The 55,632-nt window shown below is 70.2% G+C and carries 53 protein-coding genes and 1 pseudogene (1 of these 54 only partly in view); 31 read left to right on the top strand and 23 right to left on the bottom strand.

Going from position 1 to position 55,632, the window contains the following annotated elements; translation table 11 throughout:
- A protein-coding gene (locus IG98_RS0104980) for a DivIVA domain-containing protein (RefSeq protein ID WP_084195139.1) crosses the window boundary here: on the top strand, positions 1–188 show its final stretch. 556 nt of this gene lie to the left of the window's left edge; 188 of the gene's 744 nt are visible here — the last part of the coding sequence; the start codon falls outside the window, past its left edge; its stop codon occupies positions 186–188.
- A gap of 4 nt (positions 189–192) precedes the next feature.
- On the opposite strand, the gene IG98_RS0104975 is transcribed toward IG98_RS0104980, so the two are convergent.
- Complete coding sequence (locus IG98_RS0104975; protein ID WP_030906137.1) at positions 193–687, bottom strand: Lrp/AsnC family transcriptional regulator; 495 nt, start codon at positions 685–687, stop codon at positions 193–195.
- Between the two features lie 193 nt (positions 688–880).
- Between IG98_RS0104975 and IG98_RS0104970 the strand changes: the two genes are divergently transcribed.
- The 8 genes from IG98_RS0104970 to IG98_RS0104935 all read left to right on the top strand — a co-directional run bounded on the left by IG98_RS0104970 (position 881) and on the right by IG98_RS0104935 (position 10,090).
- Complete coding sequence (locus tag IG98_RS0104970; RefSeq protein WP_030906134.1) at positions 881–2,338, top strand: gamma-aminobutyraldehyde dehydrogenase; 1,458 nt, start codon at positions 881–883, stop codon at positions 2,336–2,338.
- A gap of 25 nt (positions 2,339–2,363) precedes the next feature.
- The gene (locus IG98_RS0104965) at positions 2,364–3,509 is read left to right on the top strand and encodes an ABC transporter ATP-binding protein (RefSeq protein ID WP_030906130.1); all 1,146 of its coding nucleotides are present in this window, start codon (positions 2,364–2,366) and stop codon (positions 3,507–3,509) included.
- A gap of 7 nt (positions 3,510–3,516) precedes the next feature.
- Positions 3,517–4,758 carry a polyamine ABC transporter substrate-binding protein gene (locus IG98_RS0104960; RefSeq protein WP_030906127.1) on the top strand — a complete coding sequence of 414 codons (1,242 nt, stop codon included), beginning with the start codon at positions 3,517–3,519 and terminating at the stop codon, positions 4,756–4,758.
- 42 nt (positions 4,759–4,800) lie between these two features.
- Complete coding sequence (locus tag IG98_RS0104955; RefSeq protein ID WP_030906124.1) at positions 4,801–5,652, top strand: ABC transporter permease; 852 nt, start codon at positions 4,801–4,803, stop codon at positions 5,650–5,652.
- A 124-nt stretch (positions 5,653–5,776) separates the two neighbouring features.
- A complete protein-coding gene (locus IG98_RS0104950; protein WP_030906120.1) occupies positions 5,777–6,547 on the top strand; it encodes an ABC transporter permease in 771 nt (256 codons plus the stop codon).
- 182 nt (positions 6,548–6,729) lie between these two features.
- Complete coding sequence (locus IG98_RS0104945; protein WP_030906117.1) at positions 6,730–8,124, top strand: NAD(P)/FAD-dependent oxidoreductase; 1,395 nt, start codon at positions 6,730–6,732, stop codon at positions 8,122–8,124.
- 68 nt (positions 8,125–8,192) lie between these two features.
- Positions 8,193–9,080 (top strand): alpha/beta hydrolase, encoded by an 888-nt coding sequence (locus IG98_RS0104940; protein ID WP_030906114.1) that lies wholly within the window; start codon positions 8,193–8,195, stop codon positions 9,078–9,080.
- Positions 9,081–9,085: 5 nt separating this feature from the next.
- Entirely contained in the window at positions 9,086–10,090 is a 1,005-nt protein-coding gene (locus tag IG98_RS0104935; RefSeq protein WP_030906111.1) for an N-acetylglucosamine kinase, read from the top strand.
- 116 nt (positions 10,091–10,206) lie between these two features.
- On the opposite strand, the gene IG98_RS0104930 is transcribed toward IG98_RS0104935, so the two are convergent.
- The gene (locus tag IG98_RS0104930; protein WP_051751590.1) at positions 10,207–12,135 is read right to left on the bottom strand and encodes a propionyl-CoA synthetase; all 1,929 of its coding nucleotides are present in this window, start codon (positions 12,133–12,135) and stop codon (positions 10,207–10,209) included.
- 892 nt (positions 12,136–13,027) lie between these two features.
- Between IG98_RS0104930 and IG98_RS0104925 the strand changes: the two genes are divergently transcribed.
- From IG98_RS0104925 to IG98_RS52345, 5 genes are all read left to right on the top strand, one after another.
- Positions 13,028–15,241: a peptidase domain-containing ABC transporter gene (locus tag IG98_RS0104925; RefSeq protein WP_037969416.1), complete on the top strand. Its 2,214-nt coding sequence runs from the start codon at positions 13,028–13,030 to the stop codon at positions 15,239–15,241.
- Between the two features lie 73 nt (positions 15,242–15,314).
- Positions 15,315–16,301, top strand: coding sequence for an MvdC/MvdD family ATP grasp protein (locus IG98_RS0104920; protein ID WP_030906102.1), 987 nt, complete (start codon positions 15,315–15,317; stop codon positions 16,299–16,301).
- Between the two features lie 2 nt (positions 16,302–16,303).
- Complete coding sequence (locus tag IG98_RS0104915) at positions 16,304–17,434, top strand: TIGR04500 family putative peptide maturation system protein (RefSeq protein WP_030906099.1); 1,131 nt, start codon at positions 16,304–16,306, stop codon at positions 17,432–17,434.
- A gap of 144 nt (positions 17,435–17,578) precedes the next feature.
- Entirely contained in the window at positions 17,579–17,734 is a 156-nt protein-coding gene (locus tag IG98_RS50140) for a hypothetical protein (protein WP_157594166.1), read from the top strand.
- 301 nt (positions 17,735–18,035) lie between these two features.
- Entirely contained in the window at positions 18,036–18,155 is a 120-nt protein-coding gene (locus IG98_RS52345) for an ALQxL family class IV lanthipeptide (protein ID WP_211263884.1), read from the top strand.
- Between the two features lie 26 nt (positions 18,156–18,181).
- Here IG98_RS52345 and IG98_RS0104900 read toward each other — a convergent pair whose 3' ends face one another.
- Both IG98_RS0104900 and IG98_RS44500 read right to left on the bottom strand, forming a co-directional pair.
- A complete protein-coding gene (locus tag IG98_RS0104900; RefSeq protein ID WP_030906096.1) occupies positions 18,182–21,046 on the bottom strand; it encodes a PEP/pyruvate-binding domain-containing protein in 2,865 nt (954 codons plus the stop codon).
- Positions 21,047–21,259: 213 nt separating this feature from the next.
- Positions 21,260–21,943 carry a hypothetical protein gene (locus tag IG98_RS44500; RefSeq protein ID WP_157594165.1) on the bottom strand — a complete coding sequence of 228 codons (684 nt, stop codon included), beginning with the start codon at positions 21,941–21,943 and terminating at the stop codon, positions 21,260–21,262.
- Positions 21,944–22,468: 525 nt separating this feature from the next.
- Between IG98_RS44500 and IG98_RS0104890 the strand changes: the two genes are divergently transcribed.
- Positions 22,469–23,704, top strand: a complete 1,236-nt coding sequence (locus IG98_RS0104890) for an NAD(P)/FAD-dependent oxidoreductase (protein ID WP_030906093.1) — start codon at positions 22,469–22,471, stop codon at positions 23,702–23,704.
- A gap of 97 nt (positions 23,705–23,801) precedes the next feature.
- Entirely contained in the window at positions 23,802–24,377 is a 576-nt protein-coding gene (locus IG98_RS0104885) for a GNAT family N-acetyltransferase (RefSeq protein ID WP_051751588.1), read from the top strand.
- A gap of 57 nt (positions 24,378–24,434) precedes the next feature.
- Here the strand turns inward: IG98_RS0104885 and IG98_RS46585 are convergent, their stop codons facing one another.
- Positions 24,435–26,045: an NsdA family TPR-like regulatory protein gene (locus IG98_RS46585; RefSeq protein ID WP_051751586.1), complete on the bottom strand. Its 1,611-nt coding sequence runs from the start codon at positions 26,043–26,045 to the stop codon at positions 24,435–24,437.
- A 325-nt stretch (positions 26,046–26,370) separates the two neighbouring features.
- On the opposite strand from IG98_RS46585, the gene IG98_RS46580 reads away from it, so the two are divergent.
- Together IG98_RS46580 and IG98_RS0104870 are read left to right on the top strand one after the other, a co-directional pair.
- Entirely contained in the window at positions 26,371–27,060 is a 690-nt protein-coding gene (locus tag IG98_RS46580; protein WP_030906084.1) for an ATP-binding protein, read from the top strand.
- 247 nt (positions 27,061–27,307) lie between these two features.
- Positions 27,308–29,017, top strand: coding sequence for a S8 family serine peptidase (locus IG98_RS0104870; protein ID WP_037969410.1), 1,710 nt, complete (start codon positions 27,308–27,310; stop codon positions 29,015–29,017).
- 473 nt (positions 29,018–29,490) lie between these two features.
- Here the strand turns inward: IG98_RS0104870 and IG98_RS0104860 are convergent, their stop codons facing one another.
- From IG98_RS0104860 to IG98_RS0104845, 4 genes are all read right to left on the bottom strand, one after another.
- Entirely contained in the window at positions 29,491–30,030 is a 540-nt protein-coding gene (locus tag IG98_RS0104860; RefSeq protein ID WP_030906064.1) for a hypothetical protein, read from the bottom strand.
- A gap of 324 nt (positions 30,031–30,354) precedes the next feature.
- Positions 30,355–30,528 (bottom strand): hypothetical protein, encoded by a 174-nt coding sequence (locus tag IG98_RS48375; protein ID WP_211263883.1) that lies wholly within the window; start codon positions 30,526–30,528, stop codon positions 30,355–30,357.
- Between the two features lie 324 nt (positions 30,529–30,852).
- Complete coding sequence (locus IG98_RS0104850; protein WP_211263882.1) at positions 30,853–31,416, bottom strand: TetR/AcrR family transcriptional regulator; 564 nt, start codon at positions 31,414–31,416, stop codon at positions 30,853–30,855.
- Positions 31,409–32,245, bottom strand: coding sequence for an alpha/beta fold hydrolase (locus IG98_RS0104845; protein ID WP_030906056.1), 837 nt, complete (start codon positions 32,243–32,245; stop codon positions 31,409–31,411). Before IG98_RS0104845 ends, IG98_RS0104850 begins: the two co-directional genes overlap by 8 nt.
- Positions 32,246–32,779: 534 nt before the next feature.
- Here IG98_RS0104845 and IG98_RS0104840 point away from each other — a divergent pair.
- The gene (locus tag IG98_RS0104840) at positions 32,780–33,343 is read left to right on the top strand and encodes an RNA polymerase sigma factor (protein WP_030906053.1); all 564 of its coding nucleotides are present in this window, start codon (positions 32,780–32,782) and stop codon (positions 33,341–33,343) included.
- Between the two features lie 2 nt (positions 33,344–33,345).
- Entirely contained in the window at positions 33,346–33,966 is a 621-nt protein-coding gene (locus IG98_RS0104835; protein WP_030906051.1) for a hypothetical protein, read from the top strand.
- Between the two features lie 108 nt (positions 33,967–34,074).
- Here the strand turns inward: IG98_RS0104835 and sigJ are convergent, their stop codons facing one another.
- Entirely contained in the window at positions 34,075–35,031 is a 957-nt protein-coding gene (gene sigJ, locus IG98_RS0104830) for an RNA polymerase sigma factor SigJ (RefSeq protein ID WP_051751584.1), read from the bottom strand.
- 101 nt (positions 35,032–35,132) lie between these two features.
- On the opposite strand from sigJ, the gene IG98_RS0104825 reads away from it, so the two are divergent.
- On the top strand, positions 35,133–35,495 hold the full coding sequence (locus IG98_RS0104825; RefSeq protein WP_030906045.1) for a hypothetical protein: 363 nt from the start codon (positions 35,133–35,135) through the stop codon (positions 35,493–35,495).
- 87 nt (positions 35,496–35,582) lie between these two features.
- Here the strand turns inward: IG98_RS0104825 and IG98_RS44490 are convergent, their stop codons facing one another.
- The gene (locus tag IG98_RS44490) at positions 35,583–35,771 is read right to left on the bottom strand and encodes a hypothetical protein (RefSeq protein WP_157594164.1); all 189 of its coding nucleotides are present in this window, start codon (positions 35,769–35,771) and stop codon (positions 35,583–35,585) included.
- 103 nt (positions 35,772–35,874) lie between these two features.
- Here IG98_RS44490 and IG98_RS0104815 point away from each other — a divergent pair, with 103 nt between their 5' ends.
- From IG98_RS0104815 to IG98_RS0104810, 4 genes and pseudogenes are all read left to right on the top strand, one after another.
- Positions 35,875–36,531, top strand: coding sequence for a DUF5753 domain-containing protein (locus tag IG98_RS0104815; protein WP_281178431.1), 657 nt, complete (start codon positions 35,875–35,877; stop codon positions 36,529–36,531).
- Positions 36,528–36,602, top strand: a pseudogene (locus IG98_RS54745) (DUF397 domain-containing protein); the annotation flags it as partial. The gene IG98_RS0104815 and the pseudogene IG98_RS54745, both read left to right, overlap by 4 nt.
- 149 nt (positions 36,603–36,751) lie before the next feature.
- Positions 36,752–36,829, top strand: a complete 78-nt coding sequence (locus tag IG98_RS54740; RefSeq protein WP_425427990.1) for a hypothetical protein — start codon at positions 36,752–36,754, stop codon at positions 36,827–36,829.
- 498 nt (positions 36,830–37,327) lie between these two features.
- Positions 37,328–38,590, top strand: coding sequence for an acyltransferase family protein (locus IG98_RS0104810; RefSeq protein ID WP_342666794.1), 1,263 nt, complete (start codon positions 37,328–37,330; stop codon positions 38,588–38,590).
- On the opposite strand, the gene IG98_RS53110 is transcribed toward IG98_RS0104810, so the two are convergent.
- Positions 38,562–39,752 (bottom strand): LacI family DNA-binding transcriptional regulator, encoded by a 1,191-nt coding sequence (locus IG98_RS53110; RefSeq protein WP_030906035.1) that lies wholly within the window; start codon positions 39,750–39,752, stop codon positions 38,562–38,564. The genes IG98_RS0104810 and IG98_RS53110 overlap by 29 nt on opposite strands.
- Before the next feature lie 54 nt (positions 39,753–39,806).
- Between IG98_RS53110 and IG98_RS0104800 the strand changes: the two genes are divergently transcribed.
- From IG98_RS0104800 to IG98_RS0104790, 3 genes are all read left to right on the top strand, one after another.
- Positions 39,807–41,048: an MFS transporter gene (locus IG98_RS0104800; protein WP_051751579.1), complete on the top strand. Its 1,242-nt coding sequence runs from the start codon at positions 39,807–39,809 to the stop codon at positions 41,046–41,048.
- A gap of 204 nt (positions 41,049–41,252) precedes the next feature.
- Positions 41,253–41,621 carry a nuclear transport factor 2 family protein gene (locus IG98_RS0104795; protein ID WP_030906028.1) on the top strand — a complete coding sequence of 123 codons (369 nt, stop codon included), beginning with the start codon at positions 41,253–41,255 and terminating at the stop codon, positions 41,619–41,621.
- Positions 41,622–41,676: 55 nt separating this feature from the next.
- On the top strand, positions 41,677–42,024 hold the full coding sequence (locus IG98_RS0104790; protein ID WP_030906026.1) for a DUF1330 domain-containing protein: 348 nt from the start codon (positions 41,677–41,679) through the stop codon (positions 42,022–42,024).
- Between the two features lie 8 nt (positions 42,025–42,032).
- Here IG98_RS0104790 and IG98_RS0104785 read toward each other — a convergent pair whose 3' ends face one another.
- The 4 genes from IG98_RS0104785 to IG98_RS0104770 form a co-directional block, all read right to left on the bottom strand.
- A complete protein-coding gene (locus tag IG98_RS0104785) occupies positions 42,033–42,332 on the bottom strand; it encodes a cupin domain-containing protein (RefSeq protein ID WP_245651398.1) in 300 nt (99 codons plus the stop codon).
- Between the two features lie 48 nt (positions 42,333–42,380).
- A complete protein-coding gene (locus IG98_RS0104780) occupies positions 42,381–45,113 on the bottom strand; it encodes a helix-turn-helix transcriptional regulator (RefSeq protein ID WP_030906019.1) in 2,733 nt (910 codons plus the stop codon).
- Between the two features lie 147 nt (positions 45,114–45,260).
- Positions 45,261–45,995, bottom strand: a complete 735-nt coding sequence (locus tag IG98_RS0104775; protein WP_030906016.1) for an SDR family oxidoreductase — start codon at positions 45,993–45,995, stop codon at positions 45,261–45,263.
- On the bottom strand, positions 45,992–46,246 hold the full coding sequence (locus tag IG98_RS0104770) for an Atu4866 domain-containing protein (RefSeq protein WP_030906013.1): 255 nt from the start codon (positions 46,244–46,246) through the stop codon (positions 45,992–45,994). Before IG98_RS0104770 ends, IG98_RS0104775 begins: the two co-directional genes overlap by 4 nt.
- A gap of 134 nt (positions 46,247–46,380) precedes the next feature.
- On the opposite strand from IG98_RS0104770, the gene IG98_RS0104765 reads away from it, so the two are divergent.
- Positions 46,381–47,226, top strand: coding sequence for a helix-turn-helix transcriptional regulator (locus IG98_RS0104765; RefSeq protein WP_030906010.1), 846 nt, complete (start codon positions 46,381–46,383; stop codon positions 47,224–47,226).
- 214 nt (positions 47,227–47,440) lie between these two features.
- Positions 47,441–48,658: an MFS transporter gene (locus IG98_RS0104760; protein WP_051751577.1), complete on the top strand. Its 1,218-nt coding sequence runs from the start codon at positions 47,441–47,443 to the stop codon at positions 48,656–48,658.
- A 205-nt stretch (positions 48,659–48,863) separates the two neighbouring features.
- Here IG98_RS0104760 and IG98_RS0104755 read toward each other — a convergent pair whose 3' ends face one another.
- From IG98_RS0104755 to IG98_RS0104740, 4 genes are all read right to left on the bottom strand, one after another.
- Positions 48,864–49,796: an acyl-ACP desaturase gene (locus tag IG98_RS0104755; RefSeq protein WP_030906004.1), complete on the bottom strand. Its 933-nt coding sequence runs from the start codon at positions 49,794–49,796 to the stop codon at positions 48,864–48,866.
- 122 nt (positions 49,797–49,918) lie between these two features.
- On the bottom strand, positions 49,919–50,638 hold the full coding sequence (locus tag IG98_RS0104750; protein WP_030906002.1) for a DUF998 domain-containing protein: 720 nt from the start codon (positions 50,636–50,638) through the stop codon (positions 49,919–49,921).
- A 132-nt stretch (positions 50,639–50,770) separates the two neighbouring features.
- Positions 50,771–51,994: a glycosyltransferase gene (locus IG98_RS0104745; protein ID WP_030905998.1), complete on the bottom strand. Its 1,224-nt coding sequence runs from the start codon at positions 51,992–51,994 to the stop codon at positions 50,771–50,773.
- 11 nt (positions 51,995–52,005) lie between these two features.
- The gene (locus IG98_RS0104740) at positions 52,006–52,836 is read right to left on the bottom strand and encodes a DMT family transporter (protein ID WP_030905995.1); all 831 of its coding nucleotides are present in this window, start codon (positions 52,834–52,836) and stop codon (positions 52,006–52,008) included.
- Between the two features lie 210 nt (positions 52,837–53,046).
- On the opposite strand from IG98_RS0104740, the gene IG98_RS0104735 reads away from it, so the two are divergent.
- The gene (locus IG98_RS0104735; RefSeq protein ID WP_030905992.1) at positions 53,047–53,448 is read left to right on the top strand and encodes a lipocalin-like domain-containing protein; all 402 of its coding nucleotides are present in this window, start codon (positions 53,047–53,049) and stop codon (positions 53,446–53,448) included.
- A gap of 18 nt (positions 53,449–53,466) precedes the next feature.
- Here IG98_RS0104735 and IG98_RS0104730 read toward each other — a convergent pair whose 3' ends face one another.
- From IG98_RS0104730 to IG98_RS0104720, 3 genes are all read right to left on the bottom strand, one after another.
- Positions 53,467–54,096 (bottom strand): DedA family protein, encoded by a 630-nt coding sequence (locus IG98_RS0104730; RefSeq protein ID WP_030905990.1) that lies wholly within the window; start codon positions 54,094–54,096, stop codon positions 53,467–53,469.
- A gap of 231 nt (positions 54,097–54,327) precedes the next feature.
- Entirely contained in the window at positions 54,328–54,801 is a 474-nt protein-coding gene (locus IG98_RS0104725; protein ID WP_030905987.1) for a TspO/MBR family protein, read from the bottom strand.
- 50 nt (positions 54,802–54,851) lie between these two features.
- On the bottom strand, positions 54,852–55,496 hold the full coding sequence (locus IG98_RS0104720) for a VC0807 family protein (protein WP_030905984.1): 645 nt from the start codon (positions 55,494–55,496) through the stop codon (positions 54,852–54,854).
- Positions 55,497–55,632 lie beyond the last annotated feature (136 nt).

The following is a 55,632-nucleotide window of genomic DNA, read 5'->3' as shown; positions in this document are numbered from 1 at the left end:
AGGTCGACACCTTCCTCGACCGGATCGTGGCCACTCTGCGCGGCACCACCGACCAGCCCCTCACCCCCGATGAGGTGCGCGGAGCGCGGTTCGCCACGGTGCTGTTGCGGCCGGGCTACGCGGTCGGCGAGGTCGACGAGTTCCTCGCCGACCTGGCGGGCGTCCTTGAGGCCCGCCTCGGCCGTTGAGGTGTCAGCGGGTGCCCCAGGAGTAGGTCTGCTTGTGAAGCTTGAGATAGACGAAGGTCTCGGTGGCGCGGACCGTGGGGATGGCCCGGATCTTGCCGAGGATCTCCAGGAGGTGCTGATCGCTCTCGCAGACGACCTCGACCATGATGTCGAGCGATCCGGCGGTCAGCACCACGTAGTCGATCTCCTTTATGGCCGACAGCTCGTTGGCCACGATCTCCAGGTCGCCCTCGCACTTGATGCCGATCATGGCCTGACGGGAGAAGCCCAGGGTCAACGGATCGGTCACCGCGACGATCTGCATGACCCCCGCGTCGATCAGGCGCTGGACCCGCTGGCGTACCGCCGCCTCGGACAACCCCACGGCCTTGCCGATGGCGGCATAGGGCTTGCGCCCGTCCGCCTGCAACTGTTCGATGATCTGCTTGGAGATCTCGTCGAGGACTACGGGGCCTGACCTGGCGTCGTTGTCGCGGCGTACCTTGGGCGGCGTCGTCATCCGCGCTCCCTGGCGTCATAGTGCAAGGCTGTTTCCGGAATGTTGCGGCTCCGGTGCGACATGCTGTCAGTTTCGGGCCGTCTGTCAAGCGATTTCGTAGCAATTTGGTATCTTAACAACGAAATCCCTTGTCGTACGGTTCTTGCTCTGTAAGAGTCGCGACAACTCAGCCCCGATCCATAGGAGGCCGACGGTGACCACCCCGGTTGAGACCAGTGAGCTCCCCCGCCTGAGAAACTACGTCAACGGTGAGCTCGTGGAGGCCCGGAGCAGCCGGTTCTCCGACGTCATCGACCCCTGCACCGGAGAGACCTACCTTAGTGCTCCCATCTCCGGACAGGAGGATGTCGACGCCGCCTACGCCGCCGCTGCCGCCGCGTTCGAGTCGTGGAGTCAGGCCACTCCGGGCGAGCGCGCCAACCTGCTCCTGAAGGTGGCCGACGCGATCGAGGCGCGGGCCGAGGAGCTGAACGAGGCCGAGTGCCTCAACACCGGCAAGCCGCGCGCCCGGATGGCCGAGGACGAGACCCCGGTCGCCGCCGACCACTTCCGCTTCTTCGCCGGCGCCGCCCGCACGCTGGAGGGGCCGACCTCCGGTGAGTTCCTGGCCGAGCACACCTCGGTCATCAGGCACGAGCCGATCGGCGTGGTGGGCCAGGTGACGCCGTGGAACTACCCGATGATGATGGCGGTCTGGAAGATCGCCCCGGCGCTTGCCGCGGGTAACACCGTGGTGCTCAAGCCCTCCGACACCACCCCTGTCTCCACGGTCAAGCTGGCCGAGATCCTCGGCGAGGTCCTGCCGAAGGGCGTCTTCAACGTCGTCGTCGGCGACCGGGAGACCGGCGCGCTGGTCGTCGGCCACCCGACCGCGTCGATGGTCGCGATCACCGGTTCCGTCGGCGCCGGCATGGCCGTGGCCAAGAGCGCCGCCGAGGACCTCAAGCGGGTCCACCTGGAGCTGGGCGGCAAGGCGCCCGTCATCGTGTTCGACGATGTCAAGGACCTCAAGGCCGCCGCGGAGTCCATCGCCACCGCGGGCCTGTACAACGCCGGTCAGGACTGCACCGCGGCCTGCCGCGTGCTGGTCCACGAGGACGCCCACGACGAGTTCGTCGCCGCGCTCACCGAGGCGGTGGCGAGCACCGTGACGGGCGACCTCTCCGACACGGAGGCCCTGTACGGCCCGCTCAACAACGCCGAGCAGCTGGCTCGCGTCACCGGCATCCTCGACCGGGTCCCCGGCCACGCCAAGGTCCTGACCGGCGGGAACCGGGTCGGCGAGCGGGGCTACTTCTTCGCCCCCACGCTCGTCGACGGCCTGAGGCAGGACGACGAGATGGTGCAGAACGAGGTGTTCGGGCCGGTCATCACGGTCCAGACCTTCTCCGACGAGGCGGACGCGGTGGCCAAGGCCAACGATGTCAGGTACGGCCTGTCGGGCTCGGTGTGGACCTCCGACCACGGCCGGGCGATGCGGGTGTCGAACCGTCTCGATTTTGGTGTCGTCTGGGTCAACACTCACATCCCATTCGTCTCAGAAATGCCACACGGAGGCTTCAAGCACTCCGGTTACGGCAAGGATTTGTCCGTTTTCGGCCTGCACGACTACCTTCGCGTCAAGCACGTCATGCACTACATCGGCGAATAGCCGCGAGCAGAGGGATAAGCCTGGCATGACCGAAATCCAGGTGGGCACGGAGGCGGCCGACGCCGCCTCTCGCTCGCCCCAAACGCCCGCGATCGAACTCGATGAGGTCGTCAAGGAGTACGTCTCCCACGGCGAGGTCGTCCAGGCGGTCAAGGGTGTCACCCTGACGATCGCCGAGGGGGAGTTCTTCTCCCTCCTCGGCCCCTCGGGCTGCGGCAAGACCACCACCATGCGCATGATCGCCGGGTTTGAGGATCCGTCGCGGGGCAACGTGCGGCTGCACGGCCAGGATGTCACCAACGTCCCCCCCAACAGGCGCGACGTCAACATGGTCTTCCAGTCGTACGCCCTCTTCCCGCACATGAACGTCTGGGAGAACGTCGCCTTCGGCCTGCGGCGCAAGAAGGTGGCCGAGGCCGAGATCAAGCGCCGTGTCGGCGAGATCCTGGAGATCGTCGACCTCACCGGGCGCGAGAAGCGCCGCCCCCGTGAGATGTCCGGGGGCCAGCAGCAGCGGGTCGCCCTGGCGCGGGCCCTGGTCAACAACCCCCGCGCGCTCCTGCTGGACGAGCCGCTCGGCGCCCTCGACCTCAAGCTCCGCCAGGCCATGCAGATCGAGCTCAAACGCATCCAGCGCGAGGTCGGCATCACCTTCGTGTACGTCACCCACGACCAGAGCGAGGCGCTCACCATGAGTGACCGCATCGCGGTCATGAACGACGGCATGGTCGAGCAGCTGGGCACCCCGAGAGAGATCTACGAGCGGCCGGCAACCGCCTTCGTGGCCGGCTTCATCGGCACGTCCAACCTGCTCAGCGGCACCGTCGACTGTCTCCGGTCCGGTTTCGCGGTGCTTAGGCTGGGCGATGAGGACCAGGTGCTCGCCGAAGGCGGATCGTTCAGCGCCGGGGAACCGATCGCGATCACGGTGCGCCCGGAGAAGATCGGTATTTCCACCGAGGAGCCCACCGGAGACCTCAGCATCGTACGAGGCATCGTCTCCGAGGTGGTCTACCTGGGGCTCTACAACTCCTACACGGTCAGCCTGGCCCAGGGGGCAGAGGTGACCGTCTTCCAGCAGAACGCACTCGACAGCACGAGTACGGCGGAGCGTGGCGACGCCGTTTGGCTGTCGTGGCGGCCGCAGCACTCGTACGCGATCGGAAGTTGAGTCCGCTATGTACTCCCGCACGAACCCCGCCTTCCTGCGTGGCATGACGCAGAGCCGCTCCGTCACCCGCCGTGACGCCCTTCGCCTGGGGGGAATGTCGGCCGCCGGTCTGGCCCTCGCCGCGTGCGGTGTGCAGGGCAAGAAGGTGGAGGCCCCCCCGCAGGACGCCGTCGCCGAGTACTGGGGCTCCAAGAAGAAGAACGGCAGGCTGCGCTTCGCCAACTGGCCGCTCTACATCGACAAGGACGGCAAGCGGTACCCGTCCCTGGAGATGTTCGAGACCGACACCGGCATCAAGGTGACCTACACGGAGGCCGTCCAGGACATCCCCACGTTCTTCGGCAAGATCCAGCCGCTGCTCGCCGCCAACAACGACATCGGCTACGACCTGATGGTCCTGACCAACGGCCTGCAGCTGTCCAAGGCCATCGCGCTGGGCTACCTCGTTCCGCTGGACCACTCCAAGCTGCCGAACTTCGCCGCCAACGCCAACTCCGCGGTCAAGAACCCCACCTGGGACCCGAACAACGCCCACACGATCCCGTGGGCGGGCGGCCTGACCGGCATCGCCTACAACCCCAAGTACGTGGACGAGGTCAAGAGCATCGCCGACCTCTGGAACCCCAAGTACAAGGGCAAGGTCGGCATGATGCTCGACACCCAGGAGGTCGCGAACTTCGGCATGTTCGCCCTGGGCATCGACCCCGACAAGTCGACCGAGGCCGACTGGAGGAAGGCGGGGGAGAAGCTCAAGCAGCAGCGCGACGCGGGTCTGGTGCGCAAGTACTACGAGAACGACTACGTCGACGCCCTCGTCAGGGGAGACATCTGGATCACCATGGCCTGGTCGGGTGACATCTTCCAGCAGGTCGCCGAGGGCAAGGACCTGAGGTTCGTGGTGCCCGAGGAGGGCGGCACGATCTGGACGGACAACCTGTGCATCCCGAAGACCTCGCAGAACCCCCTCGACGCGCTGATCTTCATGGACTACGTCTACCAGCCGAAGATCGCCACGATGCTGGTCGAGTACATCAACTACATCACGCCGGTCTCCTCCGCCAAGGACCTGGTCCTCGCCGACGCCGCCAAGGCCACGGGCAAGAAGAAGGCGGCGCTGGAGCAGATCGCCGAGAGCCCGATGATCTTCCCTTCGGAGACGGACATGGCCAAACTGCGGTCGTACAAGAAGCTGGACCCGGGGGAGGAGAAGGTCTTCGAGGACATCTTCCAGCCGATCACGCAGGGTTAGGCCGATGAGAGAGCGAACCAGACGGGAAGGGGCAAGCGGCCGGTGAAGCGCCTCGCCCCCTACCTGCTCATCCTGCCCGGCGGACTCTGGCTGGCGATCTTCCTGGTGGTGCCGATGGTCTTCATGGCCTCGGTCTCCACCCAGGAGGGCGACGTGGTCAACGGGTTCGCCCAGACGTTCAACTTCTCGGTGTACGGCGACGCCCTGATGCAGTACAAGACCCAGTTCCTGCGCTCGGCCGGGTACGGTCTGGTCGCGACCGTCGTCTCCATCGCGCTGGCCTACCCGATGGCCTACTGGATCGCGTTCAAGGGCGGCAACCGCAAGTCCACCTACCTGCTGCTGGTGCTGCTGCCGTTCTTCGTCTCGTTCGTGCTGCGCACGGTGTCCTGGCGGTTCCTGCTCGCCGACGACGGCATGCTGCTGGCGCCGCTCAAGTCGGCAGGGCTGCTGCCCGAGGACTTCCACGTGCTGCAGACGACGTTCGCGGTGATCGGCGGCCTGGTCTACAACTACCTGCCGTTCATGATCCTGCCGATCTACGTCGCACTGGAGCGGGTGGACCCCAAGGTGGTCGAGGCCGCCCAGGACCTGTACGCGGCCAGGCGCGAGGCGTTCACCAAGATCGTGCTGCCGCTCTCGCTGCCCGGCGTGTTCGCCGGGGTGCTGATGACGTTCGTCCCGATGACCGCGGACTACGTCAACGCCGGCATCCTCGGCGGCCCGGAGAACACGATGATCGGCAACATCATCCAGACCGAGTACCTGGTCAACAACGACTACCCGACCGCCGCCGCGCTGTCGTTCACGCTGATGGCGGCGATGCTGATCGGCATCTTCGCCTACGCCAAGGCGCTCGGCACCGAGAACGTCCTGGAGGCGGCGGCCCGATGAGCCCTGACACCCTCCGCAGGACCAGGAACGGTGAGCGACCGTGAGCATCAGCGAATCCGATGTCGTGAACGGAGTGGACGCCGGCCCGCCCGCCGGGCGGAGGTCCCCGCTGAATACCAGGCGGCTGGGTGACCGGCTGCTCCGGGTCTACGTCTGGCTGATCATCGCCTGGCTGTTCCTGCCGATCGCCGTCATGATCGTTTTCGGCTTCAACGACACCCAGAGCAAGTCGAACGTGACCTGGCAGGGCTTCACCCTCAAGTGGTGGGGCCGCCTGGACGAGTATCCCGAACTGGTCGCGGCGGTGCTCAACTCGCTCAAGATCGCCGTGCTCGCCACGGTGATCACGACGGTGATCGGCACGCTCATGGGCCTGGCCCTGGGCCGCTACCGCTTCCGCGGGCAGGGCGCGACCAACCTGGTGATGTTCGCCGCGATCGCCTCGCCCGAACTCGTCATGGGCGCCTCGCTGCTCTCGCTGTTCATCAGCGCTGGCGTGCAGACCGGCTTCGCGACGGTGGTCATCGCGCACGTGCTCTTCTCGCTCTCCTTCGTGGCGATCACCGTGCGCGCCCGGGTGATCGGGCTCGACCGGTCGATCGAGGAGGCGGCGCGCGACCTGGGCGCGTCCACCTGGACGACGTTCTGGCGGATCACCTTCCCGATGATCCTGCCCGGTGTCGTCTCCGGCGCGCTGCTGGCCTTTGCGCTCTCCATCGACGACTTCGTGATCACCCAGTTCACCAGTGGTGCCACCCAGACGTTCCCACTGTGGATCTGGGGTGCCACCCGTATCGGGGTGCCGCCTCAGGTCAACATCCTCGGGACGCTTATATTCGCGATTGGCGTCGTCATCGCCGTGGTCAACACGGTCAACGGGCGCCGCCGCACCTAGCCGCCGTCAAGCCCCGTGCCCTCACCGGGTGGCGCGGGGCTTCGGTGTACCCAGACCCCAGACAGTCCACGGCACGGAACAGGGAGGCGAGATCGGATTCAGGCGGGGGGAACCCGCGCGTGATCTTCACGACCACGCGATACACACAGAGAAAACCTGACTCACGTAGGGAAGTGAGATTTGTGGATCCGCTGAAGGCTCTTGCTGATGCGGAGCGCAAGCCGTACTGGCTCGACAGTGCGGCGAAACCCGAGCCGCTGAAGCGGCTCTTCGGTGAGACGAGCGCCGACCTGGCAGTGGTCGGCGGAGGATTCTCAGGGCTCTGGACCGCCCTGATGGCCAAGGAACGCGACCCGTCGCTCGACGTCGTCCTGCTTGAGGGACGAAGGGTCGGCTGGGCGGCGTCCGGCCGCAACGGCGGCTTCGCGATGGCCACCCTCACCCACGGTCTCGCCAACGGGCTGGAGCGCTGGCCCGAGGAGATCTCCACGCTCGAACGCCTCGGCGTCGACAACCTCGACGAGCTCGGCGAGGCCATCGCCAGGTACGGCATCGACTGCGGTTACGAGCGCACCGGCGAGCTGCACGTGGCCACCGAGCCGTGGCAGCTGGAGGAGATGAACCAGAGCCTCGACATCGCCCGCGAGCTGGGCGCCCGCTTCGACGTCCTCGACGCGGAAGAGGTCCGGGCGGAGGTGAACTCGCCCACCTACATCGGCGGCCACTGGGAGCGCGACGGCTGCGCCATGCTCGACCCCGCCCGGCTGGCCTGGGGGCTCCGGGAGGCCTGCCTCTCGGTGGGCGTGCGCATCTACGAGCGCACGCCGGTACGCACCATGAAGGACACCCCGGCGAGCCTGGACCTGCGCACCCCGCACGGCCTGGTCAGGGCGCGCAACGTCGCGCTCGGCACCGGGGTGTTCCAGCCGCTGCTGCGGCGGCTGAGGCACCTCCTCGTGCCGGTCTACGACTACGCGCTGATGACCGAGCCGCTCTCCGCCGACCAGCTGGCCTCGGTGGGCTGGCAGAACCGGCAGGGGATCGGGGACGCGGCCAACCAGTTCCACTACTACCGGCTGACCGAGGACAACCGGATCCTCTGGGGCGGCTACGACGCGGTCTACTACAACGGCGGCATGATCAAGCCCGAGTACGAGCAGCGTGACGAGACCTTCGTCAAGCTGGCCGAACACTTCTCCACCACCTTCCCCCAGCTGTCCGGGCTGCGCTTCACCCACAGGTGGGGCGGGGTCATCGACACCTGCAGCCGGTTCAGCGCCTTCTACGGCCGGTCGCACGGCGGGCGCCTGGCCTACGCCGCCGGATACACCGGTATGGGTGTCGGCGCGACCCGGTTCGGCGCGAACGTCATGCTCGACCTGCTCGCCGGGACGCGGACCGAGCGGACCGAGCTGCGAATGGTCAAGGAGAAGCCCGTCCCGTTCCCGCCCGAGCCGGTCCGCTCGGTCGGGATCCAGATGACCCGCTGGTCGATCGCCCAGGCCGATCTGCACCAGGGCCGCCGCAACCTCTGGTTGCGCACCCTGGACCGGATGGGCCTCGGGTTCGACTCCTAGGGACTGCCCCCGGCCTCGGCCGGGGGCAGTCGTTGGCTTCCGGCACGCGGGCCGTACAGACTTGCACCATGTCGGAAAAGGTGAAGTTCACCGCCGGCGGGGTCACCCTCGCCGGCGACCTGCGGGTTCCGGTGGCACCGGGCCCGCACCCCGCCCTGGTCCTCACCGGCCCGTTCACCGGAACCCGGGACCAGGTCACCGGCCGGTACGCGTCCCGGCTGGCCCGAGCGGGATATGTGACGCTGGCGTTCGACCACCGCAACTGGGGCGAGTCCGGTGGCGAGCCGCGTAACCACGAGGACGCGCAGGGCAAGTTGGAGGACCTGCGGGCCGCGGTCTCGCTGCTGCGCTCGCGGCCCGAGGTGGACGGCGGCAGGATCGGCGCGGTCGGGATCTGCCTCGGCGCGGGCTACGCGCTCAGGTTCACCGCGTTCGACCCCCGGGTGAAGGCGTTCGCGGGCGTCGCGGGGGCGTACAGCAACCCCTACGGCATGCGCGCGGGGATGTCGCCCGACGGATACCAGCGGGCGCTGGCCTCCTGCACGGAGGTGCTGGAGCGGCAGGACAGGGGCGGTGAGGTGGAGTACCTGCCCGCGGTGGCCGAGGAGGGCGAGGCGGCCATGCCGGGCGACGAGCCGTTCGCCTACTACGGCACCTCCCGAGGCGCCTCGGCGCACTGGAGCAACACGGTGACCCGGGCCTCGGTCCGGGAGCTGATCACCCTGGACAACATGATGGGCGCCGACTTCCTGTCCCCCAAGCCGGGCCTCATCGTGCACGGCGTGGTCGATCGCCTCTGCTCGCCCGAGGGCGCCGAGGAGGCCTACCGGCGGATGGACGACCCCAAGAGGCTCGTCTGGCTGGACACCCGGCTCCATATCGACCTCTACGACACCGAGCCACACCTCACCCGGGCGGTCGAGACGGTCGCCGCGTTCTTCGGAGAGCACCTCTGAACACGATGTACGTCCTCGGACTGGACGTCGGCGGTACGTCCTCACGGGCCCTGGTGATCGACGCCGACGGCCGGCGGGCCGGCTACGGCGTGGCCGGGGGCGGCAACCCCGCGGCCCACGGCAACGCCGTCGCCGTCGCCAACATCGGCCTGGCCCTGCGGCAGGCCCTGCACAGGATCGACCCGGCCCCGGTGGCGGGGGCGGTCATCGGAATGGCGGGCGCCGGGGCGCTGGACCGCCTGGTGTTCGACCCCATGTGGGCCTCGGCCGGCCTGCGGGTCCGGCCCCGGCTCACCGGCGACCTGGGCATCGCCTTCGCCGCCGGTACGGCGGAGCCGCGCGGCACCGTGCTCATCGCCGGGACCGGGGCGATCGCCGCCAGGATCGAGGACGGCGAGCCCGTGATGATCGCCGACGGGCTCGGCTGGCTCCTGGGCGACCAGGGCTCCGGCTTCTGGCTGGGCAGGCAGGCGGCCCGCGCCGCCGCCCACGCCCTCAGCAGGGGGGAGGCGGGCGGGACGTTGACCCGCCTCGTCGTCGACGCCCTGCTGGAGGGCGAGCCGCTCCCGCGAGCGAGGAGAACGGCCGGACAGGACGGCGAGGCCGGCCGGACGGCGGCGGAGGAACTGCGGGAACTGGCGATCAAGCTGGTGGTCCGCGCCCAGTCGCGGCCCACGCTGGAGCTGGCCAGGCTCGCCCCGCTCGTCAGCCGGGCGGCGGCCGAGGGCGACCCGGTCGCGCTGGAGATCGCCTCCACCGCCGCCCGGCTGCTCTGCGAGACGGTGGCCGAGGTCCGCCCGGCGGACGAGACGAGCCCGATCGTGCTGGCCGGGAGCGTGCTGACCGGCGAGGGACCCGTCGGCCCCGCGGTACGGGAGAGGCTCGGGGCCGCGACGGTCCTGGCGGGCGACGGCGCGGGCGCGGCGGCGTGGCTGGCCGGGCGGGAGGCGTTCGGCTGGGACCCGGCGACCGCCGCGCGGCTGCACGCCCGCATCGTCTCCGGCGCCTGAGCCCGGCGGCCGGCCGGAAGCGGATCGGCTCCCGGCCGGGCCGCCCCTCGCCGTAGAGGGGAGACCGGCTCGTTTCCGGAACGGACAGTACCGGACTGAGAACCGGGGCCGGCCGGTCAGCCGTCGCCGGAACCCGAGCGGAGGGGATCGGCGTCCCGGCCGTCCGGGGCGGTGACGCCGCGCCCGACGATGGGGCGCAGCACGTCCAGCACCGTCGCATCCTCGATGGTCGAGGGGACGGGCTCGTCGATGCCCTCGGCGATACCGCGCATGGTCTTGCGCAGGATCTTCCCCGACCTGGTCTTCGGCAGTGCCGGGACCACGTCCACCTGTTTCAGCGCCGCCACCGCGCCCACCTGCTCGCGGACGGCCAGGATCAGTTCGGCCCGCAGGGTTTCGACGTCGACCGCCGCCCCGCTCTTCAGCACCACGAAGCCACGTGGGACCTGCCCCTTCAGCTCGTCGGCGACCCCGATCACCGCGCACTCGGCCACCGCCGGGTGCGCGGCCAGCACCGCCTCCATGGATCCCGTCGACAGCCGGTGCCCGGCCACGTTGATCACGTCGTCGGTGCGGCCCATCACGAAGAGATAGCCGTCCTCGTCGAGGTAGCCGCCGTCACCGGTCAGGTAGTAGCCGGGGAAGGCCGACAGGTAGGACTTCACATAGCGCTCGTCGTCCTGCCAGAGCGTGGGGAGGGTGCCGGGCGGGAGCGGGAGCCGGATGCAGATCGCCCCCTCCTCGCCGGGGGCGCACTCGGCGCCCGAGGGCCGCAGCACGCGCACGTCGTATCCGGGGACGGGCACGGTGGGGGAGCCCGGCTTGACCGGCATGGGTTCCAGGCCGCGCAGGTTGGCCGCGACGGGCCAGCCGGTCTCGGTCTGCCACCAGTTGTCGACGACCGGGACGCCGAGCTTCTCCGCCGCCCAGTGGTAGGTGTCGGGATCCAGACGCTCCCCGGCGAGGAAGAGCGTCCGCAGCGACGAGATGTCATGGCCGCGCAGCAGGGCAGCCTCCGGGTCGGTCTTCCTGATCGCGCGGAACGCGGTCGGCGCGGTGAACAGCGCGTTCACCCGATGCTCGGCGATCACCCGCCAGAACGCGCCCGCGTCGGGGGTGCCGACCGGCTTGCCCTCGTACAGCACCGTCGTGGCGCCCCGCAGCAGCGGCCCGTACACGATGTAGGAGTGCCCGACCACCCAGCCGATGTCGGACGCCGCCCAGAGCACCTCGCCGGGCGCGATGTCGTAGACGTTGGCCATGCTCCACAGCAGCGCCGCCGCATGCCCGCCGTTGTCGCGTACGACGCCCTTCGGCCGCCCGGTGGTGCCGCTGGTGTAGAGGATGTAGAGCGGGTCGGTCGCCTTCAACGGTACGCACCCGGCGGGTTCGGCCTCCGCGCTCGCCCAGTCGACGTCCCGTCCGGGAACCAGCTCCGCCGGAGCCTGCTCGCGCTGGAGGATCACACAGTGCGCGGGCCGGTGCCCGGCCAGGTCGAGCGCGGCGTCGAGCATGGGCTTGTACGGCACCACGCGGGTGGGCTCGATCCCGCAGGAGGCCGAGACGACCACCTTGGGGCGCGCGTCGTCGATCCTGGCCGCCAGTTCCTTGGGCGCGAACCCGCCGAACACCACCGAGTGCACGGCTCCCAGCCGCGCGCACGCCAGCATGGCGATCACCGCCTCGGGCACCATCGGCATGTAGATCACCACCCGGTCGCCCTGCTCCACCCCGAGGTGGCGCAGCACCCCGGCGAACCTGGCGACCGTCTCGCGCAGTTCGGCGTAGGTGTGGCGCCTGCCGGTACCGGTCACCGGGCTGTCGTAGATCAGCGCGACCCGGTCGCCGTGGCCCGCCTCGACGTGCCGGTCCAGCGCGTTGTGGCAGGTGTTCAGTTCCCCGTCGGGGAACCACCGGTAGAAGGGCGGCGCCCCGGAGTCCAGCACCTCGCGCGGAGGCCTGCTCCAGGTGACCGCCTCGGCGGCCTCGGCCCAGAAGTCCTCCGGGTCGCTGATACTGCGGGCAAACGCGTCAACGTACGACATCAGGCCATCATGCTCTTCCGGGGGGCGCCCGGTCGAGGCCCCCCTCCGACCTTCGGGTAGCTGGGCTGAGCCGGATCTCGCGGGACGCATTTGTCGTCATGGCCTGGCCTGTGATCTCCCATGTATCGCCAGCGGGCCGAGCAAGGTCCGCTGCGTGGTCGACGTGATGTCGATGTGAGCGTCGTTCCGGCTGACGGACAGGGGCCCGAGCACGCCGATGCGAAGGGGGCCTCCCTTCCTGGAGCCCGGCCGAACGGTCGCGAGCGGCGCGCCGAGGTCGTCGCCCGAGAGCGACAGGGCCCTCGCCAGTCGCCGCAGCGTGGCCGTGCGTGGTCGGTCCCACCCGGCCCGCCTCGATGTCGCGCGGCGAACGCCCACTCACCCCGCAGACAGCCGCCGGTTCACGTTGGGCTCGCCGGGGCTCATGGCGTCTAAAGATCTCTATACCCGTCTCCTGTCCGGGCGGTAAGTGAGGATTAAGGGCGGCTAAGCGATCCGTAAGGAGCACCCGGCTACCGTCAGAGAGTCCCCGTCATGGCACGTCATCGCGGTTCGGAGCCGCTCGTACAAGGATCGCGATCCGCGACGAGGCGTTGTGAGGGGGCTCGCACGAGTTCACCGCATTCCCGGCAGTCCCGCTTGCCGCGCCATCCGATCCCCGACGATCGCGGCCCGAAGCGGGAGAGCCGGCCACGGACACCGCCGGAACGGCGGGGATGGAGATCGCCTTGATGCCCCGGGGGTCTTGCGCCAACGAAAGGACGGCCGTGATGGAACTCGACATCAAGACGCTGGACATGGGCACGCTCCCAGCCCCCTGGGGGAGCCACCCGGTCCCGGGCGGCCTCTCCCGCGCGACCACCGTCTCCTGAAGCCTCGGACACCACCGTCCATGCGGGTTCCAGTCATACTGCAGCACAGCCTGGTCGAATGCGGGGCCGCCTGCCTCGCGATGATCCTGGGCTCATACGGGCACCACACCTCCGTGCGCGCCCTGGCCGAGGAGATGGGGGTGGGACGGGACGGCGTCAGCGCGCTCACCCTGGTACGCGTCGCACGGGCGCGCGGGCTCACCACCCGGGCGTTCTCCCTGCCCGCGGCGCACGTGCCCGAGATACCCCTGCCGGCCATCGCCTACTGGCGTGCCAGGCACTTCGTGGTGGTGGAACGGGCGGCCAGAGGATGGATCACGATCGTCGACCCGGGGACCGGGCGGCTGAGGCTCACCCGGGAGGAGTTCGCGCGGGACTACAGCGATGTGGTCTTCACCTTCGCCCCCGGCCCGGACTTCCAGCGGGGCCACCTCGGCGAGAGGCGATCCTGGTGGTCGCGCTACGTCCGCTTCATCGTGCTGAGGCACCGGGGCATCCTGGCCGCTCTGGTACTGCTCAGCCTCGTCCTGCAGGGTCTCGGGCTCGTCCTGCCGGCCGCCACCGAAAGCGTCGTGGACCGGGTGCTGGGACGCGGGGAGATCGACGTGCTCCCCCTGATGGGACTGGCCGCGGCGGTGGCGGTGATCGCCCATCTCGTGGCCGGAGGGTTGCGTACCTGGGCGCTGCTCGTGCTGCGGGCCAGGGCCGACACCGCCCTGCTCGACGACCTGGCCAGGCGGCTGCTCACCCTGCCCTTCCGCTTCTTCGCCCACCGGGGCTCGGCCGATCTGGTCTCGCGGATCACCGGAGCCGGCCTGCTGCGGGACATCCTCACCGGTCAGCTGCTGTCCACCCTGCTCGACGGCACTCTGGCCGTCGGTTATCTCGTCGCGGTCACCGTACGGTCGCCGCTGATCGGCGCGGTGCTCGTCGTCCTGACAGCGGCCCAGTTCCTCGTGCTCCTCGTCACCCGGCATCGAATCCGCGACCTGGTCCATCGCGAGCACGAGGCGCGCAATGACGCACAGGGGCAGCTCATCGAGGCCGTCAAGGGAATCGAGACGATCAAATCGTCCGGAGCGGAACCTCAGGTTCTGGAACGCTGGACACGTCTGCTGAACGTCCAGACGCAGCGGACGCGGCGCAGCGGGCTGGCCCAGGGAGTACAGGAAACCGCGCTGGGAGCACTCAGGTTCGCCACCCCGCTGGCGCTGCTGTGGGTCGGCGCGTGGCAGGTGGTGGACCATCGGATCACCCCCGGCGCACTGCTCGGCGTGCTGGCCCTGGCCTCCGCGGCCCTGGCACCGCTGGCCTCGTTGACCGCCGGGCTGCGAAGCCTCCAGACCGCCCGCACCCAGGCCGAGCGGCTCGCCGACATCTGGGAGACCGCCCCCGAGCCCGCCCCCGAGACCGGCCCCGACGGCACGGCGGGTGACAAGGGCGAGGCTCCGGAGTCCTCCGCGCCGGCCGGTCGCCCCGGTGCCGGAGCGCGGAGCGGGATCGAGCTGAGGGCGGTCGGCTTCCGGTACGCGCCCGAGAGCCCGTGGATCGTCCGCGGGATCGATCTGTGCGTCGCCCCCGGGCAGAAGGTCGCGCTGGTCGGAAGGTCGGGGTCCGGTAAGACCACCCTCGCGCGGCTCCTGCTGGGGCTGTTCCCGCCGGTCGAGGGCGAGCTTCTCCACGACGGCGTACCGGCCTCCCGCCTGAATCCGGGACGGCTACGGCGTCGCTTCGGGGTGGTCACCCAGGAGCCCACCCTGTTCACCGGTTCGATCGCGGACAACATCGCACTGGGCAGCCCCGCCGCCTCGTTGAAGGAGGTGGAGGAGGCGGCCCGGCTGGCCTGCGTCCACGATGACGTCATCGCCATGCCCCTCGGGTACCACACCCTGCTGACCGAGGGTGGGGGCCTGTCCGGCGGACAGCGTCAGCGCGTCGCCCTGGCCAGGGCGATACTGGCCCGGCCGCGGATCCTGCTGCTCGACGAGGCCACCAGCCATCTCGACACCGACACCGAGGCGGCGCTGAGCGCGAACCTCGACACCCTCCCCCAGACGCGGATCGTCATCGCCCATCGGCTGAGCACGGTCAGGGACGCCGACCTGATCCTGGTGCTGGACGGCGGCCGGATCGCCGAGAGCGGCACCCACGACGCACTGGTACACCTGGGCGGCCGGTACGCGAGCCTCGTCCGGGCGCAACTGCCGAGGAGTCCCGCGGTCGTTCGCGAGTGATCCACAGGACCAGATTCCGCGGCATCGTTTTCCGACGGCGAACCCGCGCGCCGCTTGCTCTCCAAGGAGATCCGTGTCACCCCCGCATGTTCTCGTCCTCACCCGTGACCACGACCCGCACGCCGACCACGTCCGGCACCTGCTGGCCGCACGCGGTGCCCGCACCACCGTCTTCGACAACGGGGACTACCTCACCCGGGCCCATGTCGAGCTGGCCTACACCGCTCGCGGCCTGGCCCGGCGGCTGCTGCACACCGAGTCCGGCACGCTCGACCTGGACTCGCTGACCGCGCTGTGGTGGCGCCGCCCCAGACCGGCGGAGGCCCACCCGGCGATCACCGACCCATCGGTGGCCGCCTACGCCGCCAAGGAGGGCGCGAACCTGATCACCGACCTCTGGGAGCACCTGCCGTGCCGTACGGTGCCCGGACGAGAGTCGGTGTTCCGGCGGGCCGCGCACAAGCCGTCCCAGCTCATCCTGGCCGCCGAGCTGGGCTTCGAGATCCCGGAGACGCTGATCGCGACCCGGGCGGACGCCCTGTGGGACTTTCACAATCGTCATGACGGGCACATCATCACCAAGCCCATGGGCACGCCGTGGGTGGAGAACCTCGCCGGGGGTCACGCGGTCGTCCGCAAGTGCGACTTCGTCTCGGCCCGCGATCTGGCGTACGCGGAGGCGCTGCGCTTCTGCCCGGTCATCGCGCAGCGGTACGTGCCCAAGCGGCTGGAACTGCGGGTCACCGTGGTCGGCACGCGGGTGTTCGCGGCCGAGATCCACTCGCAGGACAGCAACCGGGCGAGGGTGGACTGGCGCCGGTACGACCTCGGGATGACACCGCACGGCGTGCACGAGCTCCCCGACGAGGTCGCTCGCCGCTGCCTGGTGATGACGGACCGTCTCGGGCTCGCCTACGGAGCCTTCGACCTGGTTCTGACTCCGGACGGCCGGTATGTGTTCCTGGAGATCAACCCCAACGGGCAGTGGCTGTGGATCGAGGAGCTGACCGGTCTGCCGATCAGCGAGGCCGTCTGCGATCTGTTACTGGAAGGAGTCTGACCATGCTGACCACGCCTCCCGACCTCCTGGGAGACGCCCTGGAATGGCTACGCGGGCTGGACGGCGTGTCGCCGGGGCACGCGAGGGAGCGACTGGCGGAGTTGCGCGCCCGGTATCCGGAGACGAGGATGCGGCTGCTGTGGCAGCGCGAGGCGGCCACCGACGAGTACCACTACGACCTGCTGTTCCCCTCGTCCGAGGGCACCGCCTCGCTGGCCTTCGCGCCGGACCGGGTGATCCCCTGGCCGCTGCGGGGAGGTCAGCGCTCCGGTGAGCAGCTCGTCCTGCGCGTCAACGGCGTCGACATGACGATGCAGCAGGTGGTCTCGGTACTCGACGTGCTGTGGGACGGTGTCGCTCTCGCCAGGCGCCTGGTGAACGCCGCCCTGGTCGAGCAGGCCGTGGACGCCCGCGACCAGGACCTCTCCGCCGAAGGGCTTCAAGAGGCCATGAACGCCTTCCGCCGCGCACGTGGTCTGCTGACCGCGCAGGCGGTACGGGAGTGGATGGCCGAGCGCGGCCTGAGTCATGCCCGCCTGGAGGAGATCGTGGCGAGCGAGGCGGCGGTGGCGGCCCTGCGCCGGGAGCTGGTCGAGGGGCGGGCGGAGGAGTTCTTCACCGCCCATCGCGAGGAGTTCGACCGGTTGCGCGTCGTCAGGCTGCGGTACGCCGACCCCGATCATGCTGAGGCCGCCGCCGCCCTTCTGCGTACCGGACGATCGGCAGGGGCCGGGGAGGACGGCACGGTCGTGCCGCCCGGCGAGCCGGAGACGACCGGTGGAGGCGGGGGACCCGATCCCGTCACGCTGGCGGTCGGGGCGGTGCTGGAGGGCGTGGCCACCTGCCGGATGGAGGGAAACGGCAGAGGCGACCTGGTCGCTCTTTTCGGCGCCGCGGCCTCGGACACGCGGGCAGGGGAAGTGCTCGGACCGGCGAGGCTCCCGGACGGTGCTTTCTGTGTCGGGTACGTGCTGGCCGTGGAACCGGCGGTGTTCGACGAGACGACTCGAAGGCTTGTCGAGATGCGGATCTTCGATGACTGGCTGGCGGAGCAACGGCGGCACGCCCACGTGGAGTGGTTCTGGGGCAGCCGGGCCCGTACCGACGAGCTCACCGCCGACCTGCGGGCCTGACGGGGAACCGCAGGGACAGGCGACCGGAAATTTTCTTAAGCCCTCTAAAGAGAGCGGTTGGCAACCGTTGTTAAGTCCCCGGTAAGCGGAGTCGTCGACAGTGGTCACGGTATTCCCTTCTGTACAGGAAAGGAGGAATGTGTCATGGCCATGAAGCCGCGCACTGAACTCGGGGACATTGCTCCGTTCGGGACGGAGCTGGACGAGAGCGCCCTCGGCTACGTCAACGGCGGGCAGCAGTGCATGTCGACGGGTATACACATGGACCCGCCGGGTGTCTCCATGGAGGACGGTGTATAGCGACGGAGGTGCACCTCGCCCCGCCGGTATCCGCGTGACAGACGGATGAGCGGACACCTGCGCGGCAGTTCATAGGTGCCGAACCCGGTCGCGGGCGCGGTGACCTGTGGTCCCCGCGCCCGCTGATCCGCCCTGCCGGCCCTGGAGTGACCCTCGGGCCCGTCACCCGCGCAGGCCCGTGCACACAGTCCGGCCCGCTCGATCCGCACTCGCCGGCCTCGCCGCCCGAACGCCGGACCGGCGGTGCCGGGAGTCACCGTCTGATCGAGCGAAAACCCATACTCACGGAAAGGTCAGTTGGATGGAACTCGACATCAACGTCCTGGACATGCTCCCCGCCCCGCAGGAGAGCGGTCTGTATCCCTGCGCCCCCTACACCTGCTACTACTACACGTGCGGGCCCAACCACACCTGGGTCTGACCCGTCCCGCACCACGTCGTAGGTGATCATCCGGCCTCCGGTGACCTGTCGCCGGAGGCCGGTCGGGCGGCGGTGACGACGCCGGAGGCGCCGTCGACGGTGATCTCCTGGCCGGTGACGATGTGCTCGGTCGCCCCGCTCACGCCCACCACGGCCGGGATACCGTACTCGCGGGCCACCACGGCGCCGTGCGAGTTGGCGCCGCCCATCTCCATCACCAGGCCGCCCGCCGTCAGGAACAGCGGGGTCCAGCCGGGGTCGGTGGAGGGGCAGACCAGGATCTCCCCGGGTTCCAGGTGCGCGCCGACCGGGTCGAGGACGACCCTGGCGGCACCGGTGACGGTGCCCGCCGAGGCCGGGGTGCCGGTCAGCGCGCCGTCCACCGGTGTCCGTACGGCGGTGGCCTCCGGTTCGGTGCCGTCGGACAGCAGGACGCGGGGGACGTGCCTGCGGCGCGACTCGCGGGCGGCCTCCGCGCGCCGCCCCGCCACGAGATCCGCCGGCGCGGGCCGTACGGCCGCATCGGACGGGTGCGCGGCGGCCTCCGCCGGGGCGGGGGAGGGCACCGGCCGGTCACCGTCGGCCGTGGGCGCGACGGCCTCCCGCGCCTCGCGGAAGGTCAGGAAGAAGACGTCGTCGGCGCGGGAGAGCAGGCCCCGGGAGGCCAGCTCGGCACCGACGGCCAGCAACTCGGCCCGCATCGCGGCCAGGGCGGTCACCACGACGTACTTGGGCATCTCACGCAGGCCCGCCAGCGCGCGGGTCCGGCCGAGCGCGAAGCGGACGAGGTGCCCGCGCAGCCCTCCGGCCCGCCCGCTCAAGGTCTCGATCATGGCGGTGGCCTCGGTGGCGCCCCTGGCGAACAGCGCGTCGGGGGCCAGCGCGGGGTCCTCCAGCCGCAGGTAGTTGGCGAGGACGCCGAGGATGTGGGTCGGCTCCTCCGACCAGCGCGGCACCCCGAGGTCGATCTCGGCGACCGCCCTGACGCCGTAGCCGGAGAGAAAGTCCGCCAGGCCGTCTCCCAGCACGCGGGGCAGCGTCCCGGCGTGGAAGCGTTCGGCCAGCTCGGCGGCAGAGGTGCCGAGCAGCAGGGAGACGGCCTCGCCGTCCTCGCGGATGCGGGCGGCCAGCCGCCACAGTGCCAGGTCCATCTCGGTGGTCACGTTGTGCGGGAGCCCGCGCAGCACCGTCTCCAGCTCACCGGGCCGGGCCCGGTCGCCCAGTACCAGGGCGGCCAGGCCGAGCATCGCGAACCCGGCGGCCGCGGCCGGGGCGATGGCCGGCAGCAGCGGGAGGATCTGGCCGCCCAGCATCCGCTCCACATGGTCGAGACGCTCGGCCGGGGTGGCGCCCTCCGGTGCCGGGAGCCGTCCCCGCAGCCGCTCCCGCAGCAGCGCCACGTCCCGGTGCGCCGAGGCGGGGTCGCGCACGGCCCGCACGAAGCGGCGCGGGAGGTGGAAGCGGGCCGCGATCCGCACCGCCCGGCGCAGCGGCGGCCGGAGCGAGGGCTGGGTGACACCGAACCGGGGGTCGTCGAACAGGCCGCGCAGCACCTTCGCGGACCTGGCCTCCATCACGTCGAGCACCTTCGGGAAGGCCACCCGTCCCACCCGGCCGCGGATGAGGCCGGTGACGTCGAAGAACAGCCGCCCGCCCGCCTCGGCGACGGGCGGGGCCCCGGCCGGCCGGTCGGCCACCGGCATTCCCAGAATCTCGGACACCGATGACGACAGCAGCCTGAAGGCCGAGATGCCCATGGGGGTGATCGGCCGGTGGAGACCCTGGGCCAGGCTGAAGCAGAAGTAGATCCGGGTGTCGCCGGGCAGGGGAGCGCCGCCCGGCGGGCTCGCGGACGGCTCCGCGTGGTGGGGGATCGGGTAGAGGGTGGTGATCGGGCGCGCCTGGGTCAGCCAGAGCACACCGGCGGCGTCGACGGCCCACTCGATGTCCTGGGGTGTCCCGTAGTGCCGCTCGACCCGGTCGCCGAGCTCGGCCAGCGCCTCCAGCCGCGCGTCGGTGACGCAGGCCCGCTCCACGAGGTCCGCGGGGGTCTCGACGTGCTCGACGCCGCCGCCCACCAGCGGCCGTACGGCCACCTGCTTGTCTCCCAGGCGGCGCTCGGTGATCCGGCCGGTGGCGGTGTCGAGCACGAAGTGGTCGGGATTGACCGCGCCGGAGACCACGGCCTCGCCGAGACCGGGACTGGCGTCGATCACCGCCTCACGCCGCCGCCCGGTGACCGGGTTGGCGGTGAACATCACCCCGGCCACCTCGGAGAAGACCATCTGCTGGATGACCACCGCCAGGCGCACCGCGCCGTGGTCGATGCCGTTGGCGACCCGGTAGGCGACGGCCCGGTCGGTCCAGAGCGAGGCCCAGCACCGCCGGACCGCGTCCAGTACGGCGTCGGCGCCGATCACGTTGAGGTAGGTGTCCTGCTGCCCGGCGAAGCTGGCGTGCGGCAGGTCCTCGGCGGTCGCGGAGGAGCGGACCGCGACGGGGCCGTCCGCGCCGCTCCTCGCGGCGTCCGCGATGTCGTCGGGGACCGGCGCGGCGAGCACGGTCTCACGGGCCTTGGCGGCCAGCGCGTTCAGGGTGGCGACGTCCTCGGCGGGCGTGGCGGCGAGCGCGGTGAGCAGGTCCTTCAGCGCGGTCCGCTCGGTGACCCTGCGGTAGGCCTCGGTGGTGACGCACAGGCCCGGGGGAACGGGGAGCCCGGCGGTGGTGAGCACGCCGAGATTGGCCGCCTTGCCGCCGACCAGGGGCAGCATCTCCGCCCCGATGTCCTCGAATCTCAGGACGAGAGGCAGGGGCGCGCCCTGCTGAGCTCCCGCCGGAAGCGTCGTGGCCGGGATGCCGTCGGTCAGCCGGTCATGCTCCACGCCGTCCATCGGGCCGCTCCCTGTGTCGCTGCGTCTGATGCGTGCTGCAACGTTAGGCCGGGGAGGGTAATAAATCAACAAGTGATGAATTATCTGTCGTGCCCGCCCGGCCTCGTTCCGCCTGTCCGGCCACCGCTCCGGAGGGCGGGAGACGGAACGGCGACGGCGCCGGCCTGGTGAGGCCGGCGCCGCCGCCGTGAGTCGCGAGTCCGGGGTCGGCGCCTAGTTGCCCCAGCCGAGGAGCCAGACCTGGCCGCCCGCCCCGTAGCGGTTCTTCTGCCACGGGTAGGCCCGGGAGGAGCACACGCCCGTGTAGGGGTTGTAGGAGGTGCAGAAACGCCATCCGTCCGTGACGTCCCAGACGTTCCAGCCGACCCCGTACGCCTGGATGTTCTGGCAGCCCTCGTACATGTAGGTGGGCAGGTTGGTGCTTCCCGTGCAGCTCGCCGAGGTGTACGTGATCTGGGTGCCGTTACCGCACCAGGTGTGGTAGCCGACCCCGTTGAGGCCGGGAGCCCCGTACGTGGTCGTCAGATACCAGCAGCCCGACGTGAAGTTACCGGAGGTGTTGGAGAACTGCCTGGCGGGCGACAGGATGCCGCTGGAGAACTTGCCCTGGTTGGTGTCGATGATCCTGGGAGGGGTCTCCTGCTGGCGGGACATGTCGATGTACTTGTCCAGCCCCCGCCTGCGGATCTCGTCGGCGGTCAGGGCGCGCGCCGTGGGCCTGGGGGGCGGATCGACCCGCCGGACCGGGGAAGCCGGGGAAGCCGGCGAGGCCGGCGAGCCGCCCGGGTAGCCCGGGGAGGCCGGCGGGGCGGGTGAGAAGGCTCCGAGGCTCAGGACGGTGATCGCCGCGAACGCGCAGCTGACCGTGACTCGGGCGAATCGTCGATTCAATGGCATGCGGCATGCTCCTTATCAAAACGGCGCGCCGCGGGCAGGGGCGTAGGCATTCCCGTCCACGGGGCGAGCTTGATGGCGTAGGAAATATATAAGCCCGCCTTTCCTGGAGTGCGGAATCCGGTTTCCGGCCGGGTAAACGAAAATTTCCCCGAGTAATCGGCCGACGGCCTTGCATGCCCTCTACGCCTGTGATTTCACGGGCCCGACCAGGTCGCAGGGAACTCGATGTGACGTGCACGAAAGGGATTATGAAGGACCGGTGTGTTTTTCCGGAAGGCGGCTCGGGGGCCTTTCCGGGGAATTCTCGAGAGTAAACGGATCGTGCCCCGTCCAGGCTTCTTTCGCTGATTTACTGCCCGTTTGGGGGACGTGTTCCGACAAGCGTGCTCAACCCGGTTGTTCGTTTCCCGGGAGGATCGCCCGGTGCTCGTCACTCTGGCACCCACCGTCCGCCGACCCGGCACACCGGATCCGGGCCGCGCACGATCGTTGGAACCGGCGTGGGAATCGGATAGGAAGGAGAGCATGACTACCGAGCAGACGTTCGTCATCGTCGGAGCGGGCCTGGCCGGGGCCAAGGCGGCAGAGTCCCTGCGCGAGGAGGGCTTCTCGGGCCGGATCACGCTGATCGGCGCCGAGACCGAGCTCCCGTACGAGCGCCCCCCGCTCTCGAAGGGCTATCTGCTCGGCAAGGAGGAGAAGGCCAAGGTCTACGTCCACGACGAGGGCTGGTACGCGGCCAACTCCGTGGAACCGCTGCTCGGGCGCCAGGTGACGGTCCTCGACCGGGCCGCGCACCAGGTGGAACTGCACGACGGGCGGTGCATCCGCTACGACAGGCTGCTTCTCGCTCCCGGTGCCTCACCGCGCCGCCTCGACGTGCCCGGCGCCGACCTGGACGGCGTGCACTACCTCCGCAGCCTCGACGACTCGGAGCGGTTGCGCGAGGCGATCCGCGGCGGGGGCAGGGTGGCCGTCGTGGGCGCGGGCTGGATCGGGCTGGAGACCGCCGCGGCCGCCAGGGAGTACGGCTGCGAGGTGACGGTCATCGAGCCGAGGGCGGTGCCGCTGCACGCCGCACTCGGCCCCGAACTGGGCGCCTTCTTCGCCGACCTGCACCGGCGACACGGCGTCGACCTGCGGCTCGGCCGCGAGGTGACCGGGCTGCTGGGCACCGGACGCGTCCACGCGGTCGCCACCGACGACGGACAGGAGGTCGCGGCCGACGTGGTGATCGTCGGTGTCGGCGTGACCCCCAACACCGAGCTCGCCGAGCGGGCCGGCCTGGCGGTGGAGAACGGGATCGTCGTCGACGAGTCGCTCCGCACCGAGGACCCCGACATCTACGCCGCCGGTGACGTGGCGAACGCGTTCAACCTGCTGTACGGCACCCGCATCCGCGTCGAGCACTGGGCCAACGCGCTGAACGGAGGTCTGACCGCGGGCAAGGCCATGCTCGGCCGGCCGGTCGTCCACGACCGGCCGCCCTACTTCTTTACCGACCAGTACGACGTCGGCATGGAGTTCTCCGGCTGGTTCGCGCCCGGCGGATACGACTCCGTGGTCATCCGCGGAGACCTGCAGTCCGGCGCCTTCCACGCCTTCTGGCTCGCCGGCGGGCGTGTCGTGGCGGGGATGCACGTCAACCAGTGGGACGAGGGCATCGCACCGGCCCAGGACCTGATCCGCAGCGGGGTGACCGTCCGCCCAGAGCGGCTCGCCGACCTCTCCGTACCGCTGAGCGACGTCACCAAAGGCTGACGCACGGCCTCGCCCCCGGCACGGGAACCGGAGCGGCCGCCCGCCCGTCCACGGATAAGGAACCGCCCCATGGGAAGAGGGTGCGCAGGAGGCGAGTATGACCCCCACCGAAAACGTGACCGTAGAGACGCACGGCCGCCAGGAGTCACTCGTGCTGGCCGGGACGATCTGCGATCTCTACCAGGCGGTGTTCTCACTGCCTCCCTTCAACGGGAACCGCGCGGAGTTCGCCAACCAGCGCTCCTACTTTCCCAACCTGGCCGACCGGCCCGGATTCCGGCTGACCACCGCGCGCTCCGGCCCCGAGTTCGTCGGATTCGGGTACGGGTACCTGCTGCCCGCCGACACCCGCTGGTGGACCGGGCTGGCCGAACCGGTCGACGAGGAGTTCGCGACCGAGACCGGGACCAGGACGTTCGCCGTCATCGACTACGGGGTGCTGCCCGGCTGGCGTGGCCTCGGGGTCGGGCACCGGATCCACGACGAGCTGGTCGCCGGATCCGGTGCCGAGCGGGCGACACTGTCGGTGCAGCCCAGGGCAGCCCGGACCCAGACGATCTATCGGCGGTGGGGATGGCGGAAGGTGTCCCACAAGCTGTTGGACCCGCCGATCCCCGCCCCGGTCTTCGACATCCTGGTGCTGGAGAAAATGCCCACGGCACGCCGCCGGTGAGCCGACTCGTCAGACGATTCGCGAGACGATTCGCGATGTGACTCGCCGGGCGATTCGTCAGGCGATGAGCTGGAGGGCGTGCAGCTTCTCGTCCAGAGCGGCCACCTGGCGGGTTCTCGCCCACGGGTTCAGCGCCTCGCGGACCTCCACCACCGAGCGGGCCAGCCGCGGCGAGGTGTTCCGGCAGGTGAGGCGGGCGGCCTCGCCGATATGCTCGCACGCCTCGTCGATGGCACGCAGCCGCAGATGCCCGCGCGCCAGATCCAGGCGGCTGAACGCCAGGTTGCGGACGAACGTCGGGTCGATCCGGGCCAGGGAGCGGGCGGCCATCTCGACGGCGGCCTGGGCGTCGCCCATGTCCAGCAGACACTTGGTCTTGGTCGACAGGTACTGCCCGTCGCCGTAGAAGTAGAGCAGCTTACCGCCCACGTCCTCGGTACCCGCGTGGCCGAGCTCGCGAAGGGCCCGGTCCAGGCTCCGCATGCACCGGGCGTGGTCCTTGTGGCGGTCGGTCTTGGCCGAGCGGCGCAACACCGCGGAGTAGGCACGGGCGCCGACGTCGTACGCGTACGACACCAGCAGCTTGCTACCGGCCCGCTGCCCCCAGGCCAGCGCCCCCAGAGCGTGCTCGACACCCTGGCGGGGATCGCCCTGCCAGGTCGCCAGCTGCGACCAGTTGGCCAGGACGAAGCTGTTCATCGCGTCGTTGTCGGCCCGGTGCGCGGCCGACTTGGCCTGCTCGTAGTAGTAGTTCGCCCCGTTGAAGTCGTTGAGGTTGAACAGCACCCAGGCGGTGAACCTGCAGATGTTGGCCAGCAGGTACAGCAACCTCTCGCGCACCTCGTCCGTCGACGCGGCCGGGATCAGCGACCGCACCAGGTGCTGCTGGGCCAGCACGGTCCCCAGCACCGACTGGGGGCCGAGACTGTCCTCCTGCCGCATGCAGTGGTGCAGCACCGCGTCGATGTGGTCGACCGTCGCCTGGTCCACCCGGGACGGCTCGGCGGCGATCAGCGCGAGCCGGTCGAGCTCGTCGTCGTTCAACCGGTCCAGCAGCGGAGAGGCCGCCGCCGCGGCCGCCGCGGCCCTGACCAGGGCGAGCACGTCACGCCGGTTCATGGACGCCGCCCACTGGGCGAGAGCCCGTACGAGGGCGTCGTACTCCTCCTCGCGGGTGGCCCTGACCGGCGCGGGTCCGGTGGGCGGGGCCGGCAGGGTCGCCAGCACCCCCTGGATGTCCTCGCGGCAGAGGCTGCCCGCGGCTCCCGCGGCCACCAGTTCCCGTCCCCGGATTCGGGCGGCCGGGGCGTTGTGCTCGTCGGCATCGCGGTGGTCTTCACCGTCGACCAGATCGGCGGTGCGGCACTGATAGATACGGGCCAGCCGGTTCAGACCGGCGATCGGCGGCTCGTTGCCGGTGGGGCCGGGCCAAGCCTCCCACGACCCGAGCTTGCGGGTCGTCAGTGGCTCGTTCGGCCAGTACTCGTTCCATAGATGGCAGACCTTGGCTTGTGTGAGTCGATGCGCCTCCCGGAAGCCCTGGCGGGAGTTAAGGTGCCAACGTCGCTGGAACTCCGCTGCGACCTCCGCCCACGTGCAACCACGCTCGCGGAGTTCAGCGCTGAAGATGTCCATCTGCTGCTTGACGCTGCGCGGTGCACGTGGCATCGGCTCGGCCTCTCCCGGCGGGTCCTCCGGTGGTGATTCTTCGGGCCGAACGTTACTGGCCGATCACGTTCGGTGACGGCAGAGTGCAGAAATCGGCGACCAGATCGCCGATCCCTGCCGCGGCATCGTCGTGCGGGGCGAATCGACATCCGACAGCGACGAACAGACGTGGTCTCGTCGCCTGTTTCCGGCACGCTCCGCACAGGAGGGTTGAGACAACGCCGGAGCCGTCGGATTCGCGTGATCTCATGGCTCGGGCGGGGCGTCCCTATCTGCGCCGGGGACGTGCGACCGAATCTCCGTTGAACCTCCCTGGAGCCATCACATGACCGTGCTCCCCGTCGAACGGCCGGGACCGATGCATTCACCGTTTCATCCAGATCTGGGCGCTTCCGACCACCTGTCCTTGGACGCGGACGAGCTGCGGCTGACGGCGCAGCCGGCCGCTGCCTCCCAGGCGCGCGAATTCACCCGGGCGCGGCTGCGCGCGTGGGGACTGGACGAGCTCTCGGACGCCTGCGTCCTGGTCGTCTCCGAGATGACCACCAACGCCGTCAAGGCCACCGCCGTCCCGCACATCCCCGACGGTTACGCCTGCCCGCATCCTTCGCCCGCCCCCGCCGGCCCGTCCGCCCCAGACCCGTCCGCCCCAGACCTGTGCTCCCCAGGCCGGCGTGTCCCGGCCCGGCCCGTCTCGCCCTCCTGCGCCTGCCCGCGGGCCACGGACCCGTATCCGATCCTGCTGCGGCTTCGCCTCACCACCGCGGGCCTGTTCGCGGAGGTGTGGGACAGCAACGACGGCACGCCCCGGGTGACCGCCGCCGGGCAGGACGACGAGAGCGGCCGGGGCCTGCTGCTCGTCGGGCTGTGCGCCGACGAGTGGGGCCACTACCGGTCGCCGACCGGCGGGAAGGTCGTCTTCGGCCGATGGATCCTGCCGCCCTCCTGGCGCCGCCCGGCCGTGCCGCCCGGACAGCCGTACGCGTACCCCCGCCTCCGCGTGACGCGTGGGTGATCCCGGGGCGGTCGACACGCCGTGTTCGGCGACGGGGCCGGCGCGCCGCCGTGCCGGCCCAGGGGGAGGCGATGGATCCCCGCGAGACACCGGGCCGCACATTTCAGAGAACGCTTGCTCTGGATCTTGTCACGCTTCGGTAGCGATTCCCTTTTCCGCTGGATTATTTCCGGCCATATCTCCATATTGGCGAAGGAATTTTTGACAAGCGGAGGTATGAGTGAAACGCGTCGTCTTTATCGCTACTGTGGCCGCTCTGGCCGCGGCCACACTGACGACTCCGGCGCAGGCACGGCAGCCAAGTGCCGAAACCGGCCCGAACACCGAGTACGTGGTCCTCTACCGGCAGGGCGTGAGCGCCGTCGACGCCCGGCGGGCCATCCAGGCCGCGGGGGGAAGCCTTCTCAAGGAGAACGGCGCCGTCGGCGTCGCCACCGTCACCTCGACCAACCCCGGCTTCACGGCCGCGCTCCAGGGGAGCGACCCGATCGAGGGCGTCGCCCGCAACCGGTCCGTCGGCAGCGTCCCCAAGACCGTCCCCGCGACCGGCGCGGCGCGCGGGGCCGTCGAGGCCAGGGCGGTGGAGAAGGAGGGGCGCGACGCGCCCGGTGACACCAAGGCCGTCAAGCCGGGCAAGGCGGCCCCCGCCGCTGAGCCGCTGTCGGAGCTGCAGTGGGACATGAAGCAGATCCACGCCACCGTCGACGGCTCCTACAGTCGCGAGCAGGGCGACCCCGGCGTGCTGGTCGCCATCCTCGACACCGGCGTCGACGGGTCCCACCCCGACATCGCGCCGAACTTCAACCACGAGCTGAGCCGCAACTTCACCGTGGACATCCCCTACGACGCCGACGGCAACGAGGTCGACGGGCCGTGCGAGGAGGACCCCGACGGTTCCTGCGAGGACCCCGCGGACGTCGACGAGGACGGCCACGGCACCCACGTGGCCTCGGCGCTGGCCTCCCCGATCAACGGGCTCGGCATCGCGGGCGTGGCGCCCAAGGTCTCGATCGTCAACCTGAGGGTCGGCTCGGACATCGGCTACTTCTTCCTGCAGCCGGCCGTCGACGCGCTGACCTACGCGGGTGACGTCGGCATCGACGTGGCCAACATGAGCTTCTACATCGACCCGTGGCTGTCCAACTGCGCCGACAACCCGGCCGACTCCCCGGCCGAGCGCCTGGAGCAGGCCACGGTCAAGAAGGCCATGCAGCGGGCGCTCGACTACGCCCACGCGAGGGGCGTGACCCTGCTGGCCGGCGCCGGAAACGAGGGCGCCGACATCACCAAGGACTACGTCGACGCCTCCAGCCCCAACTACGTCCGGGTGCCCGGCGAGCAGCCCCACCCGCGCACGATCTCGTCGAACTGCTCCATCATGCCTGCCCAGGGCAACCACGTGATCACGGCCTCCGGGACCGGCGTCAGCGGCCGCAAGGCGTACGGCTCCAACTACGGCGACGGCTTCATCGACCTGGCCGCCCCCGGTGGCGACAGCTTCGACACCCCCGACAACAGGAGTGACATCACCAAGGCGACGCTGGCGGCCTACCCCCAGGCGCTCGCCGAGGCGCGGGGCGAGCTCAACCCCGACGGCACGCCCAACGTCAAGTACCTGGTCCGCGACTGCCAGGGCGGCGTCTGCGCCTACTACGAGTACCTCCAGGGCACCTCGATGGCGGCCCCGCGCGCCGCGGGCGTGGCCGCGCTGATCGTAAGCAAGTACGGTGTGCGCGACCGGGTGCACGGTGGCAAGACGCTCAACCCCACCGTCGTGGAGACGATCCTCAAGGCGTCGGCCACCAGGCCGGGCTGCCCCACCCCGCCCGCGTACACCTACACGCGACACCTGTCGAACGGCAACACGGTCGTCACGACCCACCTGTGCGAGGGAAACAAGCTCCGCAACGGCTTCTACGGCTACGGCATCGTGGACGCCCTCAGGGCCGTCCGCTGACCTGACGGCGCCCCCTCCGATCGGCCGGACTCGCCACGAGACCCCGCTCTCCGTACAGGGCGGGGTCTCGCGCTTCGCGGAGACCAGACCTCGCCGACGCGAACCGCGCCGGGACCGGTGGCCGGAGCCGTTCGGGAAGAGCGGTTCGGGAGGTCGGGTGTGATCGGTGGGCCGGAGCCGTTGTGAGAGGGGATGCCCGGGTGAACGAGATCCTGAGCGCCGCCGGAGACGTGCTGAGCACCGAGCTGTCCGACCCCGTCGACCTGGGAGGCGGCCAGCGCAGCGTCGTGCTGCTATGTGAAGGCCACCAGTCGGAAGACCAAGAACGGCACGGCTGTCCGCTACCTGCACCTGGCCCACAACGAGTTGGACCCGGTCGCAGAGCGCTCCGTGCCCAAGATCCTGACACGAACGGTTCGTGATCTGCCATAACCCCGAGGCGGCCGTCCGTGCCGAGAACAAGAAGATCGGGATCAGTTGCAGAGGCTGATGTACCATACCGGCTTGAAATCTATTATTTCGAAATAGCCCGGGGGAGTCGACTGAATCTCAGCGTGTCGCTGGTTAAGGTACTTAACGGTGACGTTCTGATTGTTGTACACCAAACTGTTGCGGTCGCCATTGACGCCCCAATTGGTCAGGGCGTACTCAGTGCACCTGTGGAATTGAAATCCAATATTCTGACCACCACTCCCCACCTGAGTGGTGCAGAATCTGGATGCTGGGCAGCGCTGTGTCCAGGCGACGCGCCCAATGCGGAGCGGGTCTTCGGTGTACTCGGCGCTGGGGCTCACGGTCACCAGGGCGCCGGCCGCCCCAGCCTCCGTGGTCTCGTTCGATGCTTGCGGCGTAGCAGTCGGCGTGCCGTCAGTCCCCGCTGCGAGGTGGATGACGTCGGTGCGGAGCGGAGCGTCGTCCAGTGTCGCGGCGTTGGTGGTGGTCCCCGTTGACAGCAGTCCTACCGCGACAAGTGTGGCCACGGCAGTTACCCGCTTGATGAGCGTCGCCTTCATGGATCTTCCCTTTCCACGGACGTACCAGTGGCGGATCTCGCCACGAAACGACCCTCACAAGGCACGTTTCAGCGAACAAGATCCCGGGGCGGGAAGGTCTGGAATGTTGGGAATCTTGTCCTTCCTCGGCCGCCCGGGTCCGGTCAGCGAAGGCCGGCCTCCGGGGAGGGATGGCCATGAACTCGGCGGCGCTTCCGAACGCCCGCCCCGTCACCTACGACGAGCTGGGAAACGGCGGAGTCGGGGCGCCCCCGTATACAAGGCCTGGCTTCGAGGTTCCGCGAGCCGGGCGGTTCTCGTGACAGGGCTTGGTTCGACGCCGGTTCAGTGGCCGCCGGTGAGTTCTCCGCTGAGGGTGTCGTGCATCCTGGCGCTGTGCGGGTTGAGGCCGATGATCTCAACCGTCTTGCCGCGGGCCTCGTACTTGGTGGTGACGGCGTCCGGGGCGGCGACGGAGGAGGCGTCCCAGATGTGCGCGCCGGCCAGGTCGATGATCACCCTGTCGGGGTCGCCCGAGTGGTCGCCGCAATGAGACCGGCCCTGAGGCCGGAATGGAGCCTCCTCCGTGGTCGGTTGAGCGCGTTCGACCCCGCTCGCCCGCCCGCCCGCAATGAGACCGGCTCGGGGGTCGGAGTTTATCCAGCCGGACGAGACACTCGCGCTGGAATTCCGCGAAAACGATACCTACTCCCGCATGTCCCGCCCGAGATGACCAGCCTGGCATTCGTCCCGCTGCTCCGGTGCACTGTCTGAAATGGCCCCACCGCAGGAGCCCCCAGCCGTGCCCGGCGACCGGGGCGATCGCCGACGGCGGCGGCATTCTCAAACAGTGCGCAGGCCCCGGTCGGCGAAGGCGATCAGCCACTCGAAGCTCTCGTCGATGTCGGTGCTCCACTGGAAGCCGTTGGCCACCTGTAACGTGGCGAAGCCGTGCCAGAGGCTGCGGAGCATGCGCAGGGCGTGGTCCATGTCGGACTCTCCGATCTCGTAGCCGCGCAGGACCGCCGTGAACGCGCCGAGCAGTCGCCGGCTCGCGGTGGCCAGCGGATCGTCCGGGCTGGACGGTTCCACGCCGATCGTCGCGGCGTACCGGCCGGGGTGCTCCAGGACGAAGGTGTGGAAGGCACGCGCCGCGGCCGCCAGGGCATCGCGGCCCGCGTATCCCTGGATCGCGCCGCCGACGGCGTCGGCGGCCTCGCTCAGCGCCAGGGCCGCGATCCGCCGGTTGAGGTCCTCCTGACTGCTCACGTGCTTGTACAGGGATGGGGTACGCACACCCACACGCTCGGCCAGCAAACCCATCGTCAGGTTGGCGAGGCCCACCTCGTCGGCGAGGGCGGCACCGGCCGCGACCACGGCCGCCGGGTCCAGACCGACCCTAGGCACGAGCGGCGTCCGACCGGAGGAAGGAGAGCACGAGCGAAACCACCTGGTCGGGGAACTGGTCGTGTGGGTAGTGCCCGGCGCCTTCGATCATCTCAAGGCGACCGAGGCCGGACGGCAGGGCATCGACGATCGCCGAACCCTCGGCGCGCGGGTCGGCCCAGTCGGGATCGAGCGTGCCCATCACGACCAGGACCGGGCAGCGGACGTTGCCGAGCTGCGCACCGGCGTCGGTCGGGGCGCTGCGGCCCATGCCCTGCATGGCCTTCATTCGGCCCGGCTCGCGCATCAGGGAGTCGATGCGGCCGAGCCGCTCGGCCCAGTCGGCCGGTTTCACGCCGGGGTAGGCCACGTCGAGGTACGAGCGCCAGAGCGGCACGCTGCCGAACGCGGCCGTGCCGAGCAGCCGCAGCATGCCCTGCCGGAAGCGCTTCGTCCGCAGGTCACCGAGGCTGATCGACTGCTTGCGGGTGAACGGCGCCAACTCGACAACCGCGGTGATCAGCGAGGGCTCCTGCGCCGCGGCGATGGTGGCGGCGCCGCCGGAGGCCGAGTGGCCGACGAGCACGGCCGGGCCGCCCAGGTGGCGGATCACGGCGAGCAGGTCGCCGGCGATGTCGGTGCGGCTCCAGGCCGGCCAGTCGACGCTGGACTCGCCGCAGCCGCGCAGATCGACCGCGGCGACCCGATAACCCGCCGCCATCAGCGACGGGATCACCGCACGGTACGCGGCGCGGCTGTCGCCCATGCCGTGGGCGAGGGCGACCAGCGGGCCGGACCCCGCCACCTCGTAAGCGATCGTGCCGCCGTCGACGGCAAGGTACTCGGTCACGACATCCTCCAGGTTTGGCTAATACTGTTAGCTAAAAGCTAATATAATTAGCCAAGCCTGTCAACGACGAAATCCTCGGCACGGCCAGGAGAAGCGATGAAGCGTCCGAAGTGCGGGGCAGAGGCGGTGCGCACTGCGCGCACCGTAACGGGCGGCCGGTGCGCGGGCGGCAGAGTGTGGACGGTCGCCGGTGCGCCGCCGACCTGCGGGGATGTCGGTCACATGATCGGCCGGACAGCTCCCAGTGGTGCGTGTCTCTGCACGATGCCCCGGTTTTTGCGAAGGTGGGGCCGGGCATCGCGGGTGAGGTGGCGCGCAGGCCACCTCCCGTCGCCGTCGCAGGAGTCCGTGCGGCAGTGCGATCCACATCGCGCCCGCCGAACGGGGTCGGCATGCTCTCGATGAGCATGCGCGGACTGGGCGTAGGACGTGGCCGTGCGGGGTCACCGGACGGGTCGCCAAATGATGCGTGAAGCATTTCGGCCTGGCGCGGTAAGTACAGGTGACCGCATACGCCAGGAAAGGCCAATATGCATGACAATCACCCGCGAAGTCGTCGAGAGCGATGACGCGACCCTCATCGAGAGGTCGCTGAACGAGCCGGAGAGCTTCGCCGTCCTGTTCGACCGGCATGCGCCGCTGCTGCACCGCTACGTGACCAGGCGACTGGGACCCGGCGAGGCGGAGGACGTCGTGGCCGACACCTTTCTGGCCGCCTTCCAGCGCCGGGGCGATTATGACCGGGGCCGCCCCGACGCCCGCCCGTGGCTGTACGGCATCGCCTCCAACGTGATCGGAAAACGGCGGCGCACCGAGAGAAGCCTCTACCAGGCGTACATCCGCAGCGGTGTGCATCCGGCGGAGATACCGGGCGTGCAGGTCGAGGACGGGGTCAACACCCTGGCCGTCAACCGGCCGCTGGCACGAGCCCTGCTGGGACTCAAACGGGCCGATCGCGACGTGCTGCTGCTCGTCGCCTGGGCCGAACTGAGCTACCAGGAGGTCGCCGACGCACTCGCCATCCCGCTGGGCACCGTCGCCTCGCGGCTCAACCGGGCCCGTACCCAGATCCGCCAAGCCCTGGGACAAGGAGAATGACGATGGACGAACTGAAGACCATGTGGGAGACCGTTCCACCGGCCGCCCCGGAGGATCTCGCCGGAGCGAGGCGGCGGCTACTGAACGGGATGCACACCCGGCGGCGCGTCGTCACCGCACCCCGGCTGCTGGTCGCGGTCGGTGTCGCGGCGGCGACCGTCGTCACACCGATGATCGTCGGAACCGGGACCCCCGCGTACGCGGTGACCAAGAGCCCCGACGGCACGATCACGATGACCGTCAACGAACTGCGCGATCCCGTGGGACTGCAGGCCAAGCTGGGCGAGGTCGGCATCAAGGCCGACGTGGCGTTCCTGGCCCCGAACACGCGGTGCGCGGACGGCCGATTCAGCAGCGTGGACCCGGCCTACGACGGGCAGCCCGCCACCGATCCGGACGAGCTGCGTTCGCTCATGAACGAGTGGCGCTCGCCCAAGGTCACCCGGCCGATCTCCGTACGTGAGATCCGGATCTTCCCGGAGCACATCAACTCGGACGAGACGCTCGTGCTGGAGTTCCGCGAGGAAAACGACGGCGCAAAGGTGCCCTGGCGACTCGGCGCCTGGCTGGCCCAGGCGGGCACATCCGTGAAGCCGTGCACACCCATCGCGGACGCCGGCTAGGCCCGCTTTCCACACGTCAGCAGCTATATCTGATCCAGTGCAGTGGGTAATCGCCCCAGATCAAGCGGGGGCATGTGCGGAATACACGGTTAGGACTTGTCCGGGCGATCATGTTCGAAGCCGGATGGTGAGGGCTGCCGCAGTTGTCGTAGTCGGCCGGACAAGTCCGCCGTCCCGTACCCACGGCCGTAGCTTTTCCGGATTGCGGACCGCCCAGATCCGGGTGACGCGGCCGTCGGCGACCTCGAACGAGGCCACGGTCATGACGGCACCGGCACGCCGGGCCACCAGGCCCGGCACACCGTTGACCGACCGCTCCAGGAGTTCGAACCCCGCGACCTTGTCGGCGATGGCGACCATGTACTGGGCGATGCGCGCACCGCCTTCGATCGGACGCAGGGCGGTACCGACCATGCCGCCGCCGTCGGCGGTCATCACGGCGGCCGGGTCGAGGAGCTCGACGAGGGCCGCGATGTCCCTGGTCTCCCATGCCTCTTTGACCTGCCGCACCGCGTCGGCCTGCCCGGCCGCCGTCGCCGGAGCCCGCGCGACGCGCACCCGCCGCCGGGCGGAGGCCGCGAGCTGCTTGCAGGCCGCGGAGGTCCGGCCGAGGATGCCGGCGATCTCGGCGAAGGGGTACCGGAAGACGTCGTGCAGGACGAACGCCACCCGCTCGGCGGGGGTCATCGACTCCAGGACGACGAGGAAGGCCATGGTCACCGATTCGTCCAGGACCATCTGGTCGGCGGGGTCGGTGCCATGGCCGTGGTCCCACTCGGCGCGGTCGGGCAGCGGATCGGGCAACCACGCGCCGACATAGCGTTCACGCCGGGCCCGCGCCGAGCCGAGCACGTCCAGGCAGATACGGCCGGTCACCGTCGTCAGCCAGGCGCCGGGGGACACGATCTCGTCCTGCCGGCTTCGTGGCAGCGCGTACCAGCGCGCGTAGGCCTCCTGTACGGCGTCCTCGGACTCGGCCAGTGAACCGAGCAACCGGTAGGCGACATTGAGCAGTTGGCGTCGCTCACCGGCCATCTCATCGGCGCTCGTCCCAGCCGTCCCCATGCTCCCGGCCGCCCCCTCGCCTTACCTTTCGCGGGCCCGCGTCGTCGGACCGGTGAGACCTTATCGACCTACTGCCCCCGGGCGGAAAAGGGGACCGTGGCATGGCGACCCAGGCGACGGCACAGCGCCGCTTCTCGTTTCTGCAGATCGCGATCACCCTGCAGACCCTGACCATCCTCCTGCAAGCGGTCTCCGCCGGACTGCTGCTGACCTCGCCCTACGGAGAGACGCTGCACAGTGCCGGAGCCCGCGTGATGTACGGGGCGTCGGTGCTGTACGTGCTCGCGGCGGTACTGGCGTGGAAGCCGGGCGGCGGCTCGCCCCGGCCCGTCTGGCACGCGTCCGGCTTCCTGGTCCTCGCCTCGGTCCAGGTCGCGCTCGGCATCGCGCACATACCGTTGGTCCATCTCCCCCTGGGCGTCCTGATGTTCGGACTGAGCGTGCTGGCGCTGGCACGGCGCTGAAGTCCGATACGGGGGGCATACGGGGATCAGCTGGGGCCTGTCTGGGGGGCGTCGCGGGTGAGGTGGTGCGCAGACCACCTCCCGTCGCTATCGCACGAGTCCGTGCAACAGCGCGATCCACATCGCGTCCGCCTCGGGGGCCTGCCACCGGTCACTCTCGCCGATGGACGATTTTTCCGGTCCGCGTTCCGTACGGCGGATGAACCTCAACTCGCCCACCTGGCACAGCTCGTAGAGGGTCGGGCCGCAGTCGCAGGTCCATCTGAGCACTCGCACCTTTTCGTCCCCGTTTGGGAGATGCCAGCCGAGTGTCTCGTAGTGAGATCGGGTGGGGAGGACGTGCGGGCTCAGGCAGCGGGGCGGGCAGTCCCAGCGGACCATGGGGTCACCGCCCGCCGAGCTGGCACCAGACGACCCGTCCGGCCGTGGTCTCGTACCAGCCCCAGTCCGAGGACAGCTGCTGGACCAGCCAGAGACCGCGTCCGCCGCCGCTGTCGGGATCGGTGTCCGGGCAGACGGATTGCTCCAGACCGAAGGTTACGCGCGAGCCGTCATGAGATCCGCGCCCGTGCTGCCACCGGTTGAAGAGATGGAGCGACGTCTCTCAATTCGGATGAAGCGACAGGAGCGAGTGCTGGAGCGATCCGATCCGCCCATGATGTGGTGCATCCTCAACGAGGCGGTCATCCGCAGACCGGTCGGGGGAGCCCAGGCCATGCAGGACCAACTCCAGCGATTGATCCAACTCTCCGAGAGGAGTCATGTCACACTCCAGGTCCTGCCTTTTTCCGCTGGTGTTCACCCCGCGATGGATGGCGGATTCACCATTCTAAGTTTCCATAAGATGTCCGATCCAGACACTGTTTATGTTGAATATTGGCAGGGAAACGTCTATTTGGAGGATTCGCGAGAGGTAGACGCATATGTCCTGCTCTTCGATCATCTGCGCGCACGAGCCCTTGGACCAGACCAGACCCGCAGCTTGATCGAGCAGGTTATCCGGGAAATGCGAGTGGATGGAGAAGTATTTCCATGATCGATCTCTCCCAAGTGATCTGGCGTAAGTCCAGCCAGAGCAACGCCAACGGCGGCCAGTGCGTCGAGGTCGGCGTCTGGCGCAAGAGCTCCCTCAGCGGTGGGAACGGCGGCAGTTGTGTGGAAGTCGCACTCGCCAGTAGTGCTCAAGCCGAGACCGACACAAAGCAGATACCGACCGTCTCTTCCTGGTCCGTGACTCCAAGGACTCCGGCGGCCCGGTGCTGGCCTTCACTTCTGCCGAGTGGGATGCCCTCCTCGTAAGTATCAAGAGCGGCCGCCTCACGGATCTTGCTTGATAACTTGAGTGATCACTTCTCGCCGCTGTAATGAGACCGGCTCTGGGGGCGGAGTGGAGCTCATTCCGGATTGTCCGCAGCCGCTTTTTTGCCGTCTGTAATATTGGGTTTCACAGGGCCGAAATGCCCGGTGGTGCGCTGCTCGACAGTCCGTGGCCGGCGGCTGTCATGCGGAGAAGCGAATAGCTGTGATCATCTCGTCCCATTGATGACCGGAAGCGATCATGCTGGACCGCCGGGTGGCCGACCCGGGTAGGCGCTTCCCGGAAATCTGCCCGATACGCGGGCTGAGCTGCGGTTTTCGGCTGGTTACGGTCACTGTCGCCGGCGTATAGCGGTCGCCCAGGAATTTCGAACAGCTAATCGATATTCAAGGTCAAGGGCGGTCGCGGCCTGGGGCCAATGATCGAATCCCCAATCCTGGAACGATCCGATGGTTCTCGTGAATTGTGGCTACATCATTGAGACCTGCTGATTATCAGCGGGTCCCTGACAGATGTGGCAAAGTGTTCCAGCGATATCGATAGGCGTGTCCGGGCGGTGTCGGCTCCGAGATTGCCCCTCGCCTGCCTGCATGGGGAGTTGTCGTCCACTAGCCGAGGTCACGTGAATTCTTTCCCCCCTCGAAGTGCGGTCGCGGAGAGTGGCAGCTCCTCCGGCCAGGTCTCGGAGGCCGGGCGGCCTCATGTCGCGCAGCGCGATCGGCTCTATGAAATCGATGCGCTCCGTATCACCGCGGCTGTCTCGGTGGTGATATACCACTACGTCTTCTCCGCGTACGCGGGCGGCGTGAGCAAGGTCGGCTTTCCGGTCGGGAGTGAGATCGCCAGGTTCGGTTACCTGGGCGTGGACATGTTCTTCATGATCAGCGGTTTCGTCGTGCTGCTCAGTGCCTGGAACCGTCGTCCGGGGGCCTTTCTGGTGTCCCGGATCGTCCGTCTCTATCCGGCCTTCTGGGTCGCGGTGACGATTACGGCGCTGGTCTCCGTCACGCTGAGTATGGGCAAGTACCCCATCACGCTCGTGCAGTATCTGGCCAACCTGACGATGTTCAATTCGTTGCCCGACATTCCCAATGTCGACGTCGTCTACTGGACGTTGTGGGCCGAGATCAGGTTCTACGCGCTCGTCTTCGTGCTCGCCTGGATCGGCATCACCCGAAGCCGGGTCGTCAGGGTGCTGTGGGGCTGGTTGGCGCTGACCTTCCTGCTGCAGAGCGGGGTGCTTCCCGCCCCGGTCCGTTCGGTGGCCGACCTGGTGGTGCAGTCGCAGTTCTCGCACTACTTCATCGCGGGCATGGCCCTGTGCCTGGTCTACCGGTTCGGCCTGTCGGCGCAGCTCGCCGCGATCGTGCTGATCTCTTTCGGCAACGCCGTCTACCGGGGTATCGAGTTCGCCGGCAAGGTGGGCGCCCGCTACCACACCGAGATCGAGAGCTCCGTCGTCGTCACCGTCATCGTCGCGATCTTCATTGTGCTGTTCCTCGTCTCGCTCCGCGTCACCCGGCGGCTCGGCCGCCCCTGGTTCGCCGTCGCCGGAGCCCTGACCTATCCGCTGTACCTGATCCACGCGCACATCGGCTTTGTCATCTTCGACCGGCTCGGCGGCGTCGTGCAGTGGCACGTGCTGCTGGTCGGCATGGTGGCGCTGATGTGCCTGGCGGCCTACGCCATCCACACCCTGGTCGAACGCCCGCTGGCGCCCCTGCTGAAACGGTTTCTCACGCCGGATCTCAGGTCCGCCGGGTGGAGGCGCGGCTGACCAGCCGCCAGGAGACGTCGGCGCCGGCGGGGTGACCAAGGGCGGTGCGGGCGCAGTGGGCGCCCTGGTCGCGGAGGGACTGGGCGATCGTGGTGAGCCCGGCGGGGGTGGCCGCGTCGGAGTCGTCCCAGCCGCTGAGGGTGAGGTCGCCGGGGACGCTCAGGCCCAGCCGGGTGGCGGTGCGCAGAGCGCCGAGGGCCAATTCGTCGCTCATCGCGGCGATCGCGTCGCAGGCGTACGGGCCGGTGAGCAGCTCGGTCGCGAGGGTCTCGGCCTCGCCTGTGCTGTTGGTGGAGCAGACGGCCACCCGGACCTGTGACCAGTCGCCGCCGCTGGAGGCCCAGGCGTCGCGGTAGCCGCGCAGCCGTTGCCGGGTGACCCGGAAGGTCGAGGCGTCGGGGTCGATTCCCGGGGACGCGCTGCCGGGACGGCTGGGGTCCGTCGGGATGGAATCACCGCCAGGCTCGGAGGGCGCGGTGGCGGGAACGCGACCGCGATCCGGAGTGGGAGTACGCCCGAGATCGGGGAGCGGGCCGGGACCGGCCGTACCGAAGGCGACCCGGGAGATCCGGTCGCGGTCGAGGGGGAAGCTCAGCACCCCCGGGCGCCGTGCCCCCGCGAAGACCTCGCGGCCCACCGCCGTGGCGGCGGCGCGGTCGTCGGCGGCCACGAAGGACAGGCCCTCACGGAGTGGGCCCCCGTGGATCACGGCGGGCAGGCCGGTGGAGGCGATGGCGTCGATGACGGGGTCGTCGTCGGCGGTCGTCCAGACCACGAAGGCGTCGACGGCCGCCTCGGTGACCCGGTCGACGTCGGAGGGGGCTCCGGTGACCGGGACGAGCGTCAGGGCCATGCCGTGGTCGGCGCAGACCTGGGCGACGCCGGACAGGAAGCGGGTCGCCTGCGGGTCGTCGAAGGCGTAGGTGAGGTGCTCGCCGAGGACGACGCCCAGGGTGCCGGTGCGGCCTCGGCGCAGTGACCGCGCGCCGGGGTGCGGGCCCGGATAGCCGAGGTGTTCGGCGGCCTCACGGACCCTGGCCCGCGCCTCGTCGGAGACCCGTCCTGGCTGACCGTAGGCGTACGAGACGGTCATCACGGACACTCCTGCCGCGCGGGCGACCTCCGCCATGGTCACCCGGCGTCGTGCCGTCCGTCCGCTCATGGGCCGAGGATATCTGTGTATCGATAAACAAGAGGTTTGTGTATCGTTACACAGGTGTCAGCGAAGAGGGTCCGGCCGCATACGGCCTATGCGGGCTTTGCCGTGTTCGGTGCTTTCTGGGGAGTGTGGGGTGCCTCGGTGCCCGCGATCCGTGCCCAGGCGGAGCTCGGCGACGGGCAACTCGGTACGGCGCTGCTGTTCATCGGGGCGGGGGCACTGCCCGCGATGCTGGTCACCGGCAGGGCGGTCGACCGCTGGGGGCTCCGGGTCGCCGCGCTGCTGCTGGTGACGCTCGGCGCGGCGGGGACGCTGGTGGCCGTGGCCGGACGCGATTTCTGGAGCCTGTCGGCGGGGCTGGCCCTGCTCGGCGCCTCCTCGGGCGCGACGGACGTGGCGATCAACGCGGCGGCGGGCTCGGCGGAACGGGCCTTCGGCAGACCGGTCATCACCCGCGCGCACGGCACCTTCTCCGCCCTGGTGGTGGTCGGCAGTCTCTCCGCTGGGCTGCTCGGCGCCCTGGGCGTACCGGTCGTCGTACCGTTCCTGCTGGTCGCGGTCGCCGCGACCGGCGCGGCGCTCGGTGTCGTCGCCGATGCGCGGGTCGCCCCGGTCGCGGCGAGGGCCGTCCGGGGCGGCGAGCGGTACAGGGACGAGGTAGGCCGATCAGGCGGGAGAGGGGTGCGGCTGTTCCCGCTGCTCGTGGTCGGCGCTCTGGGCGCGCTGGCCTTCGCGGTGGAGAACGCCCACCAGAGCTGGGGCGCGGTCTACCTGGCGGATGTGGCCGACGCCGGTCCCGCGCTCGCCTCGGCCGGTCCGGCGGTCTTCGCCGCCGTCGTCGCCCTCACCCGCTTCGCCGCCGGCGCGCTCGGTTCCCGGCACGCCACGACCATGCTCGTCTCGGGCGCCGCGACGGCCGCGGCCGGGACCCTGCTGGTGTCCGGCGCGAGGTCCGTCCCGGTGGTCCTGCTCGGGCTGGCCTTGGCCGCCGCCGGTACGGCGGTGCTCTTCCCCATGCTGATGGGCGTCGTCGCCGCCCAGGTCGGCGAGGCCGCCAGGGGGAGGGCGACATCCGTGGTGTCCACCGTGGCCTACCTCGGCTTCCTCGCCGGTCCCGGCTACGTCGGGCGCTGGGCCGAGGCCACCGGCCTGTCAGGTGCGATGGTGGCCGTCGCCGCCCTGGCCGCCGCCCTCGCGGCCCTGGCCTGGCCCGCCCTGCGATCGGCCGCCCGCACCGGCTCCTGGTGGGACCCCGGAGACCTCTCCCCTGCGAAGCAGGCCTCCGGCCGCACCTCATGACAACCCGGCCATCAGGCCGACCTTCCCGGATGGCTCGCAGTGCCGGTCGTCTCGCCTGGTCGAAGGAGATCGTTCGCTTCCCGGCGTTCACCGGGCGGACTACTGAAGGCGTGCGCGAAAGTACTTAAGCGTGTCAGATTCCCCGTCGTTCCCGTCCTCCTAACTTGGTGGTCACAAGAGAGCACGAGCACTGAGGAGAGAGACATGAGCGACATGAACGAGCTGGTCCAGCGCTACCTCGCCGCGTGGAACGAGACCGACGCCGCCGCGCGGCAGGCCGTGCTGGCGGAGGTCTTCGCCGAGGACGCGGTCTACACCGACCCGCTGGTCTCCGTCAAGGGCAGGGACGGGATCGACGCCACCATCGCGGCGGTCCAGGGGCAGTTCGGCGGGCTGGTCTTCAGCCTCGGCGACGCCGTGGACGCCCACCACGACATCGCGCGGTTCACCTGGCACCTGGGACCTGAGGGCGCCGAGCCGATCGTCATCGGCTTCGACGTCGCGGTGATCGGTGACGACGGGCGGATCAGCCAGGTGCTCGGCTTCCTCGATAAGGTGCCGGCCGGAGTCTGAACATCTCGGGGGGACGGCCGGTCCGTGCGGCTCATCCAGGAACAGAGGAGGAACCATGACCGCCTACGTCATCGCTCACCTGCAGGAGGCCGCTCCGCACCCGGAGATCGCCGAGTACATCGAGCGCCTGCCCGGGACCTTTGAGCCGCACGGCGGCCGCTACCTCGTGCACGTCACGCAACACGAGGTGAAGGAGGGCAGCTGGCCCGGGAACGTCGTGATGATCGGCTTCCCCGGGATCGCCGAGGCGCGGGCCTGGTGGGACTCACCCGCGTACCGGGAGATCGCACCGCTGCGCTCGCGGCACATCGAGGGCGACATCATTCTGGTAGAAGGCGTCCCCGAGGGCTACGACCCGGCTGCCACCGCAAAGGCGATGCGAGAGGCACTGCCTGCCGAGTAGCGGCCAGGTCAAGCGGTGACGTCGTAGTTGAAGCCGAAGGCGCGCACACCGGTCTCAGTACGGGGCCGGTGGCTCGTCTTGGGGCCGAAGGCGACGTAGGTGCCCGGTCCGTGGGTGCGGTCGCCCTCGATGAGCTCGCCGCTCACGACGAAGTACGCCTCGCCGTAGGTCTCATGGACGTCGAGGTCCGGCCATTCGACGCCCGGAGCGAGGTCGATCACCCACGTCCTGATCCCCGGCATGCCCGGGAGCATCCGTACGTGGACACCGGGGCCCAGCTCGATCGGCGTGACCTCATCGACGTCCACGGGGAGAGTTTGCCCAGGTAGCACCTGCTCCATCATTGAGGCAGGATCTCACAGCCCCAGTTGATCGGCGAAATCCTTGAGCTCGCTCCGGGATGCGACGCCGAGCTTGGGATAGGCCTTGTAGAGGTGGTAGCCGACCGTCCGGTGGCTGAGGAAGAGCTGCGCCGCGATGTCGCGGTTGGACAGGCCCTGCGCGGCGAGCCTGGCGATCTGCAGTTCCTGTGGGGTGAGGCCGGCCGCCACGCCTTCGGCGGGCCGGGGGCCCTGGGCGCCGGCCGCGGTGAGCTCGCCGCGGGTGCGTTCGGCCCACGGCCGCATGCCGAGCCGGTCGAAGACCTCCAGGGCCTCGTTCAACGGCCCGCGCGCCTCGGCCTTCCGCCGAGCCCTGCGCAGCCATTCGCCGTAGAGCAGCGCGGTCCTGGCGTACTCCAGCGCGCGGCCGTCCTGGTCGTGCAGTTCGAGGGCCGCCGTGTAGAACGCCTCGGCCTGGTCGTCGGCGGCGAGCAGCCCACGGCAGCGCAGCACGAGCGCGTCGGCCCACGGCTGCCGGACCGACTCGGCCCACCGTTCGAAGCGCGCCAGAGGCTCGGCGGCGCGTTCCGGCGCCCCCACCCGTACGGCCGACTCCACCAGGTCGGGAGTGGAACGGGTGGCGCAGATGTGATGGCGCATCGGCTCGTGGGTCAGGCGCTCGAAGCGGGCGAGCGCGGCCTCGGCGCGGCCGAGGCCGAGGTCCAGCAGCCCGAGCGACCAGTGCGCCCACGGCGCGCCGGGGGAGATGCCTCCGGCGGTGGCCCCCGCCAGCCCCTCCTCGACGTTGCGCCGGCAGGCTGCCTCCTCCCCTCTGGCCGCGTCAAGGTAGGCGAGCACGCTGCTGAACTGGCTGACCCACTGCCGCTGACCGGTGTCGCGGGCGAGCCCCAGCGCCTCGGTCGCCGTGGCGAGCGCGTCCAGGTGCCGTCCGGTGAAGACCTCGCCCTCGACCATGAAGAACAGCACCGTCGGCAGCCGCCCGGCGCCGCCCCGGGCGCGGTGTTCGGCGGCGAGCGCGACCGCCAGCTCGTAGGCGTCGGCGTCCTGGCCCAACGCGAGCGCCGCTCCGCAGAGGATCATCAACGCCTGGTCGGGGGCCCGGCCCCGCCGCCGCATCGCCGCGAGGGTGTCGCCCAGCGGTGGCGGCCGCTCGGAACGGCCCCGGTCGAGATGGGCGAGGTAGGACCCCGCCGGCGCGAGTGGATCCGCGTCGTCCAACGGCAGCGCGGCCAGCCGGTCCAGCGTCGCCGCGAGCTGCCGCTCCCCCAGGTACCAGGAGGTGTGAACGGCCTGGATCAGCAACCCGGCGGCCTGGCCCGGATCGGTGTCGCGGACGAGCCCGGCGCCGTCGAGCAGCAACCGGTGGGCGGAGGGGTAGGAGCCCTGCCAGAAGTCGGCGAGCGCCCGCACCTGGGCGATCCGCGCGTTCACCGTCGGGGCCTCGTCCAGCCGCCGGGCCGCGCGGCCCCCGAGGGCTCTGGCACGCTCCAGATCCCCCGACTCCAGCGCCGCCTCCGCCGCCAGGGCCTCGCGATGGGCCCTGGCGGCGGGGTCGGCGCTCAGGCGGGCCGCCCGTTCGTACGCCGCCGCGGCCGCCTCGTGGCCGCTGCGTTCGCGGGCACGGGCGGCGGTGCGTTCCAGCGCGGCGGCGGCCTCCTCGTCGGCTCCGGTGGCGGCGGACGCCAGATGCCAGGCCCGGCGGTCGGCGTGTTCGGGCGAGCCGAGGGCCGCGGCGAGCGCGCGGTGGGCGGCGAGGCGTTGCCCGAGCGGCGCCCGCTGGTAGACGGCGGCGCGGATCAGAGGATGGCGGAAGCGGATCGTGGTGTCGTCGGCGTCACCGCGGAGCACCAGGCCGGCCCGCTCGGCGGGGGACAGGTCCTCGACGGCCACCCCCAGGGCGGCGGCGGCACGCAGGATCACGGCGAGTTCTCCGGTCTCGTCGGCCGCCGCCACCAGGAGCAGGCTCTGGCAGGCTTCCGGCATCCGGCTGACCTGACCGTGGAAGGCCAGTCGCAGGCGGCCGGTGAGGGGGAGCGCCCCCGGCGAGAACGCGCTGCCGCCCTCGGCGGCCAGGGCGACCGGCAACTCCAGCAGGGCCAACGGGTTGCCGCCGGCCTCGGCGAGCAGACGGTAGCGCACGGCGGGTGTGAGCGGATGCCGGTCGAGCAGGGCCGCGGCCGCCTCCGGGGCCAGCCCGGAGAGGCGCGACTCCGGAAGGCCGGGGGTAGGGAAGGATCCCTCGCCGTCCCGGGCGGCGAAGATCATGACCACGCCCTCGGCGTGCAGGCGCCGGGCGGCGAACAGAAGCGCGTTCCGCGACGCCCGGTCGAGCCACTGCGCGTCGTCGACCAGGCACAGCAGTCCCGTCTCGCCCGCGTGCTCCGCCAGCAGGGAGAGCACCGCCAGCCCCACCAGCATCGGCTCGGAGCCGGCCGCGGGCCCGAGCCCGAACGCCGCCTCCAGAGCCTCGCGCTGCGGGCCGGGCAGTGCGGCGAGGGATCCGAGCGCCGGGCGCAGCAACAACTGCAGCCCAGAGAACGGCAGCTCCGCCTCGGACTCGACCCCTGTACCGCGGACCAGCCGCATGTCCCCGGCCGTCGCGGCGGCGTGGTCGAGCAACGCCGTCTTGCCGATGCCCGGCTCGCCGCGCAGCACCAGCGACGAACTGGTGCCCGCCCGGGCTCCCGCCAGCAGTTCGGCGATCGCGTCCTCTTCGGACTTCCTCCCGTGCAGCTTCCCCGCGTCCATCACCTCATCCTGGCATTAGCCCGGTAATGGCCTATATCTGCAGATAAGAATCTGTAGACCGGCCTCGGCGGCATACAAGGGAGCCGCTTGACCGCTCTCCCGGTGAGAGTACGGGGCTGACGGCCTGCGGAATCCGGCACGACGCTGTCACTGGGCGCCGGCGGCCGGGCGTATCACGATCTCGTTGACGTCGACCTCGGCGGGCCGGCTGATCGCGAAGGCGACGGCGTCCGCGATCGCCTCGGCCGGGATGGTCACCGACCGGTAGGTCTTCATGGCCTCGCGGGCCACCGGGTCCGAGATGGAGTCGGCCAGCTCGGACTCGGTGACGCCGGGGGAGACGACGCTCACCCGGATGTCGCCCGCGGACTCCTGGCGCAGCCCTTCGGAGATCGCGCGGACCGCGAACTTGGTGGCGCAGTACACCGCGGCGGTCGGCGACACCTCGTAGGCGCCGACCGAGGCGATGTTCACGAACTGCCCGCCGCCCTGCTCCCGCATGACCGGCAGGGCGGCGGCGATGCCGTGAAGTACCCCGCGGACGTTCACGTCGATCATCCGGTCCCACTCGTCGACCTTCAGTTCCGCGAGCGGTGACAGCGGCATCACACCGGCGTTGTTGACCATCACGTCCAGCCGCCCGTACCGCTCCAGTGCGGTGGCCACGAAGGCCCGCATGTCGGCGGCGTCGGTGACGTCCAGCCGCCGGAACGAGACGCTGCCACCGTCGGCGGTGATCTTTGCCGTCAGCTGTTCCAGCCGGTCCGTGCGCCGCGCGCCGAGGAGGAGGTGATGGCCGTCGGCGGCCAGGCGGAGCGCCGTCGCCTCGCCGATCCCGCTGCTCGCCCCGGTGACCGCGACGATCTTGGCCGATGCCCTCATGCCTGCTCCTTCTCCCGGTACAGCACGAGGTGCTCGTGGTAGAGGACGCCGTCGCGGATGTCTCCCGTGGCGGTGAATCCGGTGTCGTCGACGTAGTCCAGATGAGCGCCGGTCACCGTGTACCGGCCCGTGTACGCGCTGCGCCGGTCGCCGCGTGCCTCGTCGTACCGGCCGTCCGCTCGCAGCTCCTGGCGGATGTGACCGTCCGCGGTCACCCACATGCCGACCACATCCACCTTTCTGTCATCCATGCTTCTTCTCCCTTGTGCGGTGATCTGTCCTTCGCCACCGAGTCTGGGCGGGTCGCGGGCCGTCAACCAGGACGCTCGCCGCCTGGGTGTGACGCACCCGGGCAGGCCGCCCTCCGCCCGTCTAACCTGGGGATATGGCTGACAACGAGCTGGGAGACTTTCTGCGCGCACGCCGCTCGGGCCTGCTGCCGAAGGACGTCGGCATGGCGACCTACGGGGTTCGCAGGGTCGCCGGACTGCGCCGCGAGGAGGTCGCCGTCCTGGCCGGTATGAACGTCGACTACTACACCCGGCTGGAACAGGGGCGCGAACGCCACCCCTCACCCCAGGTGCTCGACGCCCTCAGCCGTGCCCTGCACCTGGACGCCGACGCCCGCGCGCACCTGTACCGGCTGGCGGGCACCGCGCCGGACGAGCGGCCGGACCGGATCCGGGACACGGTCAGTCCCGCACTGCGCCAGCTGATGGACGGCTACCCGAACACCCCCGCGTTCGTCATCAACCGCACCCTGGACATCCTCGCCGCCAACGCGCTGGCCGAGGCCCTGTTCTCGCCCTTCGAGCCCGCCGACAATCTCGCCCGGATGGCCTTCCTCGACCCCGCGGGACGGCACTTCTACACCCGCTGGAACTGGGCCGCCCAGGCCACCGTGGCCAACCTGCGGCAGGCGGCCGGGTTCGACCCCGAGCACCCCCGGCTCCGCGAGCTGGTACGGACCCTGACCGAGCAGAGCAGGGAGTTCGCGGCCCTGTGGAGCGCCCACAGCGTGCGGGGCAAGACCCGGGACGCCAAACAACTCGTGCACCCGGACGTCGGCCCCCTGGCCCTTACCTATCAGGCCTTCGACGTGCGTGACGCGCCCGGCCAGCAGCTGATCATCTACCACGCCGAACCTGGCAGCCCCAGCGCGCAGGCACTGACCCTGCTGGGCAGCATAGGCGCCACCCGGCGACAGCCCCTGGACCGTTCGGCTGATTGAGTGCCTGTGAGTACGGCGAGGGCCCGTGGGGCTCGGCCGAGCGGAAAAAAGGGAAGGTTCATGGCATAAGGTAGATGGCTGTTGCGTTCCACAGGGACGCATGCAATGACCGCTCGGCGGCCGCGAGAGCGGTATCACCCCGGTCGAAGCCCACCACCCCCGGTGGGCTCCCGAGCCGGGCGGGGTTTCCGTCTGGATGTTGGACGGAGATCTGTTGAAGTCGTACCTCGCCGTGCTCGGTACGCCCGGAGCCTGGCGGTTCCTCATCCCCGCGTTCGCCGCGCGCCTGCCGTACGCGATGCTCCAGCTCGGCGTCCTGCTGCTCGTGCAGTGGTCCACCGGTTCGTACGGCGTGGCGGGTGTCGCCGCTGCCGCCGCCGCGGTGGCGGCGGCGCTGGCCGGCCCGCAGACCGGACGGCTGGCCGACAGGTACGGTCAGCCGAAGGTGCTGTTCCCGCAGGTCGCCCTGCATGCGGCCGCGCTGGGCACGCTGCTCCTGCTCGCCTCCGCCGGTGCCCCGGCCCCGGCGCTGGTGGTCGTCGCGGCCCTGGCCGGTGCCACGGTGCCGCAGATCGGTTCGATGGTCCGGGCCCGCTGGGCGCACCTGCTCGGCGGCTCCGGCAGGCTCGACGTGGCCTTCGCCCTGGAGTCCATCACCGACGAGTTGACCTTCACCCTCGCCCCGGTGCTGCTGGTGGCCATCTCGACCGGGTTCTCACCGGTCTGGGCGCTGCTGCTGGCGCTGGTCATGATCGTGGCCGGAACGCTGCTGTTCGCCCTGGTCGGCAAGGGCGCTCCCGAGCCGATCCCGGTCCGGGTCCGTGCCCAGCGCGGGGTGCTCCGGCTGCGGGGGGTGGCCGTGCTCGCGGGTGCCTTCGTCGCCATCGGCACCGTCTTCGGCAGCCTCCAGGTCGGCATCACCTCCTACACCGCCGCACTCGGCCAGGCCGGAACGGCGGGGTCGATCTACGCGACCTTCTCGGGGGCCAGCTTCGTCGGCGGCATCCTCTACGGCGTCGTCCGCTGGCGGGCGGGTGCCCCGGTCCGTCTGGTGGCGACCGTCGGACTGCTCTCCGCCGCCACCGCCGTCCTGACGTTCGCCACGTCCATCCCCATGCTGTACGGCGGGGCGGCCCTGGCCGGGTTCGTCATCGCCCCCGCGGTGATCACCGGCTACACGCTGGTCGAGACCCTGGTGCCCAGCGAGGTCAGGACCGAGGCGTTCACCTGGCTCACCGGCGCGATCGGCCTGGGCATCGCGACCGGCGCCGCCGTGGCCGGCCAGCTCGTGGACCGCTTCGGCGAGACCCTGGCCTTCCTGGTCCCGCCGATCACCACCGGCCTGGCGGCCGCGCTGGTCCTGACCTTCCTTGGGACTCTGAGGCCCGTCGTCCAACCCTCACAGCCCCGCGAGCTGGCTCCGGCCGCCTGAGGCACACCCAGCTCTCCACCTGTCGCGAGAACTTGGGACGGACAGCGATCACCCCTGTCCCCACCCAGAGAAAACACGTCCAACCGGACACGCGATGATCGTTCGATCAGCCGTGGGCGGCATGTTCGGGCTGGTCACCGCACTCCGAGGCGGAGCGTGGCAGAAAAGAGGGACCGCGTTACGCGGTCCCTCGGATGCAGGGGGCTCAGGCGCCCGCGGCCTGGCGGGCGCGGCGGGCCTCGCGGCGCTCGACGAAGCGGGAGGCGGTGGTCTCCAGACGGTCGAGGAACTCGGAGAGCTCCTCGCGGGCCTTCTCGCCCTCGGGGCCGAGGTTCTGCATGTTGAACACGTCCCACTGGCGCAGGACCGGCTGCAGCACGTCGTCCATGTGCAGGCGCAGGTCGTAGATCCCGGCGTTGGCGATGGTCATGGCCTTGCGGGTGAAGCCCTCGATGCCGGTGCCGGGCATCTGGAAGGTGGTGACGACGTCGGTCACCGCGCGCATGGTCTGGTCGGGGGCGAGCTGGAAGGCCGCGTTGAGCAGGTTCCGGTAGAAGAGCATGTGCAGGTTCTCGTCGGCGGCGATCCTGGCGAGCAGGCGCTCGCAGTTCGGGTCCAGGGAGGCCTTGCCGGTGTTGCGGTGCGAGATGCGGGTGGCCAGCTCCTGGAAGGAGACGTAGGCGACCGAGGCGAGCACGCCTTCGTAGGAGTTGGTGAAGCCCTCGCCCATGTGCACCATCCGGGCCCGCTCCAGCGCGACCGGGTCGACCGCGCGGGTGACCGTCAGATAGTCGCGGATGGCGGTGCCGTGGCGGCCCTCCTCGGCGGTCCAGCGGTGCACCCAGGTGCCCCACGCTGCGTCGCGGCCCAGGGTCGTGGCGATCTCGTGGTGGTAGCTGGGGAGGTTGTCCTCGGTCAGCAGGTTGACGATGAGGGAGATCCGGGCCTCTTCGGGGATCTCGGTGTCGGACTCGTCCCAGGCGTCCCCCTCGAAGAGGCCGTCGTAGTTCCGGCCTTCCGACCAGGGCACATACTCGTGCGGGAACCACTCCTTGGCCATCGTGTGGTGCCGGTCCAGCTCTCCCGCGACGACGGGCTCAAGTTCGAGCAGCAGCTCGGTCTCACTGAACTTTCGCATCAGGCCTCTCCCTCAAAGACTACGCAACCGTAACCTACGTTAGCGTAGGTAAGACCCTGTCGGGTACGTGCGACACCTCTCATTTGCTCGCCGGTGGGCGAGTAGAGGGAATGGCTTCGCCGTCAGCCGAGACCTATCGGCTGGTGAGGGCGTCGGGCGTCGTCCGGACCGGGCTGGGTGGGAACCGTCACACCCCGGTCGCTCCCAGGTCGCCGGTGGCCGAGGCGGCCGGTCACGCCGTCCCGATGGCCTGACCGCAGGGCGGCGAGGAGGACCAGTGTCATCTCGGAGAGCAGCAGCAGACGCTGCGCCAGACCGTAGTGGCCGGGGCCGTCGATCAGGTCCGAGATCAGCGAGCCCGGGTGGGCGGCCAGGAACCAGGCCAGCAGCACCACGGAGGCGACAGCGGCCCCCGCCAGTGCCCGGCTCCCGGACCGGCGGCCGAGCATCCACCCCGCGCAGGGCAGCGCGGTGAAGACGACGGCCGCCGACCAGCGGTGGATCTCCCCGCCGATCGAGGTGACACCGGGCGCCGCGTCGGTGGGGAACGTGGCGGTGAGCAGGAGTCCCAGTGCCGAGGCGACGAACAGCGCGCGCGCCGCCGCGCCGCGCACCGGGTCCGTCCTGGCCAGCAGGTACGCGACCCAGAGGCAGCCCATGGCCAGGGCGATCGTGCCGCCGGTCATCGCCCAGGCACTGTCGCCACGCAGCGCGTACTCGCTGACCAGGCCGTTCAGGGGGCTCACCGCGCCCGCCGAGGTCAGGTGCGCGTAGCCCATCGCGGCCAGGGCGAGCAGCGGCCCGGCCACCCCCGGCAGCCGGGACGGCAGGTCCTTGTTCATCGCGTGGCCTTCCGGTGAATCGCTGGTGAATCGTCTCGGGGTTCATTGCATCGCCTCCGGTGCCTCGTCCCGGAGTTCACCGCGCCATGTCCTGGTAGATCACCGTGGAGTCCGGCGCTTCGCCCCGCGGGGTCACCGCGCCACTTCCCGGTAGATCGCCTCGAACCTGGCCAGGGAGGCCTGGTGGTCATGGGTCAGCGCGATGGCGCGGCTCGCGGCGCCCATCGAGGCACGCAGTCCGGGTGAGGCGAGCAGGGCACTCAGGTGCCGCGCCAGCTCCTGGACATCGCCCGGTGAGAACAGGCCGCCGTTCTCGCCGGACCGTACCAGGTGCGGCAGGGCCATCGCGTCGGCGGCGACGACCGGCAGGCCGCTGGCCATGGCCTCCAGCGTGGCGATGCTCTGCAGCTCCGCGACGCCCGGCATGGCGAAGACGTCGGCGGCGGCGTACGCCTGGGGCAGTGCCTCGTCCGGTACGAATCCGAGGAAGGTCACCCGGTCGCCGACTCCGATCCGGTCGGCCAGCCGGGTCAGCGCGGCCCGTTGCCCGCCGGTGCCGACCAGCGCGATCTGCGCGTCGGCGTTGTTGAGCACGTGTGGCAGGGCACGGATGAGCTCGTCCAGCCGCTTCTCCTCGTCCAGCCGGCCGACGAACAGGATCGTGGCCCGGTCGGGCAGGCCGAAGGCCCCGCGTGCCCACGCCTTCGGCTCGGCCCGCGGCTGGAACCTCGCCAGGTCGATGCCGCAGGAGACGGACTCCACCGGCGGTCCGAAGCCCTTCGCGGTGAGCAGTCCCGCCGCGATCCTGGTGGGTGTGGTGATCCGGTCCGCCCGGGAGAAGACCCGGTTGAAGTCCTTCCAGGCCAGCGCGCCCGCCCTGGTGCGGAGCCGTTCGGGGATGTGCGCGAACTGGAAGAGGTTGTCCGGCATGAAGTGGTTGGTCGCCACGACGGGGATGCCGGCACGCCGGGAGGCGGAGATCGCCGCGCGGCCGACGACGAAGTGCCCCTGGGTGTGGACCACGTCGGGGGAGATCTCGTCGATGAGCCGGTCCAGCCGGGTCGGCACCGAGACGCGCATGGTCGGGTGGACCAGCACCGGCGCCGAGCGCAGCCGGTGCACGGTCACTCCCTCCACCTGCTCGGTCCCGGCCGGGCCCGAGGCAGAGGCGCACACCACGTGGACCTCGTTGTCCCGCTCGGCCAGGCCCCGGGCCAGCCGGTGCGTGAAGTAGGCGGCGCCGTTCACGTCCGGCGGGTAGGTATCGGTGGCGATCAGCACCCGGCGAGGCCGGGTGGGAAGGATGGCGGGGGCCCGCGCGGGGATCGGCAGGGCGGTGGCGGATGGCATGGCCATCAGGACTCCGTTCATCGTGCTGTCGCGTCGTGCGAGGGGGACATCGGGGTGGTGCGGGCCAGTGAGACGGTTCCGGCGGCGGTGAGCGCCGCCGCCGCCAGTGCGGTGAGCACCGCCGCCACGCCGGTCGGCAGTGGTTCACCGAGCAGGAGGGCACCGAAGACGACGGCGGTGAGGGGGTCGGACACCTGGAGGGCGGCGAAGGCGACGCCGAAGCGGCCGGCGGCGTAGGCGCGCTGGAGCAGGGCCAGCGCGATCAGAGCGGGCATCGGGACGGCGAGCAGGAACCAGAACTCCCCGTCCCCGTCGACCAGAACCCGGGTGAGCGTGGCGGTCGCGCCGTACAGCACGCCCGCGCCCATGGCGAGCAGGCAGGCTCTCGCGGCGGGGGAGGCGCGCCTGGCGGCGGTCCACAGCACCAGGGCGGCGGTGGCCGCCCCCGCGAGCAGGGCCACCGCCTGCCCGGTGCCGAGGTGCGGGTCGCCGCCCTGGTCGGGCACGACCAGTACCAGGCCGATCAGCCCGATCGAGATCACCGCGGCGGCGGCCAGTTCGCCCGGCCGCGGTCTGCGACGCCGCAGCGCGGCGGCGCAGGGCAGGGCGAACAGCAGGCTGGCCACGCCCATCGGCTGTACCACGGTGAGCGGGCCGTACTTCAGCGCGACGACGTGCAGGGCGGTACCCACCGCGATGGACAGGCCGCCGAGCAGCCACCTGGGGCGCCGGACAAGGTGCCTCAGCGTGGCGCGGGAGGTGCTCGACGCCTCGAACTGCTGCAGCGCGGCGCCGAGTGCGAAGAACAGGGAGCCCAGCAACGCCAGGCCTGCCGCCAGCACGATCATGCGCACTCCTCCCAACCAGATGAAGCCACGGCGAGATGACCGGATCGCCTCGGGAAGGCGTCCGGTGGGGGGCTCGCGGTGAACAGTGGAAGCGTCCCGTGGCGGCAGGTGCCGGAGCCATCGGGGTTGACCCTGACTTCGCAGGGAATTCCCCGGGATTCGCATCGGGGCTGTTGACTGGCTGGCTTCTCTTATCGTAGTTTCGCGGGCATGGATCTCGTGGGCGCCTGGCGCCTGGTCGAGTGGCGGATCGTCAGTGCCGGGGGAAGGGTTTCGCACCCCTTCGGCACCGACGCGGTGGGGCTGCTCTGCTACACCCCCGACGGCCACATGAGCGCGACCATCGCGCGCGCCGGTCGATCCCCGCTACCCGGTGTCAGCCCGCGGAAGGCGCCCCCGGAGGCGCTGGCCGAGGCGTTCACCTCGTTCTTCGCCTACGCGGGCCGCTACGAGATCCGCGACGGGCACGTGGCCCACGACGTCGAGCTGTCGCTCAACCCGGCCTTCGTCGGCACCGTCCAGATCCGCGAGCTGAACGCCGACGGCGACCGTCTGGTGCTGGCGGCGGAGGAGGACGGCCGGTGGCACACCCTGATCTGGAAGCGATCATGATGGGGGCTCCCTTCGCCGTCAGTCACCGGAGACGACCAGGCTCGCCTGCGGCTCCGCCGGGATCCGAGGCCGGCGCAGGTAGCGGACGACCTCGACCGCGGCGGTGATCGTCACGGCGATGCCGAGACCGAGCAACAGGCCCTTGACCGGGTCGTTCTCGAAGGCCGCGCCGCCCACGTAGCCGATCAGTCCCGAGTAGAGCGCCCAGGACAGCGCGGCCACCGCGTCGAAGAGGGCGAACGAGCGCCGGGGGTAGGCGACCGCGCCCATGGTGAGGGTGCAGGCGGTCCGGCCACCCGGGATGTAGCGGGCCACCACGAGGATCAGCCCACCCCGCTCCGCCAGTGCCCGCTCCGCCCAGGCGAACGTCCTGCGGCTGCGCCTGCCGTTGCGCAGCCGGTTGTTGGCGCCGCGCCCGATGGCGTACGAGACGTGGTCGCCCGCGAACGCGCCCAGCGCGGCCACCGCGACGACCAGCGGCAGGTCGGGCGCACCGGTGGCGGCGGCGAACACCCCGGCGGTGATGACGGACGTCTCCGCCGGCACCACGGGGAAGAACCCGTCGAGTAACGCCAGCGCGAACAGCGCCGGATAGATCCAGGGAGACGCCATCGCATCGTGCAGGGTGTCAAGGATCGCCTGTGTCATACCGGGCTCCAGTCAAGGGGGCGGGGATGTCTCGTACGGAACGCTGACACCCCCCGATGATCCCCGGACATCCGGAAGAACCCCTGAGGTCTTCGGTCATGTCCCTGAGATCACCATGAGATCCGTCCCACCGACCCTAGGAACCGGGCACAGCCCGCCACATCCCCCGAACGGCCCCCGCCACCTCCGACTTTCGTCGGGTGCGGGGGCCCGCGCACGGGGCGGGAACGCTCAGTTGAGCTGCCAGATGGCGAGATTCAGCGAGGACGCGTAGGTCACCCAGAGCAGGTAGGGGACCAGGAGCCAGGTGGCGGGGCGGCTGATCCGCCAGAACAGCACGATGTTGAGCACGATGGCCAGCCAGAGGACGACGATCTCCGCGAACGCCAGGCCGTACTGCCCGGCGCCGAAGAACAGCGGTGTCCAGGCCGCGTTGAGGATCAGCTGGACCACGTAGACACCGAGCGCCGGGGTCAGGCCGCGCGCCGACCAGGCGAGCCAGCCGGACAGAGCGATCATGATGTACAGCACCGTCCAGGCCGGGCCGAACAGCCACTGCGGCGGCGCCCACGGCGGGCGCTCCAGCGACAGATACTCACCGCCGGCGTTGACCGCCGCCAGCGACCCCACCACCGCCACCAGCACGAGCGCGATGACGAACACCGGAAGCCCGGCCCAGCGTTTCGGCATCCGATCCATGACCATGCGAACCTCCCTGCCCTCTTTCGTGCGTCCACCGCACGGCGGTTGCCCCGTCAGGCGGGCGGGGTGGCGAGGGGGTCGTAGTGCAGGCGGCGTAGTACCCGGCGGAAGGCGTACAGCGAGAAGGCCACGGCCAGGCCGCTGATCACGGCCACGGTCGAGGTACGGACCAGCAGGTAGGTGCCGATCGACTCGTGGAGCAGTAGCCAGATGCTCACCGCGGAGTTGGCCAGCAGCACGAAGGCCCACAGCAGGGTGATGCGGGCGAAGAACCGGCGGACCCGCTCGTGTCTCAGCACCGCCGACGGCAGGTGGATGTAGTCGAGGGTCAGCCGCTGTACCAGCGGGCGGTTGAGCCGGACCGAGGCGAGGAAGACCACGCTGATACAGATCGTCCCCAGTTCGGGCTGGAGGAAGTAGAGCACCGCGCTCCCGGTCCAGAACCCCAGCAGCGCCCGGACGGTGATCGCGATGACCGCGAGGATCATCGTCCCGGGCACCGGGATCCGCCGGACCAGCCGCCACCCCACCCCCGCGTACACCCAGGTGACCGCGGCGACCAGCGCGCCCCGCAGGCCGAGGACGGCCAGCGCGCCGTAGAAGACGGCCAGGGGGGCGACGACGCCCTCAAGTAGTCGCGGCGCCGCCTGTCTGGCCAGGGCGGCGAGGCGGGGGAGGACGATGGGCTGCTGGCTCATCAATTACCTCCAGCGTGGAGACCCGGTCCTTCAGGGCCGGGAGGAAACGCGGCACGGTGCCGCACTTCTGGGTGGGTGGTGTAGCCGTAGCCGTCGGCTCGTTGGAGCAGGTGGATGTGGCGGTGGCCGATGCCCT

Source organism: Streptosporangium amethystogenes, from assembly GCF_000721075.1.
GTDB classification, from domain to species: domain Bacteria; phylum Actinomycetota; class Actinomycetes; order Streptosporangiales; family Streptosporangiaceae; genus Streptosporangium; species Streptosporangium amethystogenes.
This window is presented reverse-complemented; position numbering and strand designations above follow the sequence as displayed.

What these genes read in the sequence shown, in the direction of transcription:
- IG98_RS0104925 (WP_037969416.1), top strand. Translation starts at nt 13,028, where the DNA reads ATGCGGGTTCCAGTCATACTGCAGCACAGCCTGGTCGAATGCGGGGCC.
- IG98_RS0104835 (WP_030906051.1), top strand. Translation starts at nt 33,346, where the DNA reads ATGGACGAACTGAAGACCATGTGGGAGACCGTTCCACCGGCCGCCCCG.
- IG98_RS0104740 (WP_030905995.1), bottom strand. Translation starts at nt 52,836, where the DNA reads ATGATCGTGCTGGCGGCAGGCCTGGCGTTGCTGGGCTCCCTGTTCTTC.
- IG98_RS0104965 (WP_030906130.1), top strand. Translation starts at nt 2,364, where the DNA reads ATGACCGAAATCCAGGTGGGCACGGAGGCGGCCGACGCCGCCTCTCGC.
- IG98_RS0104975 (WP_030906137.1), bottom strand. Translation starts at nt 687, where the DNA reads ATGACGACGCCGCCCAAGGTACGCCGCGACAACGACGCCAGGTCAGGC.
- IG98_RS0104960 (WP_030906127.1), top strand. Translation starts at nt 3,517, where the DNA reads ATGTACTCCCGCACGAACCCCGCCTTCCTGCGTGGCATGACGCAGAGC.
- IG98_RS0104900 (WP_030906096.1), bottom strand. Translation starts at nt 21,046, where the DNA reads ATGGACGGCGTGGAGCATGACCGGCTGACCGACGGCATCCCGGCCACG.
- IG98_RS0104735 (WP_030905992.1), top strand. Translation starts at nt 53,047, where the DNA reads ATGGATCTCGTGGGCGCCTGGCGCCTGGTCGAGTGGCGGATCGTCAGT.
- IG98_RS0104780 (WP_030906019.1), bottom strand. Translation starts at nt 45,113, where the DNA reads ATGGACGCGGGGAAGCTGCACGGGAGGAAGTCCGAAGAGGACGCGATC.
- sigJ (WP_051751584.1), bottom strand. Translation starts at nt 35,031, where the DNA reads ATGGGGACGGCTGGGACGAGCGCCGATGAGATGGCCGGTGAGCGACGC.
- IG98_RS0104765 (WP_030906010.1), top strand. Translation starts at nt 46,381, where the DNA reads ATGGCTGACAACGAGCTGGGAGACTTTCTGCGCGCACGCCGCTCGGGC.
- IG98_RS0104815 (WP_281178431.1), top strand. Translation starts at nt 35,875, where the DNA reads ATGGGGTCACCGCCCGCCGAGCTGGCACCAGACGACCCGTCCGGCCGT.
- IG98_RS0104825 (WP_030906045.1), top strand. Translation starts at nt 35,133, where the DNA reads ATGGCGACCCAGGCGACGGCACAGCGCCGCTTCTCGTTTCTGCAGATC.
- IG98_RS0104770 (WP_030906013.1), bottom strand. Translation starts at nt 46,246, where the DNA reads ATGGATGACAGAAAGGTGGATGTGGTCGGCATGTGGGTGACCGCGGAC.
- IG98_RS0104775 (WP_030906016.1), bottom strand. Translation starts at nt 45,995, where the DNA reads ATGAGGGCATCGGCCAAGATCGTCGCGGTCACCGGGGCGAGCAGCGGG.
- IG98_RS52345 (WP_211263884.1), top strand. Translation starts at nt 18,036, where the DNA reads ATGGAACTCGACATCAACGTCCTGGACATGCTCCCCGCCCCGCAGGAG.
- IG98_RS0104860 (WP_030906064.1), bottom strand. Translation starts at nt 30,030, where the DNA reads ATGAAGGCGACGCTCATCAAGCGGGTAACTGCCGTGGCCACACTTGTC.
- IG98_RS0104795 (WP_030906028.1), top strand. Translation starts at nt 41,253, where the DNA reads ATGAGCGACATGAACGAGCTGGTCCAGCGCTACCTCGCCGCGTGGAAC.
- IG98_RS0104885 (WP_051751588.1), top strand. Translation starts at nt 23,802, where the DNA reads ATGACCCCCACCGAAAACGTGACCGTAGAGACGCACGGCCGCCAGGAG.
- IG98_RS0104745 (WP_030905998.1), bottom strand. Translation starts at nt 51,994, where the DNA reads ATGGCCATGCCATCCGCCACCGCCCTGCCGATCCCCGCGCGGGCCCCC.
- IG98_RS0104940 (WP_030906114.1), top strand. Translation starts at nt 8,193, where the DNA reads ATGTCGGAAAAGGTGAAGTTCACCGCCGGCGGGGTCACCCTCGCCGGC.
- IG98_RS44500 (WP_157594165.1), bottom strand. Translation starts at nt 21,943, where the DNA reads ATGCCATTGAATCGACGATTCGCCCGAGTCACGGTCAGCTGCGCGTTC.
- IG98_RS0104935 (WP_030906111.1), top strand. Translation starts at nt 9,086, where the DNA reads ATGTACGTCCTCGGACTGGACGTCGGCGGTACGTCCTCACGGGCCCTG.
- IG98_RS0104915 (WP_030906099.1), top strand. Translation starts at nt 16,304, where the DNA reads ATGCTGACCACGCCTCCCGACCTCCTGGGAGACGCCCTGGAATGGCTA.
- IG98_RS50140 (WP_157594166.1), top strand. Translation starts at nt 17,579, where the DNA reads ATGGCCATGAAGCCGCGCACTGAACTCGGGGACATTGCTCCGTTCGGG.
- IG98_RS0104840 (WP_030906053.1), top strand. Translation starts at nt 32,780, where the DNA reads ATGACAATCACCCGCGAAGTCGTCGAGAGCGATGACGCGACCCTCATC.
- IG98_RS0104750 (WP_030906002.1), bottom strand. Translation starts at nt 50,638, where the DNA reads ATGAACAAGGACCTGCCGTCCCGGCTGCCGGGGGTGGCCGGGCCGCTG.
- IG98_RS46580 (WP_030906084.1), top strand. Translation starts at nt 26,371, where the DNA reads ATGACCGTGCTCCCCGTCGAACGGCCGGGACCGATGCATTCACCGTTT.
- IG98_RS0104730 (WP_030905990.1), bottom strand. Translation starts at nt 54,096, where the DNA reads ATGACACAGGCGATCCTTGACACCCTGCACGATGCGATGGCGTCTCCC.
- IG98_RS0104755 (WP_030906004.1), bottom strand. Translation starts at nt 49,796, where the DNA reads ATGCGAAAGTTCAGTGAGACCGAGCTGCTGCTCGAACTTGAGCCCGTC.
- IG98_RS53110 (WP_030906035.1), bottom strand. Translation starts at nt 39,752, where the DNA reads ATGAGCGGACGGACGGCACGACGCCGGGTGACCATGGCGGAGGTCGCC.
- IG98_RS0104890 (WP_030906093.1), top strand. Translation starts at nt 22,469, where the DNA reads ATGACTACCGAGCAGACGTTCGTCATCGTCGGAGCGGGCCTGGCCGGG.
- IG98_RS46585 (WP_051751586.1), bottom strand. Translation starts at nt 26,045, where the DNA reads ATGCCACGTGCACCGCGCAGCGTCAAGCAGCAGATGGACATCTTCAGC.
- IG98_RS0104725 (WP_030905987.1), bottom strand. Translation starts at nt 54,801, where the DNA reads ATGGTCATGGATCGGATGCCGAAACGCTGGGCCGGGCTTCCGGTGTTC.
- IG98_RS0104720 (WP_030905984.1), bottom strand. Translation starts at nt 55,496, where the DNA reads ATGAGCCAGCAGCCCATCGTCCTCCCCCGCCTCGCCGCCCTGGCCAGA.
- IG98_RS0104930 (WP_051751590.1), bottom strand. Translation starts at nt 12,135, where the DNA reads ATGTCGTACGTTGACGCGTTTGCCCGCAGTATCAGCGACCCGGAGGAC.
- IG98_RS0104790 (WP_030906026.1), top strand. Translation starts at nt 41,677, where the DNA reads ATGACCGCCTACGTCATCGCTCACCTGCAGGAGGCCGCTCCGCACCCG.